At 71.1% G+C, this 55,161-nt stretch carries 53 protein-coding genes; 28 read left to right on the top strand and 25 right to left on the bottom strand.

The window, feature by feature from the left end; all coding sequences use genetic code 11:
- Positions 1-47: 47 nt before the first annotated feature.
- Positions 48-2,258: a S9 family peptidase gene (locus A2790_RS18300; protein ID WP_293394594.1), complete on the top strand. Its 2,211-nt coding sequence runs from the start codon at positions 48-50 to the stop codon at positions 2,256-2,258.
- Here the strand turns inward: A2790_RS18300 and A2790_RS18295 are convergent.
- The 3 genes from A2790_RS18295 to A2790_RS18285 form a co-directional block, all read right to left on the bottom strand.
- The gene (locus A2790_RS18295) at positions 2,245-3,168 is read right to left on the bottom strand and encodes a LysR family transcriptional regulator (protein ID WP_293394591.1); all 924 of its coding nucleotides are present in this window, start codon (positions 3,166-3,168) and stop codon (positions 2,245-2,247) included. The genes A2790_RS18300 and A2790_RS18295 overlap by 14 nt on opposite strands.
- 50 nt (positions 3,169-3,218) lie before the next feature.
- Positions 3,219-5,333 carry an ATP-binding protein gene (locus A2790_RS18290; RefSeq protein ID WP_293394588.1) on the bottom strand — a complete coding sequence of 705 codons (2,115 nt, stop codon included), beginning with the start codon at positions 5,331-5,333 and terminating at the stop codon, positions 3,219-3,221.
- Positions 5,334-5,411: 78 nt separating this feature from the next.
- Positions 5,412-6,170 carry a class I SAM-dependent methyltransferase gene (locus A2790_RS18285; RefSeq protein WP_293394585.1) on the bottom strand — a complete coding sequence of 253 codons (759 nt, stop codon included), beginning with the start codon at positions 6,168-6,170 and terminating at the stop codon, positions 5,412-5,414.
- A gap of 112 nt (positions 6,171-6,282) precedes the next feature.
- On the opposite strand from A2790_RS18285, the gene A2790_RS18280 reads away from it, so the two are divergent.
- Positions 6,283-7,095, top strand: coding sequence for a hypothetical protein (locus tag A2790_RS18280; protein ID WP_293394582.1), 813 nt, complete (start codon positions 6,283-6,285; stop codon positions 7,093-7,095).
- Positions 7,096-7,131: 36 nt separating this feature from the next.
- Here A2790_RS18280 and A2790_RS18275 read toward each other — a convergent pair whose 3' ends face one another.
- Together A2790_RS18275 and A2790_RS18270 are read right to left on the bottom strand one after the other, a co-directional pair.
- Positions 7,132-8,397, bottom strand: a complete 1,266-nt coding sequence (locus tag A2790_RS18275) for a PEPxxWA-CTERM sorting domain-containing protein (RefSeq protein WP_293394579.1) — start codon at positions 8,395-8,397, stop codon at positions 7,132-7,134.
- Positions 8,398-9,030: 633 nt separating this feature from the next.
- A complete protein-coding gene (locus A2790_RS18270; RefSeq protein WP_293394576.1) occupies positions 9,031-9,411 on the bottom strand; it encodes a glycine zipper 2TM domain-containing protein in 381 nt (126 codons plus the stop codon).
- Between the two features lie 243 nt (positions 9,412-9,654).
- Between A2790_RS18270 and A2790_RS18265 the strand changes: the two genes are divergently transcribed.
- Positions 9,655-10,869: a cation:proton antiporter gene (locus A2790_RS18265; protein WP_293394573.1), complete on the top strand. Its 1,215-nt coding sequence runs from the start codon at positions 9,655-9,657 to the stop codon at positions 10,867-10,869.
- Positions 10,870-11,004: 135 nt separating this feature from the next.
- Positions 11,005-11,325, top strand: coding sequence for a quaternary ammonium compound efflux SMR transporter SugE (sugE, locus tag A2790_RS18260; RefSeq protein ID WP_293394570.1), 321 nt, complete (start codon positions 11,005-11,007; stop codon positions 11,323-11,325).
- Between the two features lie 54 nt (positions 11,326-11,379).
- Here sugE and A2790_RS18255 read toward each other — a convergent pair whose 3' ends face one another.
- Complete coding sequence (locus A2790_RS18255; RefSeq protein WP_293394567.1) at positions 11,380-12,114, bottom strand: SDR family oxidoreductase; 735 nt, start codon at positions 12,112-12,114, stop codon at positions 11,380-11,382.
- Between the two features lie 142 nt (positions 12,115-12,256).
- Here A2790_RS18255 and A2790_RS18250 point away from each other — a divergent pair, with 142 nt between their 5' ends.
- Both A2790_RS18250 and A2790_RS18245 read left to right on the top strand, forming a co-directional pair.
- Complete coding sequence (locus A2790_RS18250) at positions 12,257-13,144, top strand: AraC family transcriptional regulator (protein ID WP_293394564.1); 888 nt, start codon at positions 12,257-12,259, stop codon at positions 13,142-13,144.
- A 448-nt stretch (positions 13,145-13,592) separates the two neighbouring features.
- Entirely contained in the window at positions 13,593-13,889 is a 297-nt protein-coding gene (locus tag A2790_RS18245) for a hypothetical protein (protein ID WP_293394561.1), read from the top strand.
- Positions 13,890-13,911: 22 nt separating this feature from the next.
- Here A2790_RS18245 and A2790_RS18240 read toward each other — a convergent pair whose 3' ends face one another.
- On the bottom strand, positions 13,912-14,442 hold the full coding sequence (locus tag A2790_RS18240; RefSeq protein WP_293394558.1) for a DUF1993 domain-containing protein: 531 nt from the start codon (positions 14,440-14,442) through the stop codon (positions 13,912-13,914).
- Between the two features lie 128 nt (positions 14,443-14,570).
- Here A2790_RS18240 and A2790_RS18235 point away from each other — a divergent pair, with 128 nt between their 5' ends.
- Genes A2790_RS18235 through A2790_RS18225 form a run of 3 tightly spaced genes read left to right on the top strand, consistent with a single transcriptional unit; the run spans position 14,571 to position 16,264 of the window.
- Positions 14,571-14,855: a hypothetical protein gene (locus A2790_RS18235; RefSeq protein WP_293394555.1), complete on the top strand. Its 285-nt coding sequence runs from the start codon at positions 14,571-14,573 to the stop codon at positions 14,853-14,855.
- 35 nt (positions 14,856-14,890) lie between these two features.
- On the top strand, positions 14,891-15,832 hold the full coding sequence (locus A2790_RS18230; protein WP_293394552.1) for a mechanosensitive ion channel family protein: 942 nt from the start codon (positions 14,891-14,893) through the stop codon (positions 15,830-15,832).
- A gap of 30 nt (positions 15,833-15,862) precedes the next feature.
- Positions 15,863-16,264, top strand: a complete 402-nt coding sequence (locus tag A2790_RS18225) for a YciI family protein (RefSeq protein WP_293394549.1) — start codon at positions 15,863-15,865, stop codon at positions 16,262-16,264.
- Here A2790_RS18225 and A2790_RS18220 read toward each other — a convergent pair.
- Positions 16,261-16,719, bottom strand: a complete 459-nt coding sequence (locus A2790_RS18220) for a MarR family transcriptional regulator (RefSeq protein ID WP_293394546.1) — start codon at positions 16,717-16,719, stop codon at positions 16,261-16,263. The two genes, A2790_RS18225 and A2790_RS18220, sit on opposite strands and share 4 nt — an antisense overlap.
- A 115-nt stretch (positions 16,720-16,834) precedes the next feature.
- Here A2790_RS18220 and A2790_RS18215 point away from each other — a divergent pair, with 115 nt between their 5' ends.
- The 5 genes from A2790_RS18215 (at position 16,835) to A2790_RS18195 (ending at position 18,698) form a co-directional block, all read left to right on the top strand.
- Positions 16,835-17,272 (top strand): organic hydroperoxide resistance protein, encoded by a 438-nt coding sequence (locus A2790_RS18215; RefSeq protein WP_293394543.1) that lies wholly within the window; start codon positions 16,835-16,837, stop codon positions 17,270-17,272.
- Between the two features lie 136 nt (positions 17,273-17,408).
- A complete protein-coding gene (locus A2790_RS18210) occupies positions 17,409-17,672 on the top strand; it encodes a DksA/TraR family C4-type zinc finger protein (protein WP_293394540.1) in 264 nt (87 codons plus the stop codon).
- Positions 17,673-17,714: 42 nt separating this feature from the next.
- Positions 17,715-17,942, top strand: coding sequence for a hypothetical protein (locus A2790_RS18205; RefSeq protein WP_293394537.1), 228 nt, complete (start codon positions 17,715-17,717; stop codon positions 17,940-17,942).
- A gap of 217 nt (positions 17,943-18,159) precedes the next feature.
- Positions 18,160-18,372: a hypothetical protein gene (locus tag A2790_RS18200; RefSeq protein WP_293394534.1), complete on the top strand. Its 213-nt coding sequence runs from the start codon at positions 18,160-18,162 to the stop codon at positions 18,370-18,372.
- Positions 18,369-18,698 carry a hypothetical protein gene (locus A2790_RS18195; RefSeq protein WP_293394531.1) on the top strand — a complete coding sequence of 110 codons (330 nt, stop codon included), beginning with the start codon at positions 18,369-18,371 and terminating at the stop codon, positions 18,696-18,698. Before A2790_RS18200 ends, A2790_RS18195 begins: the two co-directional genes overlap by 4 nt.
- A gap of 98 nt (positions 18,699-18,796) precedes the next feature.
- Here A2790_RS18195 and A2790_RS18190 read toward each other — a convergent pair whose 3' ends face one another.
- Entirely contained in the window at positions 18,797-19,201 is a 405-nt protein-coding gene (locus A2790_RS18190) for a UrcA family protein (protein ID WP_293394528.1), read from the bottom strand.
- A gap of 129 nt (positions 19,202-19,330) precedes the next feature.
- On the opposite strand from A2790_RS18190, the gene A2790_RS18185 reads away from it, so the two are divergent.
- Positions 19,331-21,415, top strand: a complete 2,085-nt coding sequence (locus tag A2790_RS18185; protein ID WP_293394525.1) for a winged helix-turn-helix domain-containing protein — start codon at positions 19,331-19,333, stop codon at positions 21,413-21,415.
- 183 nt (positions 21,416-21,598) lie between these two features.
- Here A2790_RS18185 and A2790_RS18180 read toward each other — a convergent pair whose 3' ends face one another.
- From A2790_RS18180 to A2790_RS18155, 6 genes are all read right to left on the bottom strand, one after another.
- Positions 21,599-22,504 (bottom strand): phytanoyl-CoA dioxygenase family protein, encoded by a 906-nt coding sequence (locus A2790_RS18180; protein ID WP_293394522.1) that lies wholly within the window; start codon positions 22,502-22,504, stop codon positions 21,599-21,601.
- A 225-nt stretch (positions 22,505-22,729) separates the two neighbouring features.
- A complete protein-coding gene (gene metH, locus A2790_RS18175) occupies positions 22,730-25,378 on the bottom strand; it encodes a methionine synthase (protein WP_293394519.1) in 2,649 nt (882 codons plus the stop codon).
- The gene (locus A2790_RS18170; RefSeq protein ID WP_293394516.1) at positions 25,378-25,842 is read right to left on the bottom strand and encodes a DUF6882 domain-containing protein; all 465 of its coding nucleotides are present in this window, start codon (positions 25,840-25,842) and stop codon (positions 25,378-25,380) included. Before A2790_RS18170 ends, metH begins: the two co-directional genes overlap by 1 nt.
- Positions 25,842-26,903: a homocysteine S-methyltransferase family protein gene (locus tag A2790_RS18165; protein ID WP_293394513.1), complete on the bottom strand. Its 1,062-nt coding sequence runs from the start codon at positions 26,901-26,903 to the stop codon at positions 25,842-25,844. The genes A2790_RS18170 and A2790_RS18165 overlap by 1 nt, the downstream gene beginning before the upstream one ends.
- Entirely contained in the window at positions 26,900-27,832 is a 933-nt protein-coding gene (gene metF / locus A2790_RS18160) for a methylenetetrahydrofolate reductase [NAD(P)H] (RefSeq protein WP_293394510.1), read from the bottom strand. Before metF ends, A2790_RS18165 begins: the two co-directional genes overlap by 4 nt.
- Positions 27,829-28,800 carry a metalloregulator ArsR/SmtB family transcription factor gene (locus A2790_RS18155; RefSeq protein WP_293394507.1) on the bottom strand — a complete coding sequence of 324 codons (972 nt, stop codon included), beginning with the start codon at positions 28,798-28,800 and terminating at the stop codon, positions 27,829-27,831. Before A2790_RS18155 ends, metF begins: the two co-directional genes overlap by 4 nt.
- Before the next feature lie 82 nt (positions 28,801-28,882).
- Between A2790_RS18155 and A2790_RS18150 the strand changes: the two genes are divergently transcribed.
- Positions 28,883-29,386, top strand: coding sequence for a hypothetical protein (locus A2790_RS18150; protein WP_293394504.1), 504 nt, complete (start codon positions 28,883-28,885; stop codon positions 29,384-29,386).
- Positions 29,387-29,406: 20 nt separating this feature from the next.
- Here the strand turns inward: A2790_RS18150 and ettA are convergent, their stop codons facing one another.
- On the bottom strand, positions 29,407-31,074 hold the full coding sequence (ettA, locus tag A2790_RS18145; RefSeq protein ID WP_068876436.1) for an energy-dependent translational throttle protein EttA: 1,668 nt from the start codon (positions 31,072-31,074) through the stop codon (positions 29,407-29,409).
- Positions 31,075-31,260: 186 nt separating this feature from the next.
- On the opposite strand from ettA, the gene A2790_RS18140 reads away from it, so the two are divergent.
- Positions 31,261-33,228 (top strand): PAS domain-containing sensor histidine kinase, encoded by a 1,968-nt coding sequence (locus A2790_RS18140; protein WP_293394499.1) that lies wholly within the window; start codon positions 31,261-31,263, stop codon positions 33,226-33,228.
- A gap of 160 nt (positions 33,229-33,388) precedes the next feature.
- Here A2790_RS18140 and A2790_RS18135 read toward each other — a convergent pair whose 3' ends face one another.
- Complete coding sequence (locus A2790_RS18135) at positions 33,389-33,736, bottom strand: hypothetical protein (protein WP_293394496.1); 348 nt, start codon at positions 33,734-33,736, stop codon at positions 33,389-33,391.
- 94 nt (positions 33,737-33,830) lie between these two features.
- Between A2790_RS18135 and A2790_RS18130 the strand changes: the two genes are divergently transcribed.
- Both A2790_RS18130 and A2790_RS18125 read left to right on the top strand, forming a co-directional pair.
- Entirely contained in the window at positions 33,831-34,424 is a 594-nt protein-coding gene (locus A2790_RS18130; RefSeq protein WP_293394493.1) for a TetR/AcrR family transcriptional regulator, read from the top strand.
- A gap of 83 nt (positions 34,425-34,507) precedes the next feature.
- Positions 34,508-34,690: a CsbD family protein gene (locus tag A2790_RS18125; protein WP_293394490.1), complete on the top strand. Its 183-nt coding sequence runs from the start codon at positions 34,508-34,510 to the stop codon at positions 34,688-34,690.
- Between the two features lie 105 nt (positions 34,691-34,795).
- Here A2790_RS18125 and A2790_RS18120 read toward each other — a convergent pair whose 3' ends face one another.
- On the bottom strand, positions 34,796-36,121 hold the full coding sequence (locus tag A2790_RS18120) for an MFS transporter (RefSeq protein WP_293394487.1): 1,326 nt from the start codon (positions 36,119-36,121) through the stop codon (positions 34,796-34,798).
- Between the two features lie 189 nt (positions 36,122-36,310).
- Between A2790_RS18120 and A2790_RS18115 the strand changes: the two genes are divergently transcribed.
- Complete coding sequence (locus A2790_RS18115; protein WP_293394484.1) at positions 36,311-36,865, top strand: DUF882 domain-containing protein; 555 nt, start codon at positions 36,311-36,313, stop codon at positions 36,863-36,865.
- 13 nt (positions 36,866-36,878) lie between these two features.
- Here A2790_RS18115 and A2790_RS18110 read toward each other — a convergent pair whose 3' ends face one another.
- The 5 genes from A2790_RS18110 to epmA all read right to left on the bottom strand — a co-directional run bounded on the left by A2790_RS18110 (position 36,879) and on the right by epmA (position 43,246).
- Positions 36,879-37,166 (bottom strand): hypothetical protein, encoded by a 288-nt coding sequence (locus tag A2790_RS18110; RefSeq protein ID WP_293394481.1) that lies wholly within the window; start codon positions 37,164-37,166, stop codon positions 36,879-36,881.
- An 11-nt stretch (positions 37,167-37,177) separates the two neighbouring features.
- Positions 37,178-38,680 (bottom strand): L,D-transpeptidase family protein, encoded by a 1,503-nt coding sequence (locus tag A2790_RS18105; RefSeq protein WP_293394478.1) that lies wholly within the window; start codon positions 38,678-38,680, stop codon positions 37,178-37,180.
- 151 nt (positions 38,681-38,831) lie between these two features.
- Positions 38,832-39,854: a lysine-2,3-aminomutase-like protein gene (locus A2790_RS18100; protein WP_293394475.1), complete on the bottom strand. Its 1,023-nt coding sequence runs from the start codon at positions 39,852-39,854 to the stop codon at positions 38,832-38,834.
- A gap of 62 nt (positions 39,855-39,916) precedes the next feature.
- Complete coding sequence (locus tag A2790_RS18095) at positions 39,917-42,181, bottom strand: CHASE domain-containing protein (protein ID WP_293394472.1); 2,265 nt, start codon at positions 42,179-42,181, stop codon at positions 39,917-39,919.
- A gap of 51 nt (positions 42,182-42,232) precedes the next feature.
- Positions 42,233-43,246 carry an EF-P lysine aminoacylase EpmA gene (epmA, locus tag A2790_RS18090; protein WP_293394469.1) on the bottom strand — a complete coding sequence of 338 codons (1,014 nt, stop codon included), beginning with the start codon at positions 43,244-43,246 and terminating at the stop codon, positions 42,233-42,235.
- A 114-nt stretch (positions 43,247-43,360) separates the two neighbouring features.
- Between epmA and efp the strand changes: the two genes are divergently transcribed.
- From efp to A2790_RS18070, 4 genes are all read left to right on the top strand, one after another.
- Positions 43,361-43,927 (top strand): elongation factor P, encoded by a 567-nt coding sequence (gene efp, locus A2790_RS18085; RefSeq protein ID WP_068873914.1) that lies wholly within the window; start codon positions 43,361-43,363, stop codon positions 43,925-43,927.
- An 80-nt stretch (positions 43,928-44,007) separates the two neighbouring features.
- Positions 44,008-44,775, top strand: coding sequence for a sulfite exporter TauE/SafE family protein (locus tag A2790_RS18080; protein ID WP_293394464.1), 768 nt, complete (start codon positions 44,008-44,010; stop codon positions 44,773-44,775).
- Positions 44,776-44,835: 60 nt separating this feature from the next.
- The gene (locus A2790_RS18075) at positions 44,836-48,108 is read left to right on the top strand and encodes a S41 family peptidase (RefSeq protein ID WP_293394462.1); all 3,273 of its coding nucleotides are present in this window, start codon (positions 44,836-44,838) and stop codon (positions 48,106-48,108) included.
- Positions 48,105-49,043: a hypothetical protein gene (locus A2790_RS18070; protein WP_293394459.1), complete on the top strand. Its 939-nt coding sequence runs from the start codon at positions 48,105-48,107 to the stop codon at positions 49,041-49,043. Before A2790_RS18075 ends, A2790_RS18070 begins: the two co-directional genes overlap by 4 nt.
- Before the next feature lies 1 nt (position 49,044).
- Here A2790_RS18070 and A2790_RS18065 read toward each other — a convergent pair whose 3' ends face one another.
- On the bottom strand, positions 49,045-49,851 hold the full coding sequence (locus A2790_RS18065; protein WP_293394456.1) for an FkbM family methyltransferase: 807 nt from the start codon (positions 49,849-49,851) through the stop codon (positions 49,045-49,047).
- A gap of 103 nt (positions 49,852-49,954) precedes the next feature.
- On the opposite strand from A2790_RS18065, the gene A2790_RS18060 reads away from it, so the two are divergent.
- Positions 49,955-50,800: a hypothetical protein gene (locus tag A2790_RS18060; RefSeq protein WP_293394453.1), complete on the top strand. Its 846-nt coding sequence runs from the start codon at positions 49,955-49,957 to the stop codon at positions 50,798-50,800.
- On the opposite strand, the gene A2790_RS18055 is transcribed toward A2790_RS18060, so the two are convergent.
- Complete coding sequence (locus A2790_RS18055; RefSeq protein ID WP_293394450.1) at positions 50,797-51,207, bottom strand: VOC family protein; 411 nt, start codon at positions 51,205-51,207, stop codon at positions 50,797-50,799. The two genes, A2790_RS18060 and A2790_RS18055, sit on opposite strands and share 4 nt — an antisense overlap.
- Positions 51,208-51,278: 71 nt before the next feature.
- Here A2790_RS18055 and A2790_RS18050 point away from each other — a divergent pair, with 71 nt between their 5' ends.
- The 3 genes from A2790_RS18050 (at position 51,279) to A2790_RS18040 (ending at position 55,049) form a co-directional block, all read left to right on the top strand.
- A complete protein-coding gene (locus tag A2790_RS18050; RefSeq protein ID WP_293394447.1) occupies positions 51,279-51,872 on the top strand; it encodes a TetR/AcrR family transcriptional regulator in 594 nt (197 codons plus the stop codon).
- Positions 51,873-51,928: 56 nt separating this feature from the next.
- Positions 51,929-53,521 (top strand): amidase, encoded by a 1,593-nt coding sequence (locus A2790_RS18045; RefSeq protein WP_293394445.1) that lies wholly within the window; start codon positions 51,929-51,931, stop codon positions 53,519-53,521.
- Between the two features lie 310 nt (positions 53,522-53,831).
- A complete protein-coding gene (locus A2790_RS18040; RefSeq protein WP_293394443.1) occupies positions 53,832-55,049 on the top strand; it encodes a glycosyltransferase in 1,218 nt (405 codons plus the stop codon).
- Positions 55,050-55,161: the final 112 nt, after the last annotated feature.

Here is a 55,161-nt window from a genome sequence, read left to right as displayed (position 1 = left end):
CGAAGAGCCGATTGCCAAGCCGCCTCCGACGCGGTTCAACAGCGGCCATGAAACTCGCCGTCGCCGCGCTCGCGGCCCTGCTCGCCGCCGCGCCCGCCATGGCCGAAAAGCTTCCCGCCCAACGGATCTTCGAAAGCCCCGACATCTCCGGCCCCCGCGCCAAGGGCGTGAAGCTGTCGCCGGACGGCAAGTCGGTCACCTACATCAAGACCCGCGCCGACGACCTGACGATCACCGACCTCTGGATCGCCGACGTCTCCGGCGGCGAGCCGCGCCTGCTGCTCGACGGCAAGCAACTGGCGCCGGCCGAGCGGGAGCTTTCCGAAGCCGAGAAGGCCCGGCGCGAACGGGCCGGCGTCGCCACCCGCGGGGTCGTCGACTACGACTGGGACGACCAGGGCAAGCTCATCCTCGCGCCGGTCGAGGGCGACGTCTGGGTCTATGACGTCGCGGCGAAACAGGCCCGCCAGATCACCCGCACCGCCGGCGACGAGATCGACGCCAAGATCTCGCCCAAGGGCGGCTACGTCTCCTACGTCCGCGACGACAACCTCTACGTCGTCCCGCTCGCCGGCGGGGCCGAGCGTGCACTCACCGAAGGCGGGACCGAGCTCAAGAGCTGGGGAACCGCCGAGTTCATCGCCCAGGAGGAGATGGACCGCCACACCGGCTACTGGTGGAGCCCCGACGACCGGGCCGTCGCCCTGGCCTTCGTCGACCAGACCGGCGTCGATATCGTCGAGCGCCCAGAGGTGAACGCCACCGGCGCCCGGGTCGTGCCCCAGCGCTATCCCCGCCCCGGGCGGCCGAACGCCCGCGTGGACCTCTACGTCCAGCCCCTGGACGGCGGCCCGCGGGTGAAGGTGGACCTGGGCGCCGAGGCCGACATCTATCTCGCCCGCGTCGCCTGGTCGAAGGACGGCCGGACCCTCTATGTCCAGCGCCAGGCCCGCGACCAGCGCCGTCTCGACCTGCTGGCCGTCGATCCCGCCACCGGCCGGGGCAAGGTGATCCTCACCGAAACCAGCCCGCACTGGGTCGACCTCGGGGACGACTTCAAGCCGCTGAAGGACGGGACCTTCCTCTGGTCGTCCGAGCGGTCGGGCTATCGCCACCTCTACCTCTACGCCGCGGACGGCAAGGTGATCCGCCAGGTGACCGACGGCGCCTGGCCCGTGGAGAAGATCGAGGGTCTCGACGAGGCCGCCCGCACCGTGATCTTCGCCGCGCACAAGGACCGGCCCGGCGAGCGGCGCATCTACGCGGTGTCCTACGCCAAGCCCGCCCAGCCCAAGCCGCTCACCTCGGCCGGCGGCTGGTGGACGGTCACCGTGGCGAGCAAGGGCGGCGCCTTCGCGGGGACCTACGAGGACCCCAGGACCCCGCCGCAGGCCGCCCTCTACCGCGCCGACGGGACCCGCGTGCGCTGGATCGAGGAGAACGCGCTGAAGGCCGGCCATCCGTTCTGGCCCTACGTCGATCGCCTGCGCCCGCCCGAGTTCGGGACCCTCAAGGCCGCGGACGGCAGCGACCTGTGGTGGTCCCTGCGCACCCCGCCCGGCTTCGACCCGGCGAAGAAATATCCGGTGATCGTCCAGGTCTACGGCGGCCCGTCCGGCCCGCGCGTGGCCAGCAACTGGCACACGCCCGAGGACCAGATCCTGCTCGACGCCGGCTACATCCTGTTCCGTCTCGACAACCGCGGCGTCGGCCATCGTTCGGTGGCCTTCAAGACCGCCATCGACCGGCGCATGGGCCAGCTCGAGGTCGACGACCAACTCGCCGGCGCAAAGCACCTGCAGTCCCTGCCCTATGTGGACGCGAACCGCATCGGCGTCACCGGCTGGTCCTACGGCGGCTACATGACCCTCCTGATGCTGACCGCGCCGGACAGTCCCTTCAAGGCGGGCGTCGCCGGCGCCCCGGTCACCGACTGGAAGCTCTACGACACCCACTACACTGAGCGTTTCATGGGCACGCCGGCCAACAACGCCGACGGCTATGCCAAGTCGGAAGTGGTCGGCCGGCTATCCCGCCTGAAGCCGGGCTCGCTGCTCCTGGTGCACGGCATGGCCGACGACAACGTCACCTTCGACCACTCCACCCGCGTGCTGTTCGCGCTCCAGGCCGAGGGCAAGCCGTTCGAGACCATGGTCTACCCCGGCCTGCGCCACCGCGGCGGCTGGACGCCCGCCAACCGCAGGCACCGGGCGCTGCAGACGCTCGACTTCTTCGACCGCAAGCTCAAGGGCGATTAGAGGCCAGCCTCGCCGCCCGCGCCTGGGCCTCCCGGGTGCGCGCCAGGATCCGCGGTGCGAAGTAGTCGATGAAGGCGCGCACCCGCGGCGCATCCTTCAGTTCCGGCCGGGTCAGGATCCAGGTGTAGGCCGTGCTCTGCGGCCGCGGCGGGAACACCTCGACCAGGTCCGGCTCCAGCCCCGCCATGACCGTGGGCATAGGCCCGATGCCCAGCCCCGCGCGGATCGAGGCGAAGAGATTGGTGGTGCTGCTCGACTTCAAGGCCACCGTCGCCTCCGGCGCCTGGACCAGCAGGTCGCCCAGCCCTGGGAAGGTAAAGGGGTCGCCGTCCGCGGCGATGATCGAGTGGTCTTTGAGGTCCGCCGGCGTCGTGGGCAGCCCCCGCCGCGCGGCGTAGTCGCGGCTGCAATAGAGGGTCCACTGGGTCTCCTCGATCTTGCGCGCGACGAGCGTCGAGTCGGGCAGGCTGAATGCCCCCCGGATCGCCACGTCGGCCTCGCCGGCCTCGATGTCCAGCCGCTCGTCTGTGATCACGACCTCCAGGAGCAGGTCCGGATGCAGCGCCCTGAACTCGGGCAGCATCGGCATGAAGTCCGCGTTCGCCGTCATCTCGCTCATGGTGACCCTTAGGGTCCCCGCGACGCCGCGCCGATGCACCTCCAGGGTTTGCCGCATGGCCTGGGCCGCGCGCTCCATCGTCTCCGCCTCGGCCACGAGGGCGCGTCCCACCTCGGTCAGGTCCGCTCCTGCCTGATGCCGCTCCACCAGCCGCGCGCCAAGGTCCCGCTCCAGGGCCTCCAGCCGGCGGGCCACGGTGGTCTGGTTGACCCCCAGCTCGCGGGCCGCCGCCGCGGTCGAGCCGCCGCGCGCCACCGCCAGCAGCGCCTTGACGTCATTCCAGTCGAACATGTCCCCATGTCCGCACGCCGGGGCGTGGGCCGCAAGACGCAGGGCTAGGCTTACGCCGCCGCAGAGGCGTCTTTGCGTTCTTCGGGCTGGAGCACGGCCTCGATGGCGGCGATCAGCCCGCCCAACTCGATGGGCTTGGCGACGACGCCGTCCATGCCGGCGGCCATGTAGTCCTGGACCTGGCCGGGCATCACATTGGCCGAGACCGCCAGGATGGGCGTGCGGCGCAGGCCGCGCTCGGCCTCCAGCACGCGGATCGCCCTGGCCGCGTCGACGCCGTTCATCACCGGCATCTGCACGTCCATCAGCACCACGTCGAACCGGCCCTCGGCGAGGGCGTCCACCGCCTGCCGGCCGTCCTCGGCGAAGACCAGGTCCGCGCCCAGCGGCGCCAGCATGGCCCTCAGCAGCAGCCGGTTCGTCGCATTGTCCTCGGCGGCCAGGATGCGCGACGGCGTCAGGACAGGCTCGGCCGCGGCGGTTTCGGCCGTCGGCGGCGCCGATGCGCGAAGCCATTCGAGCGGCAGGTCGAAGGTGAAGGCCGACCCGCGACCCTCCACGCTGGTCACGGCGATCTTGCCGCCCATCAGCTCCACGAACTGGCGCGAGATCGCCAGGCCCAGACCGCTGCCGCCGTAGCGGCGGGTGGCGGTGGGGTCGACCTGCGAAAACCTCTGGAACAGCCGCGCGACCAGGTCGGGCGCGATGCCCACCCCGGTGTCCGACACGGTGCAGGCCAGCCCCTCAGGCGTCCGTCGCACCCCCACCCGCACTTCGCCCGCCGCGGTGAACTTCACGGCGTTCGACACCAGGTTGGCCAGCACCTGCCGGATGCGCCCGGCATCGCCCATCCAGACGCCTTGCGCCGCGGGCTCCACCTCCACGAGGAAGCGGATCCCCTTCTGGCAGGCCAGGGCGGCAAACCCCCGCGTCGCGCCGGCCACCGTCTCGTCGAGGTCGAACGGCTTCGGGTCCAGCTCCATCCGGCCCGCCTCGATCTTGGACAGGTCCAGGATGTCGTTCAGCAGACAAAGCAGCGCCTCACCCGAGTCCCGGATCACCGCCACCTTCTCGCGGTCCGCGGGCGCCAGGTCGCTGCGGCCCAGCACCTGCGCCATGCCCAGGACGCCGTTCAGCGGCGTGCGAATCTCGTGGCTCATGTTGGCCAGGAACTGCGACTTGGCGATGTTGGCGGCCTCGGCGCGGTCCCGCGCCGCCTCCAGCTCGCGCATGGCCGCGGTCAGGTCGCGCTCGTGCGCGCCCAGCCGGCGCGCGACGCGCAGGATTTGCAGGCCCAGCGCCGCCATCACCCCGCCGACCGCCAGGAGCCCCAGCAGGACCACCGGCGCCGCCTCCTTCAGGACGCGCAGGCCCGGCCGCTTCGGCGTCCAGGAGATCCAGCCCACGGGCCGGCCGCTGGCGTCGTGCAGCGCCAGCGCCGAGCGCGGATGGCGGGGCGCCGTATCCAGCCGCGGCTCCGGAATCCGGATCTGCCGCAGCGTGGTCATGAGCGCCCGGTCCATGCGCTGCGCCGAGACCACCACGACGGCCGGCCCCGGCCAGCGCGGAATGTCCACACTCTCCGGCGTCACCGTCGAGACGGCCGTCAGATAGTGGACGCCGTCCGACACGATCATGCCAGACGCGGTTTCGGCCAGACCAGGATCGGCCGGCCTCGACGGCAGTGCGCGGGCCCCGCGATCCGCCTCCAGCGCCCGGACGCGGCGGACCAGCGGGGCGGCGTCGGCGAGGAAACGATCCTGGGACGACGGCGCAACCCGAGCATCACCGGCCCACGCGTAGAAAGGCCGCCCCAGGCCGTCGATCGCCACCGTCAGGTCGTGGCCGCGATTGCTGGCGAAGTAGCTCCCTATTTCCTCGTCGGCCCACTCGAGGTCTCCGCCAGGCCGGAAACCTTCGTAGGCCTGGTTCCAGACCGTGGCGGTCGTCACGTCGCCGACCAGAGCCCGCAGCGACCGTTCAAGCGCGCTGCCGACCCGGGCGCGGTCCTCCCGCGCCTGGAGATCGTCCAGGGCATAGGATCCGCCTGCCAGCAGCGCCGTCACGCCGATAAGCACGAGCACCACCAGCGCCGCGCCCAGCGCCATGAAGCGCCGCAGGGCGGCCTGGCCTTCCGTCAGTTCGATGATGGGTCGCGACGACATCGCTCCCCACTTGTCGCGCGCCCGCACAAGGACCGGTAAACACCGGTCGCCGAACCCCGCTGACAAACTGTCGCAGGCCTATCTCGGCTTGCGGAACTTCATCACGAACTGGTCGGTCTTGCCCCGGATCGCCGGGTCGAAAACGCTGGCCGTGTGCGGATCCGAAGGGTCCTTCAGCAGCGGGCTCTCGCTCTCCAGCTTGAAGCCGGCGGCCTCCACCTCCTGCTTGACGATGGCCGGGTCGATGCGGTGCACCTTCATCGCGGGCTCCAGGCCCGAGCCGGCTACGGCCACGTGGTCGACGATCAGATAGACCCCGCCGGGCTTCAGCGACTTGAACACCTCGGCGTTGACCTTGGAGGCCGTGTCCTTCGGGAACGGGGTCAGGTGCAGGTCGTGATAGTTCTGGACGGTCAGCACCAAGTCGACGCCGTCCGGCAGGTCCAGCGCGCCGAACGTCGAGGTCAGCGGCGTGACGTTGGCGTAGGCCCCGGCGACCTTCTTCTGGTCCTCGCCGTACTTGGCCTGGAACTGGATGAACTCGGCCGGCTGGTAGGCGATCACCTGCCCCTTCGGCCCCACCGCTGCCGACAGCAGCCGGGTGAAGTATCCGCCGCCCATCACCAGGTCGACGACCTTGTCGCCTGGCTTCACGCCAGCATAGGCCAGGAGCTCGCCCGGCTTGCGCGCCGCATCCCGCGCCACCTCGTCCGCCGGCCGCGACGTGTCCGCCATCGCCGCGACGATATGGGCCGGCGTCGCCGCTTGGGCAGCCGCGGCCGCGGGGCCCGCCAGCGCCAGGGCCGCCGCGGCGGCCATCATCCACATCCGCGCCATCGCGCGTCTCCTCCATTGTTGTGGGCCGAACCTAGCACCCGCGACAGCCGCGCCTCTAGCGGGTTGCGGGGAACGGCCGTATCCTTGCGATGCGTGTCAGACAGGAGCCGTCGTGATCAGAGCGATCATCGGGGGCGCAGTCGCGGCTGCGCTTCTTTCCGGGCCAGCCTTGGCCGCCCCAGCCCGTACGTCCGCCGCCAACCCGGCCCTGGCCTGGGTGGTCAGCCCCACGGACGCCGGCTGCCGCGTCGAGCTGGAGCTCACGGGCCGGTCCGGGGCGATCACGCCCGTCAGCCTGACCTCCGACGGACAGTTGATTAGCCTGCGGTTCTTCAAGGACGACCTGCCCGCGCGCGCCTTCCTGCCGATCCGCGTCGACAAGGCGCGGTTCTCCAACCTGATGCTGCGCGGCGACGGCGGCGCAGGGGAACTGGTGCTGTCCGAAGAGACCGAGGCGGCCATGCGCCGGGGCGGGACCCTGGGCGTGGCCTGGCTCTCGGCCGAGCCGCTCACCGCCTCCCTGGCGGGGTCCGAACAGGGCCTGGCGGACCTGAAGGTCTGCGGCGCCCAGACCGCCTCGCGTCATCGCGAGCGCCTCGCCGCCGAACAGGCCGCCCGCGACCGGGCCGAGGCCGAGGCGCGGGCCCGGGCGCTGAACGAGGCCCAGCTCGCCGCGGTCCAGGCCCAGACGGCCGCCGCCGAGGCCCAGCGCCGGCAGGTCGAGGAAGTCGCCGAGCGGCAGCGCCGCGTCGAGGCCGCCGCACAGGAACGCGCCTACGCCGAAGCCCGCCAGCGGGCCTATGAGGAAGAGCGCCGCCGCGCCTATGCCCCGCCCTATGCCGAGGCGGACGAGGAGGAGGATCCGCGTTGGGCCCCGCCGCGCCGGCCCGTGTGGCCGCCGCCGCGCTACTACAATCCCTACTGAGGCAGGACGGCCCAGCTTACGCCGGGCCGGTCCAGGCTAGCCGACCGTCGCGGCGATCCGCCGACGGCGGACCACGTAGCCGATCGCCCCGAAGCCCAGGATCATCATCGCCCAAGTGGCCGGCTCCGGGATCGGCGCCGTCGGCCGCGTCTCGTCGATCGGCGGCTCGAGCGGCGGGTTGCGCGGATCCTCGCCGCCCGGAGGCACGAGCAGGTTCGGAGACCCAGGCCCCGTCCCGGGCGTACCACCCGGCTCGGTCGGCAGGGTCGGCCCGCCGGTCGGCGGGCTGGGCGGGTTGAACGGCCCCGTGGGGTCGCCACCGCCCGGAAGTGTCGGATCCGTCGGCGCGGTCGGGTCGACCGGGTCGGTGGGGTCCGTGGGCTCGGTCGGATCGGTCGGATCGGTCGGCTGACCGCCACCGCCACCGCCGCCACCACCGCCACCACCGCCGCCAAGACCGCCGCCGCCGGAGAAGCCGCCGCCGCCGAAGTCGTTGGGAACGCCGCCTTCCGGCGGGGGATCGAGGAAGGTCAGGCCGCCGTCGCCGGGATTGCCGCCGCCGGGAACGTCGCCGCCGGGGGCGCCCGTGTCGCCGCCGCTGCCGCCACCGGCGCCATCGCCGCCGCCCTGACCGTCGGGCCCCTGCCCGCCCGTCTGGCCGCCGCCCGAGCCCGAGCCCGAACCGCCGGCTCCGGAGCCGCCGGCGCCGCCGTCAGCCCCGCCGCGAGCGCCGGGATCGCCGGCCTGGCCCGCGCCGCCCGGCTGGGTGGAGCCCTCCTGGCCCCCCGCCTCGCCGCCGCCGCGGAACAGGTTCAGCCGCCCGGCGTCCAGCACGCCCACGCCTTCCATGAAGGTCGGGGCGGCGATCGCGGTGGCCGCGAACATCATGAAGACCACGCCGCCGTGCTTGCTGACCTTGCGATGCCACGGGGCGTCGGCCGCCACCGGCGCGCGCGCCGCCGGATGCCAGGGCGCCAGGGCGCAGATCTCGCCGTCCGGACCCATGACCCGGCCGGGCCACATCCAGCTCCACAGCCAGCTCGCCTTCCAGAAGCGCTTGAAGCCGCGGTCGAACTGGCTCGGCCAAGCCCAGCCGAACAGCAGGGCCATCAGCCCGCGGCCCGCGCGGCCGGTGTTCTCGTCGTGCAGGGCGGAGGGCCACATCCAGCCCAGCAGGCCGGCCAGCCACGCCGCGCCCCGGCCCTCGTCGTCCTGACGGGGTTCGGGCCAGATCCAGGCCAGCAGGGCCGACTTGAGGCTGCGGGCGTGGGGGCGCCGGGTGTCGATCGCGTTCACGGTCATGAGCGCAGAGCCTCGCCGGCGTCGCCGTCGGTCACGCTGATCGTCTGGAAACTCACGTGCAGGTCCACTCTATGCCAATGAGGCTGGCACGATCCCCCCCGGGTGTGACCGCCTATGGCAGAGGTGCCGCAATTTCGCCGCGGAGTCGTTAAGGACGTTGGCATCGCGACGCTTTGCCTCGCCCCGCCCTGCCCAAAATGAGCCATGAAATCAGGAGCTGCGCCGGCGGCGCCGCATCTCATTCCGCCCGAGAATCCGTGCCAGCTCGCCGGCATTGGACCTGCTCCCACTCTGCCGCGCGGGGGATCGCGGCAAGACTTCCAAGCTCCACCGTGCGCTGTCGGGGGGACGCGCGGCAATGGAACACAATTGGCAGGGGAAATTCGCTCTGAGAGGGAATGCCCCGACGCAAGCCACTCGCAGCAAGATACGGGCCAAGCTCGGCCATGGATGCACGGCCGGCAAAATCGTGTCCGCCCTCCTGCAGCGGACGCCTCTGACGGAGAGCGCGCCCGTCGCAGGCGCCCCAGGCCGGGACCTCCGCGGGGACGGCCTTCCCGAAATGGGCCACCGCCCATGACAAGAGGGGCGCCGGTCGCCCGGCGCCCCTCTCCTCAGGTTCGGCAGTCCGCCTTAGTAGCCGCGGTAGCCGTAGCCATTGTCATAGCGATAGCCGTACCGATCGCTGCTGCGGCGGTAGTCGCCGCGGTCGTAGGTCCGGTAACGCGTGTCGCGGTAGTAGGGCCGCGTGTCGCGATAGGCATAGCCGCTGCGATAGCGCCTGCGGTCGTTGCTCTTGTCGGCCGCCACGCCCAGGGCCGCGCCGGCCACCGCGCCGATGGCCACCGCCTCGGTCTTGCCGTTGCCGACCGCCGCGCCGGCGACACCGCCCAGCAGGGCGCCCAGCAGCGCGCTTTCGGTCTTCGACGTACCTGCCGCGGCCTGGCTGGCCGGCAGGGCCACGGCGCCGGCGACGGTCAGGGCCATCGCAGCCTTCATCATCTTGTTGGTCATGGCTCAACTCCTTTGCCTTGCGCCGGGCCCCGGAAGGGACACCGTTGCGATCTTGAGCCTCAACCTAGACCCCGCCGCCTGAACCCATTCAGAGGCGCCCGTTCATTCTCGCGACAGGTTCGGGCCGTGGAACGAAGGGCGCGCAAAGGCCCTCTTGCAGGGCGGTCGGCAAAGCGGCGCCTTATCCGCGGAAACCCCTGAACCCGGAGGCCGGCCCTGTTTGAGTTCTCCAGCTATCACGTGATGCTGGTCGGCTTCGGCGTCGCCATCGTCCTGGCCTACTGGCTCCCCCGTTTCGTCTCCGGGCGCGAGCCCGCCGCCTCGGCCCTGCTCATCGTCCTGGGCTGGGCGCTGTTCGGATGGATGCCCGGCCTCTCCGAGACGATCAGCCCCTTGGGCGCCCCCAAGGCCTGGGAGACGACCAGCGAGCTCTGTCTGATCATGGGCCTCTTCGGCGTCGGCCTGCGGATCGACAGCCTCACCGGCAAGGGACGCTGGGCGCCGACGGTCCGGCTGCTGGCCATCGCCATGCCGCTGACCATCCTTGGCGTGGCGCTCCTGGGCTGGCAGGCCGGCGGCATGACGCTGGTGGGCGCTCTGCTGCTGGGCGCCGTGCTCGCGCCCACCGACCCGGTGCTCGCCGGCGACGTCCAGGTGGGCCGGCCCACCGAGGGGGGCGAGCACCCCGTGCGCTACACGCTCACCACCGAGGCGGGGCTGAACGACGGCCTGGCCTTTCCCTTCGTCCACCTGGCGCTGGCCATCGCCGGCGCCGGCGCCCTCACCCTGGGCCTCGCGGGCGAGTGGCTATGGCGGGACGTCCTGTACCGCATCATCGTCGGCGCTCTCGGGGGCCTCGTGGTCGGCTGGCTGCTGGGCAAGGTGCTGTTCGAGTATCCCCGGAAAAACGCCCTGGCCGAGACCGAGGCCGGCGTCTTTGCGCTAGCCGGTGTCTTCGTCGCCTACGGCGCGACCGAGCTCCTCGAGGGCTACGGCTTCATCGCCGCCTTTGTCGCCGGCCTTCGCCTGCGCCGCAGCGAGTCCGGTCACGCCTTTCACGTCAGGCTCCACGACTTCTCCGAGTCCGTGGAGCACGCCCTCACCTCGATCCTGCTAATCGGCTTCGGCGCGGCCATGCCGGCTCTGCTGGCGGCCCTGGATCTGCAGGGGGCGCTGATCGGCCTGGCGCTGATCTTCGTCCTGCGGCCGCTCGCCGGCTGGGTGTCATTGCACGGGACGGCCCTGCGCGGGCGCGAGCGGTTCGTGGTCGCGGCCTACGGCGTGCGCGGCGTCGGCTCGATCTACTACCTGGCCTATGCGGGCAGCCACTTGGAGCTGACCAACGAGGCTCAGCTCTGGGCCATCATCGCCTTCACCATCCTCGCCTCGACGATGATCCACGGCTTCACCGCCGCCTTCGCCGTCGAGCGCGCCACGGGCGAGAAACAGAGCGACTAGGGCTCCGTCCCGGCGTGCGGCGGTCCGGCTTGACCTGGCCCATCGGCGCCCTAAATCGACAGCGCGAGGCCACGTCCTCCCCCTCTCCGCAGGGCCGAAGTCCGGGACGGCCCGGCGGCAGCACGGAGTCGCGACTTGGCCTGGATATTCCTTCTCATCGCCGGTCTGCTCGAGGTGGTCTGGGCCTATGCCATGAAGCTGTCGGAGGGCTTCACGCGCCCGATCCCCAGCGTGATCACCATCGCGACCATGATCGCGAGCTTCGCGCTCCTGTCCCTGGCGATGCGCGCCCTGCCGCTCGGTACGTCCTACACGATCTGGACCGGGATCGGGGCCGTGGGAGCCTTTCTGGTGGGCGTCGTGGTGCTGGGCGAGCCTATGACGCTCATGCGGGTCGGCGCCGCCGCACTCATCATCGCTGGCCTCGTGCTGATGAAGCTGTCGAGCCCCGGCTGACGGTTCCCGCCGAGGGCAGCGGCCGCGGCGCCCGCCGCGGCCGCCCCCGGAGCCTCAGACCGTCGTCGCGGTGGGACGAACGATGATCTCGTTCACGTCCACGCCGGCCGGCTGCTCGATGGCGAAGCGGACGGCGCGCGCGATGGCTTCGGCCGGGATCGCCTTCTTGCGGTACTCGTCGATGAAGGCGGCGGTCTCCGGGTGGGTGATCGTCTCCGCCAGCTCCGAGGTGGTGACGCCGGGCGAGACCACGGTCACGCGCACCTTGTCGGTCTCCTGGCGCAGGGCTTCCGAGATCACCCGCACCGAGAACTTGGTCGCGCAGTAGACGGCCGCGGTCGGCAGGATCTGGTGCCCGGCGGTCGAGGCGATGTTGATGATCTGCCCCTCGCCCTGCGCCTCCATGATCGGCAGGGCCGCGGCGATCCCGTGCAGCACGCCGCGGATATTGACGTCGATCATCTGGTCCCACTCGTCCACCTTCAGGGCGGCGAGGGGCGAGAGCGGCATCACGCCCGCGTTGTTCACGATCACGTCGACCCGGCCATAGGCGTCCCGCGCCGCCTCGACGAAGGCCTTCACGTCCTCCCGCGAGGTCACGTCCAGGGCCCGGGCCATCGCCCTGCCGCCGGCCGCCTCGATCTCGCGCTTCAGGCCTTCCAGACGCTCCACCCGCCGGGCGCCGATCACCACCACCGCCCCGGCCGCCGCCAGTTCGCGGGCCGTCGCCTCGCCGATGCCGCTGCTCGCGCCGGTCACCAGCACCACCTTGTTCGTCATGTCCGCCATGTCGGCCTCCGTTGTTTGATGACCCAACAGATGCCCTGGCCGGAGGATCGTGCGTTAGAATGGTCCTCCGCGATCCTTGCCCGATCCTCCAGGACAGGCGGCGACGCTTGCGGAGTATCGGGCGGCGTGAGACCACGGCGGCATGGACGATCTCGCTTCATTGGTGATGCGACACATCCCGCAGGACGGCATGTACGACATGCCTGTTCCGGGCCTGGCGCTCATCCGCTACGGCGCACCGACGGACCGCGTGCCCGTGCTCCACCAGCCGGCGCTCTGCATTATCGCACAAGGCGCCAAGGTGGTGACCCTGGCCGAGGAGTCCTATCGCTACGACCCCGCGAGCCACCTGGTGGTGTCCGTCGAACTGCCCCTGACGGGCCAGGTGGTCGAGGCTTCGCCCGAGCGGCCCTACGTCTGCATCCGCATCGACCTCGAGCCGGCCCTCCTGAGCGAGCTGATGCTGGAGCGGCCCTCGCCACCGAAGGGCGAGAGCTTCCGCGGCCTGCACCTCAGCCGCAGCACGCCGGAGCTGCTGGACGCGGCCACCCGGCTCGTCCGCCTGCTGGACCGGCCGCAGGACGCCGCCGCCCTGGCGCCCCTGGTGCGGCGCGAGATCCACTATTGGCTGTTGACGGGCGACCAAGCCGGGATCGTCCGCCAGATCGGCGCCGCCGACAGCCGCCTGGCCCAGGTGAACCGGGCGATAGCCTGGATCCGCGCGAACTTCGACCGGCCGTTCAGCATCGAGGCCCTGGCGCGCGCCGCCGGCATGAGCGCCTCGTCCCTGCACCACCACTTCAAGACCGTCACGGCCATGAGCCCGCTCCAGTACCAGAAGCAGATCCGCCTGCAGGAGGCTCGCCGCCTGATGCTCAGCGAGGCGCGCGACGCCCAGGCCGCGGGGTTCGAGGTGGGCTACGAAAGCCCCTCCCAATTCTCGCGCGAGTACGCCCGCCTGTTTGGCGCCCCGCCCGCCCGGGACGCCGCCCGCCTGCGCGCAAGCGGGCCCTTGCCAGTGGCGGTCTGAGCCGCCACGCCGACGCCCACGAAAAAGGGCCCCGCGAGGGACCCTTCAGACGTCGCGATCTTGCAAGGACGCCGGGCCGCTCAGGCGCCGACGCCCACCACGCCCACGGCCGCGAAGGCGACCACCAGGCTGAACATCGCCGTCGTCAGGACGGCGGGGGCCGCTCTCTGCACGAGGCGCTGGAGGATCGGGAAGGTCATGACACACACACCTTGAGTTCTGGGGGACCCCGTGGGGAGCGGGGCGTCCGTCTGGACAACCTCTTGATAGCAGAGGCGCCCACCCGGACCGATCGGCGAGTTCGCGGAGTCGCTATGCGTTTTTGGTGCAGGCGGGATGGCGTTGAGGGGGCGCGGCACGTCACCCCTTCCGAAATGCGGCCGCGCCGCGCATGATGGGCCCTGGTCCGGCCCGCGCCGGGCGCGTCGCTGCCCGTGGGGGTCCGTCCATGCTGTCCGTCGTCCTGGCCACCGCCATGCTGCACGCCGGCGCCGTGCGGGAGACGACGTCGCCCAAGGGCGTCATGGCCCCGGTGACCAGCATCCCGGGCGAGCCGCCCTACGGCATCGTCGAAGGCCGGTACGTGATCAAGGGCGACCTCGTCTGCTTCCGCGATCCCATCGTCGGCTCCAAGATCCCCACGCGCCGCTGCATGAGCCGCGAGACTTTCGCCCAGCGGCGGCAGGACTCCAAGGATCACCTCGACGCCGTCCAGCGCGACTCCCGGCTCCAGACCGGCTACTGAGCCGACCTGGACCCGCAGGGCGTCAGGCCGCCTGCAGCCGCTGTCCGCCGCCCGTCAGGAAATCCAGCTTGCCCAGCGGCACGCCTTGCTGGCGCAGGAGGGCGTAGGCCATCACCACGTGGAAGTGGAAGTTCGGCAGCGAGAACTGCAGCACGAAGTCCCGCGCCGTGAAGGTGAAGGTCTGGTTCGGGGTCTTCAGCTCGATGATGCGGTTCTCGTCGCCGCCGTCGATCGCCGCCCGGTCCACCGACTGCACGAAGGCAAGGGTCCTGGCCACGCGGTCCTTGACCTCGGCCCAGGTGGTCTCGGTGTCGGGCATGCTGGGCGGGGCGATCCCGGCCAGCCGCGCCGCGCCGCCCTTCGCCGCATCGCTCGCCAGCTGGATCTGGTTGGTGAGGGGATGCATGTCCGGCGCGATCCGGGCCGCGAGGTAGGTCTGCGGGTCGACGCCGCTCGCCTTCGCGTGCGCCTCGGCCTTCTCGAGCAGGGCGGTGAGCGTCTTCAGCATGTTCACATAGCCGGGGATCGAGACGTCGTAGAGCGACAGGGCCATCAGGGACTCCAAAGCGAAGGTTGAAGGCGCTCAGATGGGCGCGCCCCGGCGCCCGGGTAACCCGGCGGCCGGATCGATTTTTTCTAACGCCGGCGCATCGCACGGCCGCGCTGCGTGTTCATGCTCCCATGACCTATGCGAACGCGCTGTTCCGCCTGAACCTGTCGATGATGCAGCTCGGGGCCGAGGCCGCGACCGTGATGACCCTGCGCACCCTGAAGCTGGCCGCCGGCGGCGCCGCCGCCACGGCCGAGGCCGAGCGGATGGTGGCCGAGAAGATGCTCGTCGCCGCCGAGGCCCAGGGCAAGGCCTGGATCGACGTCATGACCGGCGCCTCGCACCTGACGCCCCGCCGCACGGTCGCCCTCTACCGCCGCAAGGTGCGCGCCAACCGCCGCCGCCTGTCGGCCTGATCCCGCCCGACCCGTCCACGACTCCGCGAGGCCGCTTGGCGCCCAAGACCGAAGACCCCGTCGCCCCCTTCTTCGACACGCTCGGCATGGCGCTGTCGGGCGATCCGGTGATGCTGCGCAGCCTGGCGGCGACGCTGGGCGCCTTCTCCATGCGCCTTATCGTGGCCCTGCTGATCCTGGCGGTGACCCTGTGGCTGGCCAAGCGCCTGGGCCGGGTGGCCGAGCGGGCCCTGACCCGCCTGCCGCACCATCACCAGCCCGCCGACGGCACGCTGGCGACCTTCGTCTCCACCCTGGTGAAGTACGTGGTGGTGGCCATCGGCCTTGTGGCCGTGCTGCAGCAGCTGGGCGTCCAGGCCACCTCCGTGCTGGCGGTGCTGGGCGCGGCGTCCCTCGCCATCGGCCTTGCCCTCCAGGGCACGCTGGGCAATGTCGCCGCCGGGGTGATGATCCTCCTCCTGCGCCCCTACCGCGCCGGCGATCGGGTCGAGCTCAACGGCCGCCAGGGCCGGGTCTCGGGGATGGACCTCTTCAACACCAAGATCGTCGACTACGACGGCCTCACCCTCTACATGCCCAACGGCAAGGTGTTCGGCGACATGATCGTCAACATCAGCCAGGCCGGCCGCCGCCGCATCGAGCTCACCTTCGGCGTCGACTACGAGGACGACCTGGACCTGGCGCTCGACACCATGCTGGAGGTCGCCCGCGCCGAGCCGCGGGTGATGAAGACGCCCGAACCCTGGGCCAAGGTCACCGCCTCGGCCGACAGCGCCATGAACGTCACCCTCCGCTGCTGGGCCACCCCGGACGACTGGATGGACACCCGCTTCGACCTCCTGAAGGCGATCAAGGAGGCCTTCGACCGCGTGGGCATCATGATCCCCTACCCGCACCAGGTGGAGCTGTGCCGAGACGACGTGCGCCCGAAGAAACCGCCCGCGCAGCCCCTCGAATCCGACGCCGCTTCCGCCTAGGCTCGCGCCGCCGCTGAAGGAGGTCCGCCCATGCTCTACGCCATCCTGGCCTATCACGAGGAGGGCGTGATCCAGGCCCTGACCGAGGCGGAGGACAACGCCCTGATGGCCGACCTTGGCCAGGTCCGGGACCGCCTCACCGCCGAAGGCCGCCTGGGCCCCTCCGCCCGCCTGGGCGCGACGGAGCTCGCGGCCACCGTCAAGGGGACCGGCCGGGGCTTCGTCACCGATGGCCCGTTCGCCGAGACCAAGGAGCACCTGCTGGGCTTCTACGTGATCCAGGCCGACACCCGTGAGGCGGCCATCGAGGCGGCCCGCGACCTCAAGGCCGCCAACCCCAGCGCCAGCTACGAGATCCGCCCGATCGTGCTCTACCAGCCGAACCTTCCGCTGGCCGCCGCCGACGCGGGCCTGTCCTTGGTCCGGCCCTAGGACCCCGCCTCAGCCCGGGACAGCGCCGCGTTCAGCGCCGCCAGCTCGCCACGGATCCGCTTCACCGCCGAAAGGTCCAGGCCCGAGGCCGCCAGCAGCTCCGCCGGCACGGCGCAGGCCGGCCCCTCGAGCGCCCGGCCCTTGTCGGTCAGCCGCAGCCGCACGACCCGTTCGTCCCGCCCGTCCCGCACCCGGTCGACCAGCCCCATGGCCTGCAGCCGCTTCAGCAGCGGGGTCAGGGTGTTGGATTCCAGCCCCAGCCGCTCGCCCAGCTCGCCCACCGTGCGGTCGTCCGCCTCCCACAGCGCCACCATCGCCAGGTACTGCGGATAGGTCAGGCCCAGCCGGTCCAGCAGCGGCCGGTACAGCCGGTTGAAGGCGTGCCCAGCCGAATAGACGGCGAAGCACAGGAAGTCGTCCAGCTTCAGCGGTGGGTCGGGGGGCGTACGGTCCATGCCCGTCAATATAAATCGCGCACGATCTTATCGCAATGGATTGACAGCCGTCGCCTCTCGCCCATTTATATCGCCCACGATCTAATCGTTCACGCAATCAGCAAGGAGCTCACCGATGTCCACCCCCAGCCCCGTCCAGGTCCTCTACCGCACCGCCGCCCGCGCCACCGGCGGCCGCGACGGCCAGGCCGCCACCCTCGACGGCAGCCTCTCGGTCGCCCTGGCCACCCCGAAGGAGCTCGGCGGCGGCGGCGGTGCGGGGAACAATCCGGAACAGCTCTTCGCGGCCGGCTACGCGGCCTGCTTCATCGGCGCCATGAAGTTCGTGGCGAGCCAAGGCGGCCCCAAGGTCCCGGCCGACGCCACGGTCACCGCCCACGTGGGCATCGGCCCGCGCGCCGCCGGCGGCTTCGGCCTCGACATCGCCCTGGAGGTCGCCCTGCCCGGCCTCGACCGCGCCGCGGCCGAGGACCTGGTCGCCAAGGCCCACCAGGTCTGCCCCTACTCCAACGCCACCCGCGGCAACGTCGACGTGAAGCTCACCGTCGCCTGAGCCGCCCCAGCCCTCCCTTTCGTTCCAGGACGGAAGGGAGGGCCCCGGCCACGCCCCCGGCCGCAGCCGCCCCTTGGAAACCCGCCCGCCGGCCCCCATCTAAGCCTCTGACATTCCACAGCAACCAGGACCGTCCATGGCCACCGGCTGGGCCCACGAGGGCGCCGTTCTCGACCAGATCGAAGACACCATCACCGACGCCGTCAAAGGCGCCCGCGCCCGCCTCCCCACGGGCGAGGGCTCGGACCACTGCGTCCAGTGCGGCGAAGAGATCCCTCCGGCCCGCCGCCAGGCGCTGCCCGGCGTCCACACCTGCATCGACTGCCAGTCTGACCGCGACCGCCGCGTGGTCCACGCCACGATCAACCGCCGCGGCAGCAAGGACAGCCAGCTCCGTTAGGGCGCCCCGGAACCTCCGCCCGGCCCGAGGGTTCGCCCCTCCATGACCCGCGCCCCCGCCCCTAAAGCCCCCATCGCCGCCGCCCTCGCAGGCCTTGCCCTTACCGCCTGCGCCGCCACGCCCTCCGAGAACAAGGACGTCGTCGCCGTCGTCCAGGACGAGCAGAGCCGCCAAGCCGCCGGCGACGAAGCCCAGGCGGGCAAGCCCGCCGACGCCGCCCTCTCCGAAGCCTCCGAAGCCCGCACCCCCGCCACCGATCCCCCGCACTGAGGCGCCGCCCAGCGCACCGCAGTTCCTCCCCCCCTCTGGGGGAGGGGGACCACGAAGTGGTGGAGGTGGCTTCCGCCCCGCCCCGCCCCCAGCCGGAACGAACCCGCGCGCCGCCCTCTGCCCGCGCCCCTGCGGCTACGCGCCCCCCGCGCTCCGCAATCCAACCCCACCCCAGGTTGCTTGATTCCCGCGCTGATGTTCGCGTTATGTTCTCACCATGCCCGAACGCCGCACCGTCAAGCTCGAACGCCTCCGCATCGACGGCCCCGGCCGCGACCGCTGGTTCCTCCGCCCGGGCAGCCGCCGGGGCAAATGGCTCTGGTTCGACCCCCACCAGGTGCCCTTCGCCGACGCTGACGCGGCCTGGTTCGAGGTCGAGCGCGTCCCCGGCGGCTGGCGCGTCCTGCGGCGGGTGGAGGACCGGCCGTGAGCCGCACCCCCGTCCCTGGCCAGCTCCGCCCCATCCCCGCCGACGGCGCCACGTCCATCGGCGACTTCGCCCGCTATCCCGGCTGCCGCCTGCTGCTGGCCTGCGCCGCCTGCGCCTGGTCGCGCACCTACGATCCTGAGCGGGTCCTGCGCCGCCTGCACGAGCTGAAGTCCGGCGGCCACGCCACCCGCCTCGCCGACGTCGCCCGCCGCGTCCAGTGGAACTGCCCGGCGTGCAGCCGCATGCGCTGGCGCATGCAGTTCGCCTGGCCGCCCACCCTCACCGAGGCCGAAGCCCGCCGCCTCGCCGCCCGCTACCGCAACTGACCCTGGCCCCAGCCCCGCTGGCCGGCCGGGAATCTGGGATGCCCGGAAGACGCGTGAGTGCGTCAGTCGCCCGACCGGCGAAGGGGATCCGCAAGCGGTCACGGACTGCCCTGGAACGACTTGGCTTGCCGGACGCCATCCCGGCCCGCCCCGACCATGCCGGCCGCGTGGAGCTGCGCGAGCTGCGGCGAACCCACCTCGGCGACTGCGCGGGCTACGGCGTCGTTCTGGCATTTGCGGAACACCGCCTTCACCAGGTCTGGCGTGGACCGGTAGAAGGAGTGTTGGCGCGGATCGCCGCCGCAGGCCTTGAACGCAGCGTCGTTAAGGCGGGCCAGCAGGTCGTGGGCGGCGGCCGCGCCGGTTAGCGCGCTGCGCTCATAGCTGACTGCGACCGAGCGGATCCTTTGGCCGGCAACCTTCACCTCTTCGGCCGCGGCAGACGCCGCGAAGCCAGAGGTCGAAACCAGCGCCAGGCAGGCGATCGTGCAAGGGACCATCATGTTACCTCCGAAGCTGTCGGCCCCGAAGACCACGCTCAGGGTTCGCGTTTGTCGGGGCCTGGGTTTTGTCGGAGACTTGGGCATGGGCCCGCGCGGGGCCGGAGTTGATGGTTTTCCGAGGATTTTCCGATGAACGAGCATGCGGCCGTCCGTCCGCCCGCCGAGATCGTCCTCGCCTTCGAGCCTCCATTCCGCGTCTCCGCCACCGAGGTGCGGCCGCCCGACCTGGAGATCGAAGGACCCGACGGCGTACGCACGCTGGAGCCGCGCGTGATGAAGGTGCTGGTCGCCCTGCATCGGGGACTGGGCGCGGCTGTCAGCCGCGAGACGCTCGGCCTCCATTGTTGGGGTGGGCGGATCGTCTCGGAAGACGCGCTGACCCGCTGCATCATGCAGTTGCGCAAGGCGTTGGCCTCCGACCCCGGCGTGGCGCTCGAGACCATCCCCACGGTCGGTTATCGGCTACAGGTCAACGCCGCGCCTTCCGCCGCTGTCGGGTCGCCTGAAGCGGCGTCGAAGCCTCGCCGGGTTTCGTGGATCGCCGCGGCCACGGCTGTCACCGTCGTCACCCTGGGCGCCGCCGCGTGGCTCTGGAGTCAGCGGCCGGCCGGCTGGACGGTGGTAGATTTCCGGCCGCTGACGTCCGAGCGCAGTTTCAAGACCTTCCCGGCGCTGTCGCCGGACGGGCGGCAGGTCGCCTATGCCTTCAGCGAGAGCCCAGCCGGCGAGCGGGATATCCATCTGCGCGCCGTCGCCGGCGGCGAGCCGGCGCCTGTCACCTCTGGTCCGGCGGACGATTTCGCGCCGGCGTGGTCGGCCGATGGGGCTCGGATCGCCTTCCTCCGCTGGACCGCTGATGGAACCTGCACGGTGATGATCGCCGTCGTTCCGCGGGGCGGCGAGCGGCGATTGGCCGACTGCCGCACCAGCCAGTCGCATCCAACCTGGCTCGACGACCGCACGGTGGTGATCGCCGACACGTCGCCCGGCCGCGACCAGGCGCGGCTCTACGCTGTCGACGTGGAGACCGGCGCCGCCCGGGCCCTCACCACGCCGCCCCCGAACGCGCTGGGCGACGCCGAGCCGCAGGTCTCGCCCGACCGGCGTCGCCTGGCGTTCCGGCGAAGCCTTCTGATCGGGGCCGACGAAATCGTCGTCCTCGACCTGCGGTCTGGGCGCGAGCGCTCGATGACCTCCGACGGCTGGAAAGCGGCCGGCTTTGTCTGGGCCGCCGACAGCCGCCAACTGTTCTACGCCTCCAACCGGGGCGGCGCTTTCGGCCTGTGGCGCGTCGACGTCCGCAAGCCCGGGGAGTCGCACCGCGTAAGCCTGGGTCTTGGAGTCACGAGCTTCATGCGCATGTCCGCGGACCCGACCGGCGGCATCGTCGTGGAGCTGTCGCGCCCGCGCAGCGGTCTCGTCGGCCTAAGCCCTTCGGGCGAGGTCCGCTCGCGAGTGGTGACGGAGTCGGCCGACTGGGACACCGTCGAGGGCCCAGACGGCTCCCTGGCGCACGTCTCCGACCGCGGCGGCACAGCCGACATCTGGGTCACCGATCCTCAGGGTCGCGCGACCCGGGTCACCACACGGATCGGCAGCTACACGTTCAACCCGAGCTGGTCTCCTGACGGACAGCGGGTGGTCTTCGTGGCGGTGCAGGGCCGGCGGGCCGACATCTTCTCCGCGCGCCGCGACGGTTCGCAGCTGCAGCAGCTTACCAACGACGGCCACGACAAACGCATGCCGGCGTTCGACGCGTCCGGCGAGCGGGTGCTCTACGTCGAGCGCAGGGGGGAAGATTTCCGACTGATGGCGGTCTCGCCGCAGGGAGCGGCACACCCTGTGCCAGGCGGCGCGGGATGGCGCACGTTGCAGCGGAGCGGCGCGGGCGTCCTCTACGGCCAGCGCCGGGGCGACGACATGGTGGGCGCTCTGGTCGACGGCGCCTGGCGGCCGTTGGGGCCGGTTCGGCCGTCCGAATCCTGGGCGCCCGCGAACGATGGGATCTACATCCTTGACCCGGCCGCGCGCCCGTCGCCGATGCTCTGGTTCCAGCCCTGGGGCGGCCCGCGGAAGCGCCTGCGCGATCCAGGGCCCCTGGCGTACCGTCTGCAAGCCGCGGCTCGGCCGGGCGTGATCCTCAACGAATACCTGACCGACTCCATCGATCTGGGCCATATCCGCCTCGGCCCAGCGCGGGACCAGGGATCCTGAGGTCGTTGCCTCCCCCGCAAGCCTCCGACCGTGCGCGGACCAAGCAGCCCGCGTTACCCTCCAATGCGCCTCTCTCCGGAGCCAGCCGAACCTCCGCTGGCGATGGATCCGGCCACAGCGGTCGGTCCACCGGGGTTCGAAGCGGACCTCCTCAACCTCGCCTCGGAGTCAGAGCGAGCCCCCCTAAACCCCCTCCGTCTTCCGCGCCCTGGCCACCACCTCCGCCAGCAGCTCCGCCCCGCCCAGGCTCCCGGCCGCCGCCGCATCGCCGCCCAGGGCGTACTCCGGCGGCACGGTTTCGGGGCCTTCGCCGGGCGGCAGGGGCGGGGTGTAGTAGCCGAGGGCGTAGTTGCTCATGGCGTAGCCCACCAGGGCGGCGAGCTCGGGCGCCAGGGTCCGCGCTGCGTCCGGCGGGCAGGAGAGGTACATGTTCTCCTCCTGCCGCAGCCACCCCAGCGAATAGGTGATGTTGAGGCCCCAGCGGTCCTCGGCGCTGTCGTTCGCCCCGCCGCCGTGGAAGACGGTGCCCGTATAGACCAGCACCGAGCCCTTCCCCATCTCGGCCCGGGCGATCTCGCCGGGCTCGGCCTTGCGGTCGTCGTCCCAGGCTTGCGAGCCCGGGATCACCTGGGTCGCGCCGTTGGCGGCGGTGAAGTCGGTGAGCGCCCAGATGGTGTTCACCTGCGGCTCGATGCCCGGCATCTGCCGGCCCCAGGCCCAGCGGTCCCGGTGGATCGCCTGGGCGACCTCGCCCGGCATGATCCGGATGAGCTGGGCCAGGTGCAGCTGATACCGGTGGCAGTTGGGCGTCAGCACGGCGTCGCACAGGGCCAGGATGCGCGGGTCCGTCACCAGCGGCCGCGTGCGCGGCGAGCGGGCCACGAGGGCCCCGGTGCGGGTGGTCCGGGCGCCGGTGAAGCTGTCCCGCCCCGGGGCGGTGGCCTCCACCCAGGGCCGCAGTTCGGCGACCAGGGCGTCGATCTCGTCCGCCGGCAGGGCGTCGTCCAGGAGCAGGGCGCCGTCGCGGTCCAGCACGGCCAGGATCTCGGCGGCCGGGGCGTCGGCGGGCAGGTGGGCGAGCGCAGGCATGGGCGGCTCCCTTCAGGCAGCCCCACCCTGCCAGCCTTCCCCGCACGGAAGTCACGCGCCCGAACTTTCGGGTGGAAGATCACCGCCAAGAGCGCCCCGCGCCCCAGCGCCGAACAGGCAAACCGCAGAAAACGCAGACGACGCAGAAAGCCTCGGCTGCCCCTGCTCTTCTGCGCCTTCTGCGTCTTCTGCGGTTCCAACTACAGCGCCTGCGGCGCGCGAGGCCTACGCGTCGTAGTTCAGGATCGGCGCCAGCCACCGTTCGGCCTCGCCCACGCTCCACCCCTTGCGGCGGGCATAGTCCTCGACCTGGTCCTTCTCGATCCGGCCGACGCCGAAGTAGTGGCTTTCGGGGTGGGCGAAATAGAGGCCTGAGACCGCCGCCGGCGGGGTCATGGCGTAGCTCTCGGTCAGCTCCATGCCGGTGGCGGCGGTCGCGTCCAGCAGGCGGAACAGGGTGGCCTTCTCGGTGTGGTCGGGCTGGGCCGGATAGCCGGGCGCCGGGCGGATGCCGCGGTACTGCTCGCCGATCAGGTGGTCGAGGTCGAACGGCTCTTCCGGGGCGTAAGCCCAGAGCTCGGTGCGCACGCGCCGGTGCAGGGCCTCGGCGAAGGCCTCCGCCAGCCGGTCGGCCAGGGCCGTGGCCAGGATCGCCGAATAGTCGTCGCCGGCGTCCTTGAAGCGCCTGGCCAGCTCCAGCTCGCCGTGGCCGGCGGTGACCGCGAAGCCGCCGATGTAGTCGGGCCGCGTCCCCACCGGCGCCACGAAGTCGGCCAGGGCGACGTTGGCCTGGCCTTCGCCGGTCTTCAGCATCTGCTGGCGCAGGGTGTGCAGGCGGGCGAGCTCGGTCGTGCGGGTCTCGTCGGCATAGACCACGATGTCGTCGCCGTCGGAATTGGCGGGCCAGAAGCCGACCACCCCGCGGGCCTCGAGCAGCCCCTCCTGGAGGATGCGGTCCAGCATCGCCTGCGCATCTTTGAACAGGTCGGTGGCGGCCTTGCCGACCACGTCGTCCTCCAGGATCGCCGGATAGCGGCCGATCAGCTCCCAGCTGGCGAAGAACGGCGTCCAGTCGATGTGGCGGCGCAGCTCCGGCAGGTCGTAGGGGGCGAAGGCGCGGGTCCCCAGGAAGGTCGGCTTCGGCGGGTCATAGGCCGTCCAGTCGGGGGTGAAGGCGTTGTCGCGCGCCTCCCCGATCGTGGCGCGGGCCCGGGTCCCCTGGCCGCGGGCGAACTGCTCGCGCACCTTCTGGTAGTCGGCCGCGGTGGCGGCCAGGAACTTGGGCTTCTCGGTGGCCGAGAGCAGGTTCGAGACCACGCCCACGGCGCGGCTGGCGTCCAGCACATAGGTGGTCGAGCCGGCGGGGTACTTGGGCGAGATCTTCACCGCCGTGTGGGTCTTCGACGTGGTGGCGCCGCCGATCAGCAGGGGCATGGTCATGCCGCGCCGCTCCATCTCGGAGGCCACATAGACCATCTCGTCCAGGCTGGGGGTGATCAGGCCGGAGAGGCCGACGATGTCGACCTTATGCTTCTGCGCCTCGTCCAGGATGCGGTCGGCCGGGACCATGACGCCCAGGTCGATGACCTCGTAGTTGTTGCACTGCAGGACGACGCCGACGATGTTCTTGCCGATGTCGTGGACGTCGCCCTTGACGGTGGCCATCAGGATGCGGCCGGCCTGCTCGCGCGGCTTGCCGGCCTTCTCGGCCTCCATGAACGGCATCAGCCAGGCCACGGCCTGCTTCATCACCCGGGCCGACTTGACCACCTGGGGCAGGAACATCTTGCCCGCGCCGAACAGGTCGCCGACCACGTTCATCCCGTCCATCAGCGGGCCTTCGATGACGTGCAGCGGGCGCTCGGCGGCCAGCCGCGCCTCCTCGGTGTCGGCCTCGATGTACTCGGTGATGCCGTGGACCAGGGCGTGGGCCAGGCGGCCGGCCACCGGCTGGTCGCGCCAGGCCAGGTCGGGGCCCTTGGCCTGCGACTTGCCGCCCTTGTACTTGGGGGCCAGCTCGACCAGGCGCTCGGTGTTGGAGATGTTGGTGCGCTGGGGCCGGTTGAGGATCACGTCCTCCACCGCCTCGCGCAGCTCCTCGGGGATGTCGTCGTAGACGGGCAGGTCCCCGGCGTTGACGATGCCCATGTCCATGCCCGCGGCGATGGCGTGGTACAGGAACACCGAGTGGATCGCCCGCCGCACCGGCTCGTTGCCGCGGAAGCTGAAGCTGACGTTGGAGACCCCGCCGGAGATGCGGGCGTAGGGGCAGAGGGCCTTTATCCGCCGGGTCGCCTCGATGAAATCAACGGCATAGTTGTCATGCTCCTCGATCCCCGTGGCGACCGCGAAGATATTGGGATCGAAGATGATGTCCTCGGGCGGGAAACCCACCTTCTCTACCAGCAGGTCGTAGGCCCGCTTGCAGATCTCGACCTTCCGGTCCGCCGTGTCGGCCTGCCCCACCTCGTCGAAGGCCATGACCACGACGGCGGCGCCATAGCGCAGGCACGCCCGGGCCTGCTCCAGGAACTTGGCCTCGCCTTCCTTCATCGAGATCGAATTGACGATCGCCTTGCCCTGGACGCACTTCAGCCCGGCCTCGATCACCTCCCACTTGGAGGAATCGATCATCACCGGCACCCGCGCGATGTCCGGCTCGGCCGCGATCAGATTCAGGAACGTTTTCATGGCGTTCACGGAATCGAGCAGGCCTTCGTCCATATTGACGTCGATGACCTGGGCCCCGGCCTCGACCTGCTGGCGCGCGACCGACAGGGCTTCGGGATAGTTCCCCTCGGCCACCAGCTTCCGGAATTTGGCCGAGCCGGTGACGTTGGTCCGCTCGCCGACATTGATGAAGGTGGGGCGCATCAGCTCACAGACTTGAGGGATCGGATCAGCAGGTAGACCGCGCCGGCGCCGGACGGCGCGCGATAGGCGCCCTCGGCCTCGAGGACGCGGGCCGAGATGGCGGCCAGCATCCAGCCCAGGCCCGGCAGGTCGTCGCTCGTGAGCACGTCCGTCGCCAGCTCCTCGATGCCGTTGTCGAGGCCGAACTGGCGGACCTGGCGCATGGCTTCGGTGCTCTGGGCCGGCCAGTTGCCGTTGGCCCAGCCCCACATCCAGTCCTGGCCGCCGATCGTGCCGACGACCTGGATGTCGGCCACGACCCGGGGGCCGGCCTCGTCCGAGAACGTCAGGGTGCAGGCGGCGGCGTCGTAATCATAGCGGGCCCACGCGGCGAGACGGTGCGTCTCGTCCATGCGCTTCTGCTTGGCGGTGAAGGTCGCGAACGCTTCCTCGCACCACGCGTCGTACCAGTCGGGGGCTTTCATCAGGCGATCTCGAAGGGTTCCAGGCCCGCCAGGCGCATGGCCTTCGGGCGTTCGGGGACCTGCCGCGGCTTCAGCCCCCGCACCGCATCGGCCACGTGGCGGATGTGGTCCGGCGTGGTGCCGCAGCAGCCGCCCAGGATGTTGACCAGGCCATGCTCGGCCCACTCGTGCAGCTCATGGCTGGTCTGGTGCGGCTGCTCGTCGTACTCGCCCATGGCGTTGGGCAGGCCCGCGTTGGGATAGGCCGAGACCAGGGTGTCGGCCACCCGCGCCAGGTCGGCGATGTGCGGCCGCATCAGGTCGGCGCCCAGAGCGCAGTTCAGGCCCACGGCGAACGGCTTGGCGTGGCGCACCGAATTCCAGAACGCCTCCACGGTCTGGCCCGACAGCGTGCGGCCCGACCGGTCGGTGATCGTGCCCGAGATCCAGATCGGCAGTTCCTCGTAGCCCTCGTCCGCCAGGTCCAGGATCGCCTTGATCGCGGCCTTGCAGTTCAGGGTGTCGGTGATGGTCTCCACCAGGAACAGGTCGACCCCGCCCTCGTGCAGCGCCCGCACCTGCTCCACGTAGGCCTCGTAGACCTGGTCGAAGGTCACCTTGCGCGCGCCGGGATCGTTCACGTCCGAGCTCATGGACAGCATCACCGGCAGCGGGCCGATGGAGCCGGCGACAAAGCGCGGCTTGTCCGGCTCCCGGGCGGTCCAGCGGTCGGCGACCTCGCGGGCGATCCGCGCGCCCTCAAGGTTGATGTCGCGCACGGCCGCTTCCATGCCGTACTCCGCCTGGCCGATGGTCGTGGCCGAGAAGGTGTTCGTCTCGGAGATATCGGCGCCGGCGGCGAAATACTGGTCGTGCAGGTCGGAGATGATGTCCGGCCGGGTGATGCAGAGCAGGTCGTTGTTGCCCTTCAGCTGGCCGGGCGCGTCCTTGAACCGGTCGCCGCGGTAGTCCGCTTCGGCCAGTCCGCGCTTCTGGATCATCACCCCCCACGAGCCGTCGAGGATCAGCACCCGTTCCTTGGCCGCGGCCTTGAGCGCCGCGATGCGTTCCTGGCGAGTCATGCCGCAGCTTCCTTCGGTTCGGGTGGGGTCTCGCGCACGCCCAGGATCCGGCAGATGGCGTAGGTCAGGTCCGCGCGGTTGAGCGTGTAGAAATGGAAGTCGCCGAAGCCTTCCTCGGCCAGCCGGGCGCACATCTCGGAGGCCACCGAGGCGGCGATCAGCCGGCGCGTCTCCGGGTCCTTGTCCAGCCCCTCGAACAGGTTGCCGAGCCAGCCAGGCAATTCGATGCCGATCGGGCCCGACATCTTCTTCAGCCCGGCATAGTTGGTCACCGGCATGATGCCCGGCGAGATCGGGATGGCCACGCCCGCCTTCCGCACCCGGTCCATGAACCGCAGGAAGCCGTCCACGTCGAAGAAGAACTGGGTGATCGCCCGCGTGGCGCCCGCGTCGATCTTGGCCTTCAGCACGTCGATGTCGTGGTCGATCCCGCTGCTCTCGGGATGCACGTGCGGATAGAGGCCGACGCTGACCTCGAAGTCGCCGATCGCCTTGATGCCGGCGGTCAGTTCGGTGGCGTTGCGATAGCCGTCGGCCCGCGGCGTATAGACCCCGCCGATCTGGCCGGGCGGGTCGCCGCGCAGGGCCACGATGTGGCGGATGCCCGAGGCCCAGTAGTCCCGGATCACCTCGTCGACCTCGCCGCGGGTCGCCTCCACGCAGGTCAGGTGCGCGGCCGGCTTCAGCGTGGTCTCCTTCAGCATCCGCAGCACCGTCCGGTGCGTCCGGTCCCGGGTGGAGCCGCCGGCGCCGTAGGTCACCGAGACGAAGGTCGGCGCCAGGGGCTCGAGCCTGCGGATGGCCGCCCACAGGTTCTCCTCGGCCTCGGCCGTCTTAGGGGGCGAGAACTCGAACGATACGCCGGGACGCGGCTGGCCGCCCACGCCGGCGCGGGCCACGGGCCCCAAGGCAGTCTGGGCGGGGCTCATGCGGCGCTCCTCAAGACGGTGGGCGCGCGCTGCGCAGCCCAGATCTTCACGGTCAGCCCGTCGGCTCGGGTCGGCGGCAGGGCCCGCAGCCCCACCTGGGGCAGCTCCGCCTCGGCCAGCCAGCGGGCCATCTCGTCATCCGAGAATCCCAGGCGGCGATGCTGGTGCTGCTCGCGCAGGAACTCGTGCTTGTGCGGCGCGAAGTCGACGATGATCAGCCGCCCGTCGGGGGCGACGATGCGCGCCGCTTCCTTCACCGCCGCCGCCGGGTCGCCCAGGTAGTGCAGCACCTGGTGGACGACCACCAGGTCGGCGCTGGCGTCGGGCAGGCGGGTGTCGAAGATGTCCCCGTGGCGCAGCTCCACGTGGGTGAGGCCAGCCTCCGTCACGTTGCGCCGGGCGATGTTCAGCATCTGCTGGGAGAGATCGAGGCCCAGGGCGTGGTCCGCCTGGCCGGCCAGCAGGGTCAGCATCCGGCCGGTGCCGGCGCCCAGGTCGACCATGCGCCGGAAACGCCCCGACCCCGCCGCCCGCAGGATCTCGGCCTCCACGTCCGCATCGGAGACGTACAGCGACCGGATCCGGTCCCAATGGACGGCGTTCTCGGCGAAATAGGCCTGGGCCGCGTCGGCGCGTTCGGCCTGCACGTCGTCCAGCTTGCGCCGGTCGCGGGCCAGCCCCGGGTCGTCGGGATTGATCCGCGCGAGCACCTCGGCGACCACCTCGCACTGCCGGCCCGCGCCGGTCAGGCGGTAGAAGACCCAGGCGCCATCGGGAAACCGCTCCACCAGCCCCGCCTCGGCCAGCAGCTTCAGATGTCTTGAAACGCGCGGCTGACTCTGGTCCAGAACGCGGCACAGCTCGAGCACCGCGAGTTCCTCGCGCTGCAGGAGCGCTAGGATGCGCAGCCGCGTCGGCTCGCCCGCCGCGCGCAGCACATCCACCGCCTGTTTCGCCGAAAGCGTCATTGCACATAAAGATATCTTTATACGTGCTAACGTCAAGTGAATGGCGGCAAGCTTCGTCCGCCACGGGGACCGGGGAGAGCCCATGCGCCGCGTGCTGATCATCGGAAACTCGGGCGCCGGCAAGTCCACCCTGGCGCGGCGGCTGGGCGAGAGGCTCAGCTTGCCGGTGATCCACCTCGACGTCCTGTTCTGGAAGCCTGGCTGGGTCGAGAGCGACGACGATGAGTTCCGAGGCCGCGTGGCCGCCGCCCTGGCGGCGCCCGCCTGGGTCTGCGACGGCAATTTCGGCGGCTCCTGGGATCTGCGGATGCCGCTCGCCGACACCATCGTCTGGGTCGACCAGCCCCGATGGCTATGCCTGTTCCGGGCGATCCGGCGCGTCTTTCAGTACCGGGAGGGCGAACGGCCCGACATGGCCGCCGGCTGCCGCGAGACCATCGATCTCAAGTTCTATCACTTCATCTGGACCTACGACCGACAGGTGCGGCCGAAGCTCGAAGCCGCCCTCGCCCAGCACGGCGGCCACGCCCGCATCGCCCGCCTGCGCAGCGACCGCGAGATCGAGGCCTTCCTCGCGGAGGCTTGATCGCGGGCGGGAGGCTCGCCCTACCGCGTGAACTTGTGGAACTTGATCCGGTGGGGGATCAGGCTGTCGGCGCCCAGGCGGCGCTTTTTGTCCTCTTCGTAGGCTTCGAAGTTCCCCTCGAACCACTCGACGTGGCTGTCGCCTTCGAAGGCGAGGATGTGGGTGGCCAGGCGGTCCAGGAACCAGCGGTCGTGGCTGATGACCACGGCGCAGCCGGCGAATTCCTCCAGCGCCTCTTCCAGGTTCTGCAGCGTCTCGATGTCCAGGTCGTTGGTCGGTTCGTCGAGCAGGATGACGTTGCCGCCCTCGGTCAGCGTCTTGGCCAGGTGGACCCGGTTGCGCTCACCGCCCGAGAGCTGGCCGACCTTCTTCTGCTGGTCGCCGCCGCGGAAGTTGAACGAGCCGACATAGCTGCGGGTGTTGATCTCGCGCTTGCCCACGGCCAGCACGTCCAGGCCCTGGCTGATCTCCTGCCAGACGGTCTTGTTGGGATCCAGCGCGTCGCGGCTCTGGTCCACGTACGACAGCTTCACCGTCTCGCCGACGCGGAAGGTGCCGCCGTCGGGCTGTTCCTGGCCGGTGATGATCTTGAACAGCGTCGACTTGCCGGCGCCGTTCGGGCCGATGACGCCCACGATGCCGTTCGGCGGCAGCTTGAAGGTCAGGTCTTCGAACAGGACCTTGTCGCCATAGGCCTTGGAGAGGCCGTTGGCCTCCAGCACCACATTGCCTAGGCGCGGGCCCGGCGGGATCTGGATGGCGGCGGTGGTCTGGGCCTGGCGGGCGTTCTCCTGCTCGCGGACCATCTCGTCGTAGCGCGCCAGACGCGCCTTCGACTTGGCCTGACGGGCCTTGGCGCCCGACCGCACCCATTCCAGCTCGCGGGTCATGGCGCGCTGGCGGGCCTCGCTCTCGGACTGCTCCTGGACGATGCGCTTGGTCTTCTGCTCCAGCCAGCCGGAGTAGTTGCCCTCGTAGGGGATGCCCTTGCCGCGATCGAGTTCCAGGGTCCACTTGGTCACCTGGTCCAGGAAGTAGCGGTCGTGGGTGACCAGGATCACGCAGCCCGGGAAGGCTTCCAGGTGGTGCTGCAGCCAGGCCACGCTCTCGGCGTCCAGGTGGTTGGTCGGCTCGTCCAGCAGCAGCATGTCGGGCTTGCTGAGCAGCAGGCGGGCGAGCGCGATCCGGCGCTTCTCACCGCCCGAGAGCTTGTCCACCGGCCAGTCGTTGGGCGGGCAGCGCAGGGCGTCCATGGCCATCTCGATCTTGGAATCGATGTCCCAAAGGTCGCCCGCGTCGATCTTCTCCTGGAGGGCGGTCATCTCCTCCATCAGCTCGTCGGTATAGTTCTCGCCCAGCTCGGCCGCGATCTGGTTGTAGCGGTCGAAGATCTTCTTCTCTTCGCACCAGGAGATCACGTTGCCCCAGACGTTGAGCTGCTCGTCGAGCTGGGGCTCCTGCTCCAGGTAGCCCATCTTCACGCCGTCGGCGGCCTTGGCTTCGCCCGAGAATTCCTTGTCGATCCCGGCCATGATCTTCAGCAGGGTCGACTTGCCCGAGCCGTTGACCCCGACCACACCGATCTTGGCGTCGGAGTAGAACGACAGCCAGATGTTCTCGAACACCTTCTTGCCGCCGGGATAGGCCTTGGTCAGGCCCTGCATCTGGAAGATATACTGCTGCGCCATGGGGCGTCCGCACTCGCTCGTTCGAGGTATGGGGAATTCGGGCGAGCAGATAGCGGTGCGGGCGGCCCGGCGCAACGCCGGAACCTCCGGCGGGTTTGCGCGTTCGCCATGCTCGGGGACGGGGAAAGGTGACGGGTGTGCGTCGATGGGGGCGATGAACCGCCTGGCGATCCGCTGGGACGCCTTATGAGCGGACCAATCCAGACGGAACCTGCGCTCCACTACCTCGTGGACGCCGTGTCCGATTATGCCATCTACATGCTGGACCCCGAAGGCTGCGTCGCCAGCTGGAACACCGGCGCGCGGCGGCTGAAGGGCTATGACGCCGCCGAGATCCGCGGACGCTCGTTCTCCGAGTTCTTCACCCCCGAGGACCGCGCCGCCGGCGTGCCGCAAGACATCCTGCAGCGCGCCGCCCGCGACGGGCGGGTCGAGGTGGAGGGGTGGCGCCTGCGCAAGGACGGCAGCCGCTTCTGGGCCCTGGGCACGCTCCACGCGATCCGCGACCCGGACGGAACGCTGGTCGGCTATGCCAAGGTCACCCGCGACATGACCGAGCGGAAGGCGGCGCAGGAGGCCCTGGCGGCCAGCGAGCGCCAGTTCCGCCTGCTGGTGTCCGGGGTGGTCGACTACGCGATCTTCATGCTGGATCCGCACGGCGTCGTGACCAACTGGAACACCGGCGCCCAGAACATCAAGGGCTACGCGGTCGATGAGATCGTCGGACGGCATTTCAGCGTCTTCTATACCGATGAGGAGCGCGCGGCCGGCGCGCCGGACCGGGCGCTGGCCACGGCCGCCGCGCAGGGCCGCTACGAGGCCGAGGGCTGGCGCGTGCGCAAGGACGGCAGCCCCTTCTGGGCCCTGGTGATCATCGACGCGATCAAGGACGAGACCGGCGCCCTCGTCGGGTTCGCCAAGATCACCCGCGACATCACCGAAAAGCGGCAGGCCGAGCTGGAGCTGCAGCGCGCCCACGAGCAGTTGGCCCAGGCCCAGAAGCTTGAGGCGCTGGGCAAGCTGACCGGCGGGGTGGCCCACGACTTCAACAACCTGCTGATGGTGGTCAGCGGCCAGGCCCAGCTGCTGCGGCGCAAGGTCGGCGACGACGCCCGCGCGCTGCGGGCGCTGGACGCCATCGAAACCTCCGCCCGGCGCGGCGAGGACCTGACCCGGGCCCTGTTGTCGTTCTCGCGCCGCCAGCGGCTGGTGCTGTCGCCCACCGCCCTGCCCGAGCGCGCCGACGGCCTGCGCGAGCTCCTGTCCACCAGCCTGCCGCCCGCCGTCCGGCTCGACCTGGACCTGCCCGAGGGCCTCTGGCCGGTGACGGTGGACATCGGCGAGCTCGAGCTGGCGTTGCTGAACCTCGCCGTCAACGCGCGGGACGCCATGCCGGGCGGCGGATCGCTGTCGATCGAAGCCGAGAACGTGACGCTGGACGGCTCCGGCCCCGGCGACCTGACCGGCGACTTCGTGGCGGTCACGCTGCAGGACAGCGGAACGGGGATCGCCCCCGACATCCTTCCCCGCATCTTCGACCCGTTCTTCACGACCAAGGACGTGGACAAGGGCACGGGCCTCGGCCTGTCCCAGGTGTTCGGCTTCGCCCAGCAGTCGGGGGGCCATGTGACGGTCGACAGCGAGCTGGGCCAGGGGACCCGCTTTACCCTCTACCTGCCCCGCGCCGACCGGGCGCCGCGGCCGCTGGCGGACGATGCGCCCCTTCCGCCGGCCTCCAGCGCGCGGATCCTGCTCGTGGAGGACAACCCCGACGTGGCCGACGTGGCGGCGCGGATGCTGGAAGAGCTGGGGCACGAGGTGCGCACCGTCTCCAGCGGCGCGGCGGCGCTCGGCGCGCTGGCCACCGGCGAGACGCCGGACCTGATCTTCAGCGATATCGTGATGGCCGGCGATCCCGACGGCCTGGGGATGGCGCGGCGGGTGCGGGAGGCCTTCCCCCACGTGCCGATCCTGCTGGCGACGGGCTACAGCGAGGCGGCGGCCCGGATCGGCGACGAGTTCCCGATCCTGCGCAAGCCCTACAAGCTGGCCGAGCTGAGCCGGGCCCTGTCCGAGCGGCTGGCGGTGCGCGAGGCGAGCAAGCTCGTGAACCTGGAGGCGGAGCGCCGCGCGCGCGGCGGGGCGGGTGTCTGAGGAAAATGCCGCGGGAAGGGCGCCGATCCGCCTCCGGCTGGGATGACCGGGCCTTGCAGCCCGGCGCCGGACGATGAGCCGCCGTCCCCTCCCGCGAGTTGATCCCTTGGCCGGCCGAACGAACCCAGTGGCCTGCCGAGGGGAGGAGTCGAGGCGGGCTCTAGTTGCGGGCGGCCTGGAGCCGGATCGCCGCCTTGTTGCACGCGCGGATCTGGCCGTCGGACAGTTCGCGGCCGCCGGACTTGTAGCTGGCCACCGGCCCAACTACGGCGACCACCTTCTTGCACTCGCGCACCAGGCCATCGAGGTTGCCCTTGCGCGCGGCGACGCCCTCGCACTGGTCGCCATCGCAGCGCCAGGCGACGCCGGCGATGACCTCTTCCCGGGGGGCGGCCGCGGCCGAGGCGAGGCGCGCCTCGCCGCGATAACCGACGGTCTGGGCGAACGCCGCCCCCGACGCGAACACCGCCACCGCGGCGATCGCGCTCACACACCTGAAGTTTTGCATCTTCGTGTTCCTTTGGGTAGAAAAGAGCACGACCGGTCGCTACAATCTAGAAAGAGCACGATCGGTCACTTTGTCAAGCAGGGAGGCTTGGCTTTTGCGCAAGGGTGAAGCAACGCGTGCCCGCATCGTGGCGGAGGCGGCGCGTCAGGCGGCGTTGCGGGGCCTGACGGGCGTGAGCCTGTCCGACGTGGCCGACGCGGTGGGCATCTCCAAGAGCGGGCTCTTCAAGCATTTCGAGTCCAAGGACGACATGCACCTGGCCGTCGTGGAGTCGGTGATGGAGCGGTTCTCCGACGTGATCTGGAAGCCCGCCGAGGGCCTGCCGCCCGGCCGGGCGCGCCTCGAAGTGGTCTTCGAACGCTGGCTGCACTGGTGCGAGGAGGAGTGGCCGGATAGCGGCTGCCCGGTGACCGCCCTCAGCGTGGAGCTGGACGACCAGCCCGGCCCCTTGCGGGACCTCCTGCACAAGCGCCTGCAGGGCTGGCGCAAGACCATGCTGCGCGAGTTCCGCGCCCTGCGCGAGCCGCCGCTCAGCGAGGCCGAGGCCCAGGCCGCCTATTTCCAGATGAAGAGCTTCATCCTGGGTCACTCGGACTCGCGCCGGATGATGGGCGACGCCGACGCGCATCGCTCGGCGACCGCGGCCTTCGAGGCCCTGCTGGACCGCACCTGCCGCATCGCCGCCTGAGTCCGCGCCGGAACGATAACCGGGCTGCTGCGTAGTCACTGCGACCGGTGAACCTCACCCGTGACACGCGAAGGATGACAGCCATGCACAAGGACGAAGCCAAGGGCGCCGCCAAGGATATCTCGGGCTCGATCAAGGAAGGCGTGGGCAAGGCGACGGGCGATGACCGTCTGGCCGCCGAAGGCGCCGGCGAGCGCATCGAAGGCAAGGTGCAGAAGGGCGTGGGCGCCCTCAAGGACGCCGCCCGCGACGCGCTGAAGAACTAGGCGCAGCCGAGCCACGTTTCGAGGGGCCGCGACGGGAAACCGCCGCGGCCCTCGTCATGTCTGCGCCAGCCTCGCCGCTCTCCTCACCCGTCGGGAGGATGGGGGTCAGGCCTCTGCGTCGATCTCGGCGAAGGTCTTGCCGCGGGTCTCGCGGGCGGCCAGGGCCGCGACGCCGGTGACGAAGGCCGCCGCCGCCACATAGATCGCGATGGGCGTTCCCGATCCCGTCGCCTGCAGCAGGGCCGCGGCGATCAGCGGCGCGAGGGACCCGGCGAAGATCGAGGTCACCTGATAGGCCAGCGAGACTCCGGAGTAGCGCATCCGGGTCGGGAACATCTCCGCCAGGAAGGCGGCCTGGGGTCCGTACATCGCCCCGTGGCACACCAGCGCGCCGACGCAGGCCAGGATGATCAGCTCGGGCCGGCCCGTGTCGAGCAGGGCGAAGAAGGCAAAGGCCCAGGCGACCATTGCGAACGCCCCGGCCGCATAGACCGGCCGCCGGCCGATCCGGTCGGACAGCGCGCCGAACATCGGGATCAGGAACACGTGGCAGGCCGAGGCGATCAGGATCGCCTCCAGCGCCACCTGGCGCGACAGCCCCACCTTCTGGGTCACGTAGGTGATCGAGAAGACGGTGATCACGTAGTAGCTGATGTTCTCGGCGAACTTCAGGCCGGCGCCGATCACCAGCTCCCGCGGCCGGCGGCGGATCGCCTCCAGGGTCGGGGCCTTCTCGATGGCGGCGGCCTCCTTGGCCACCTCGCGGAAGGCGGGGCTCTCCTCCACCGTGTTGCGGATCCACCAGCCGACGCCGATCAGCACGGCCGACAGCAGGAACGGCACGCGCCAGCCCCACGCCAGGAAGTCGGCCTCGCTCTGGAACGCCGCCATGGCCGCCAGCATGCCCGACGCCAGCAGGCTGCCGGCCGCCACCCCGGCCTGCGGGAAGCTGGCCCAGAGGCCCCGGCGGGCGGCGTCGCCGTGCTCGGCCACGATCAGGACCGCCCCGCCCCACTCCCCGCCCACGGCGAAGCCCTGGATCAGGCGCAGCGCGATCAGCATCACCGGCGCCCAGACGCCCACCTGGTCGTGCGTCGGCAGGCAGCCGATCAGGACCGTCGCCGCGCCCATCATCACCAGGCTCAGCATCAGCAGGCGCTTGCGACCGATCCGGTCGCCGAAGTGGCCGAAGACGATGCCGCCCAGCGGCCGCGCGACGAACCCCAGCGCATAGGTGCCGAAGGCCAGCATGGTGCCGACCAGCGGCTCGGAGGCCGGGAAGAACAGCCGGTTGAACACCAGCGCCGCGGCCGTCCCGTAGAGGAAGAAATCGTACCACTCGATGGTGGTGCCGATCATGCTGGCGGCCACCACCTTGCGCAGCGTGGCCGGCGAGGAGACGGCCCCGTCCGGACTGGAGGTCGAACTCATGGACGCTTCCCCTGGGCGGCGCTCTGACGGCGCCTGTTCGGAGGAACCTGCGGGGGGTTCGGCGTCAGCGCAAGGGGCTGCCCAGGGCCTGGGCGTTCGGCGGCGTCTGGTCGCACCGGCGCATCGGTAGTCTTGACGTTAAGGATTGGCCGGCCATGTTGCACGCTTTCCGACGGCCCCGGAGGCTAGATGCCGAACCTCGACCGCCGCAGAGCGCTGCTTACGTTTGGGGCCGCTGCCGGCCTCGCCGCGATCGGAGCCCCCGCCTGGGCGCGGAACCTCGATGTCTGGGAGCCGCGGCGCGCGATCCTCGACAACCTGCATACGGGCGAGAAGTTCAACGAGGTCTATTTCGCCAACGGCAGCTACCTGCCCGACGCCCTGGCCGAGGCCACCCGCGTGATGCGCGACTGGCGGACGGGCGAGACGCGTTTCATCGACCCCGGCCTCTTCGACGCCCTGCACGCCATCGGCGGCAAGCTCGAGACGCGGGCCCCCTTCCAGATCATCTCCGGCTACCGCTCCCCGCGCACCAACGCCATGCTGCATGGCCGGTCCAAGGGCGTGGCCACGAACAGCCAGCACACCGTCGGCAAGGCCATCGACGTGCGGGTGCCGGGCGTGGACCTGCGCAACCTGCGCAACGCCGCCCTCGCGGTCGGCGCCGGCGGGGTCGGCTTCTACCCGACCTCGAACTTCGTCCACGTGGACACGGGCCGCGTCCGCCAGTGGCAGGGCAGCTGAGCCTCCGCGCCTTCTAGGTCGGCGGCGCCTCGGCCGGCGGGTCCGGCTCGATCGTAGTCATGCCGGTGGCGGCCGCATCGTCCTCGATCTGCTGCTCCTCCGGCGTGACCTGGACCGGCGCCGGGGGCGGCGGCGGCGCGACTTCGACCTTCGGCTCGGGCGCCGGCGGCGGAGCTTCCACGGCGGGCGCGGGCTCCTGCGCCGGTTCGACGGGCTTGTCGAAATCCAGGCTCCGGCTCACGGCCAGCGCCACCAGGACCGCCGCGCACGCGGCCGCGATCCACAGAACCTTCTTCAGCATTCAAGGCCCCCTCAGACCTTCGTACCCGAGGCCAGCACGCCCACGCGCTGCAGCAACTCGCGGTCCCAGTTATACGGGTCCGACCGGAAGTGCATCTGCCCGTCCGCGCCGCCGAAAGCCGTCCAGTAAAGGATATAGACCGAGACCTGGGTCGACAGCCGGGCGCGGACCGTCTTGTCCCCCTCCAGCTGCTTGTCGATCGCTTCGGTGGTCCAGGTCGTATCGCCGTTCAGCAGCGCCTCGGCCAGGGCGCGCGGCTTCTCGACCCGCACGCACCCGTGGCTGGCCTGGCGCGCATAGAGGTCGAAGCCGCCCTTGGACGGGGTGTCGTGCAGATAGACCGCGAACGGGTTGTCGAAGTCGAACTTGAACCGGCCCAGGGCGCTCTGGTCCCCCGACGCCTGCTGCAGCCGCGGCTGGCCGCCCTCCACCGGGATGATCCGATAGCCGTTGCGGGCCAGGTAGCCGGGGTTCGCCCGCTCCTTCGGCCACAGCTCGCGCTGGGCGATGCCGGACGGCACGTTCCAAGGCGGGTTGATCACCACGCTGTGGATCGAGGAGACCAGCATCGGGGTCTCGTCGCCCGGCTTGCCCGAGACGGCCTTCATCGACAGCACTGGCTTTTCGTCCCGGAACAGGGTGACGATGGCCGCCCCGGCGTTCACCTGCACCCGCGTGGCCGGCATGGTCGCCGGCATCCAGCGCCACCGCTCCATGTTGGCGATGATCTGCAGGATGCGCTGGCCCACCGGCTGGTTGAGGTAGGCCAGGGTGTTGTTGCCGACGACGCCGTCGGGCTTCAGGCCATAGCGCCGCTGCGCGCGGATCACCGCCTCCTGCAGCGGCTTGTCGAACACCGCGCCGCCCGTGGCCGCCACCTGGGGATCCTCGACCGCCAGCCGCGCGCGCAGGGCCGCGACCCGCGGGTCGCTGGCGCCGAGCTCCATCTTCGGCCCCTCGGCGATGGTGTTCCAGCCTCCCTCGGCCGCGATCTCGCGATAGCGGACCAGGCCGCGCTTCAGCGCCGCATAGCCGGAGTAGCGGGGCGGCAGGCTGTCCAGCCAGGCCTGCAGCCGCCCTTCGGCCAGCGCCTTCGCCAGCTCGGGCCGGGGATCGTAGGCGGCCGGGCGCACCTGCCACAGCGACGGGAACTTGTCCGGCTCCATCCGCCCCACGCGCACGTCGTGGGCATAGCGGATGAGGCCTTCCGTCAGCGCCGCCTGCTGGGCGGTGGTGAGGGCGGCGGCCTCCGCAAGTCCCTCCGGCGCATAGGCCTTCGGTTGCAGGCCATGCAGGTCCGCGTCCCGCAGGGCCTTCAGGGCGACCTGCGCCTGCTCGGGCGTCAGCGCCGGGATCTCGACCGGCGCTGGCGCCGGCGCCGCGGCGGGGGGAATCGCCAGGACCGGCGGCGACTGGGGCTGGGCGAGCGCGAACTCTCCCAAGGCCAGGGGCGCCAGAGAGGCCAAGGCCAGGCAGCGCCCGATGCGTCCGCCCCGCAAGCCATACGCGCCCATGATATCTATCCGGTCCTCTGGTTGTGACGGGGATAGCTACGGCCCCCGTTCGATCTTGGATGAACGCATATCTGGGCCGACCGGTCCCATGTGTCGATGGGGCCACACACTGTGGCCGCGACACTGTCACCGGTGCGCAACAGCCCGCGCGTCAGGCGGGCGGATAGGCGTGGGCCACGCCCTGCGGATCTAGGACAGCTTCGCCCTTCACGTAGCAGGGTCCGACCGGCGCCTTGCCGTGGCCGCCGGGGATGTCCAGCACATAGGTCGGCTGGCACAGGCCCGACACCCGGCCCCGCAGCTCGCGCATCAGCGCCTGGCCTTCGGCGAGGGTCGTGCGGAAATGGCCGGTGCCCGGCGCCAGGTCGGCATGGTGCAGGTAGTACGGCTTGATCCGCAGCTCCACGAACCGCCGCAGCAACCGCTCCAGCGTGGCCGCATCGTCGTTGACGCCCTTCAGCAGCACGGTCTGGCTGACCATGGGAATCCCCGCGTCGAGGATGCGCGCGCAGGCCGCCTCCGCCGCCGGCGTCAGCTCGTCGGGGTGGTTGGCGTGCAGGCCCACCCAGGTGGTCTTGCCCGGCGCCTTCAGCGCGGCGACCAGCTCCGGGGTGATCCGCTCGGGATCCACCGCCGGCACGCGGGTGTGGAAGCGCACGACCTTCACGTGCGGGATCCGGCCCAGGCGCGCCATCAGGTCGGCCAAGCGCCGCGGCGACAGGATCAGCGGGTCGCCCCCGGTAACGATCACCTCCCAGATGGCCGGATCGCCGGCGATGTAGGCCATCGCTGCGTCGAGCTGCGCGGGCGACAGCGGCCGCACGCCCTCGGGGCCCACCATCTCGCGCCGGAAGCAGAAGCGGCAATACACCGCGCAGGCGTGATTGGCCTTGAGCAGCACCCGGTCGCGATACCGGTGGACCACGCCCTCGACCGGGCTGTGGGCGCCATCCCCGATGGGGTCGGCGAGCTCCTCCGGCCGCTGGTCCAGTTCGGCCGGCGTGGGCACGAACTGGCGCGCCAGGGGCGCGTTGTCCGGGATCAGCTCCGCCACGGCCGGCGTGATGGCCACCGCATAGCGCGACGCCACGCCTTCCAGCTCGGCCAGCCGGTGCGGCTCGACCAGGCCGGCGTCGGCGAGGTCGCGGGGCGTGCGGAGCGTGCGGGCGGTCATGGCGGGGCGCATATGGCCCATGCGAGGCCCCGCGGCAAATGCGGCCCGGCGTCCACCCGGCCTCAGGCCGCGCGGCCCTCGTCCAGCGCCTGGCGGACACGATGGGCCAGCTGCGCGATCGTGAACGGCTTGGGCAGCAGCGCCGTCTGCACCGCGTCCGCGCCGCTGACGTCCCGGGCGTAGCCGGTCGTGTAGAGCACCTTCAGCGCCGGCTTGGCGGCACGGGCCCGCTCGGCGAGCTGCACCCCGTTCATCCCCGGCATGACGATGTCGGTGAACAGCAGGTCCGCGGCCGGCGCCTCGGCCAGCCGCTGCAGCGCCTGGTCGGCGTCCGACGCCTCGGTCACGTCATAGCCCAGGTCGCGGAGGCTCTCGACCGACAGCCGTCGGACCTCGGGCTCGTCCTCCACCACCAACACCGCCTCGCCCCGGCGCGCCCGCGGCAGCGGACTGTCGGCCGGCGCGGCGGCCTTCGGCGCCAGCTCGCCGGCCCAGCGGGGCAGGTAGATCGTGACGGTCGCCCCGGCCCCCTCCGCCGAGTGGATGGTGACCGCGCCGCCCGACTGGTTCACGAAGCCGTAGACCTGGCTCAGCCCGAGGCCGCTCCCCTTGCCGACCTCCTTCGTCGTGAAGAAGGGCTCGAAGGCGCGCTCGATCACCTCCGGCGCCATGCCCGCGCCGGTGTCGGCGATCCGAATGGCCACGAACTCGCCGGGCAGCGGCGCCGCGGGGTCGTCGGCGACGGGGTCGTGGACGTTCGCGGTGGAGACCGTCAGGCGTCCGCCGTCCGGCATCGCGTCGCGCGCGTTGACGGCCAGGTTCAAGAGCGCGTTCTCCAGCTCGGCGGCGTCGGCGCGCACCGGCCACAGGTCGTCCGACAGGGTGGTCTCGATCTCCACGCGCTCGCCCAGCGACCGCCGCAGCAGCTCGGTCATGCCGCCGACCAGGTCGTTCACGTCCAGCGGCTCGGGGTTCAGCCGCTGCCGGCGCGCGAAGGCCAGCAGGCGGCCGGTGAGCGTCGCCGCGCGGCTCGCCCCCTCGGCGGCATTGTCCAGATAGCGCGCCACCCGAGGATCTTCCGAACCCGTCAGCCGGCGACGCGCCATGTCCAGGCTGCCGATGACGATGGCCAGCATGTTGTTGAAGTCGTGCGCGATGCCGCCGGTGAGCTGGCCGATGGCCTCCATCTTCTGCATCTGCCGCACCTGGCCCTCGGCGGCCTCGCGCCGGGCCATCTCGTCGCGCAGTTCGGCGACGGCGTTGGCCAGTTCCCCCGTGCGGCGTGCGACGCGGTCCTCGAGGCCGGCGTTCACCTCGCGCAGCTCGACCCGCGCCCGCTCCGCCAGCAGCGCCGCGCGCGCCTGCATCAGCACCGCGAAGGTCAGCGCCAGGGTGATCGCCGCGCCCAGCCCCGCCGTCCAGTAGACCAGCGAGCCGTTGCTGCCGGCGTCGAAGGCGGGCCGGGTCCGGATCGCCAGGGTCCAGGTGCGGCCCGCCACCGGCACCGCCCGCAGGACCTGCGGCCGCGCCGCAGGTTCGGCCGTCTCGAACAGCAGGTTCTCGGGCCGCGCCGGGCCGTCGTAGACCGCCACGTCCACCAGCCGGTCCGGGCGCACCGGGAAGACGGTCCGCAGCAGGTCGCCGCTGCGCAGGGGGCTGTAGACGAAGCCCCGGAGCCGCGGCCCCCGCGCATCGCTCCGCGTGACCGGCAGGAACATCAGCACCCCCGGCTGGCGGTTGCGCCCCGGCTCCTGGACCAGGGTCACCGGCCCCGACATGGCGAGGTCCCCAGTGGCGGCGGCGCGCTGCATCGCCTCGCGCCGGGTCGGCTCGCTGTACATGTCGTACCCGATGGCCGGCGCGTTCCGGGGTTCGGGCGTGAGGTAGAGGATGCTGGTGTAGGCCGCCCGGTCCCCGGCCGGCCAGACCCGGAAGTCCGGCCGCCCGGCTCGGCGCATATCGGCCACCAGCGCGTCCCGCGCGGCGGCGTCGGGCAGCCACGCCGAATAGCCGATGCCCAACACCCCCGGATACCGGGTGTCGAGGCCCAGCCGCTCCACATAGGCCGAGAATTCGGTGGCGGTGACGTCGTCGCTGGCGGCGAACAGGCCGGCCGCGCCGCGCAGCAGGGCGGTGTGCCCGCCCAGCCGCTCCTCCAAGGCCGCAACGGCCTGGTTGGCTTCCAGCCGCAGCCGCGAGGCGTCGCGCGCATGGTTGGCGTCCCGCAGCTGAATCGCGGTCAGCAGCGTGGCGACCGCGCCGACCAGCAGGACCAGGGCGGGGACGATCAGGTGGGGTAACCAGCGATAAAAGCTTAGCTTTGCCACCCCTCCAGGGGTCGGCGCCAGTTCTGCGGTGTCAAGGTTAAAGCCGACACTTCAGGCGACCGGCGTCCACAGCACCTGCTCAATTCGGGTAGCGCCGGTCGCCAGAATGACCAGACGGTCGAAGCCCAGCGCGCCGCCGCTGGCCGGCGGCATCAGCGCCAGGGCGTCCAGGAAGTCATCGTCGATCGGATAGGTCTCGCCGTAGAGGCGCTGCTTCTCCGCCATCTCGATCTCGAAGCGGCGGCGCTGCTCGGCCACGTCGGTCAGCTCGCCGAAACAGTTGGCCAGCTCCACCCCGCACGCATAGAGCTCGAACCGCTCGGCCACCCGAGGGTCCGACGGCTTGGGCCGCGCCAGCGCCGCCTCGGACACCGGATATTCGCACAGGATCGTGGGCCGCCCGTGGCCCAGGTTGGGCTCCACTTTCTCCACGATGACCCGGCTGAAGACGTCGGCCCAGCTGTCGTCCTCGGCCAGCCGGATCCCGCGCGCCCGCGCCTGGGCCGGCAGGTCCCCGAACAGGTCGATCCCGGCGTGGCGCTCGAACGCCTCCGCCACCGTCAGCCGCTCCGGCTCCGCGAAGGGGTTAGCCACGCTGCCCCGCCAGTTGAACGTCGTCGTCCCCGCCGCCTCCGCCGCCCGCCGCATCAGGGCGGCGCAGTCGTCCATCAGCACCTCGTAGGCGGCGCCCGTCCGGTACCACTCCAGCATTGTGAACTCGGGGTGGTGCAGCGGCCCCCGCTCGCGGTTCCGCCACACCTTGCCCAGGGTGAAGATCGCCGGCTCGCCCGAGGCCAGCAGCTTCTTGCACGCAAACTCCGGCGAGGTGTGCAGGTACATGGGCCGCGCCTGGCCGTCCGTCGTGAGCGCCTGAGTGGCGAAGGCGTGCAGGTGCGCCTCGTTGCCGGGCGAGACCTGCAGCCCGGCGGTCTCCACCTCGACCAGCCCCTCGGCCTCCAGCCAGGCGCGGACGGCGCGGGTGATCCGGCCCCGCGCGGCGAGGAACGGCTGGCGGTCCCGGCGCTTGCGCGGGTCCCACCACGGGCTTTCGGAAGATGCGCTCAAGGCCTGCGACCACGCGGGGGGCTGGAGATTTCGGCGCACATCGCTATAGGGGCCACACAAGAATTTCATCAGCGGAATCGCATCAGCGCCTCCGCCGCATCACCGAGGTTTCCCGTGAAAGTCTCCGCCAGCTCGCTGCGCAAGGGCGCCGTCGTCGATCTCGAGGGCAAGCTCTACGTCGTGCTCAGCGCCGAAAACATCCATCCCGGCAAGGGCACGCCGGTGACCCAGCTGAACATGCGCCGCATCTCGGACGGGGTGAAGATCTCGGAGCGCTACCGCACCACCGAGACGGTCGAGCGGGCCATCGTCGATGACCGCGACTACACCTTCCTCTACCAGGACGGCGAAGGCTTCCACTTCATGAACCCCGAGAACTACGACCAGGTCGTGGCCTCGGAGGACATCATCGGCGACGCCGCCCCCTACCTGACCGATGGCTGCACCGTGAAGCTCTCGACCCACGACGGCGTGCCGATCGCCATCGAACTGCCGCGCCTGGCGACCTTCGAGGTCGTCGAGACCGAGCCGTCGGTGAAGGGCCAGACCGCGTCGTCGTCCTACAAGCCGGCGATCCTGTCGAACGGCCTGCGCACCATGATCCCGCCCTACATCGGCCCCGGCACCAAGATCGTCGTGCTGACGGAAGACGGCTCGTACCAGGAACGCGCGAAGGACTGAGATCCCGCACGCCTTCTGGGGTAGGCTTTAGAGGTTCTGGGCTGGCCGCGAGGCCGGCTTGGCCCTAACAGCGCCGCTGGATGGATCCTGATTTCTGGCTCTTCGCCGCCGTCGGCTTCGCGGCGCAACTGGTCGACGGCGCCCTGGGCATGGCCTACGGCGTCATCTCGACCACCGTGCTGCTGAGCTTCGGCGTCAGCCCGGCCAACGCTTCGGCCAGCGTCCACGCGGCCAAGGTGTTCACCGGCGCGGCCTCCGGCGCCTCCCACATCGTCTATCGCAACGTGGACTGGAAGCTGCTCGGGCTGCTGGCGGGCGGCGGCGTGCTGGGCGGCGTCTTCGGCGCCTATGTGCTGACCTCGGTGCCGGGCGAGGCGGTGAAGCCCTACGTGGTCGGCTGGCTCTTCCTGATGGGCCTGGTGATCCTCTACCGCGCCTGGCGCCAGGCGCGGCCCAAGGTGTTCTCCTGGCGATCCCCCTTCCCGCTCGGGCTGGTCGGCGGCTTCTTCGACGCCATCGGCGGCGGCGGCTGGGGGCCGGTGGTGACCAGCTCGCTGATGGGCGCCGGCGCCGATCCGCGCAAGGCCATCGGCACCACCAACACCGCCGAGGTGTTCGTCGCCGCCGCCACCTCCGCCGCCTTCCTGGGCAGCCTCCTCAGCGGCCACTGGGAAACCGAGGGCCTGCGCGACCTGCTGTGGTCCCTGGCCGGCCTGATCGCCGGCGGCGTGGTCGCCGCGCCGGTCGCGGGCTGGATGACCAAGGTCCTGCCCCTGCGCCTGCTCACCTGGATCGTCGGCTTCGTGGTGACAGCCCTGGCCGTCTGGCAGGGGGCGGGGCTGCTGTAGCGCTGACGTCCCGGCGAATTGCGATACACAAGGGAACGCTGAAGCTTCGCGAGTGCGACCATGATCTTCCCTCGCGGCCTGGGCCGCCTGCTGTTCGGCACAGCCGCCGCAGTCGCCCTCGCCGCCCAGGCCCACGGCGCCCCCAGACCCACCCTCGCCGAGCCCTCGCTGTCGCCGGACGGCGCCGAGATCGCCTTCGTCTCGGGCGGCGACATCTGGACCGTCCCGGCCTCCGGTGGCGCGGCGAGCCTCCTGGTCACCGATGCGGCCACCGAGGGGCGGCCGCTCTTCTCGCCCGACGGTCGCGAGCTGGCCTTCACCTCGACCCGGGCCGGGGCCGCCAACGTCTATGTGCTGACCCTGGCCACGGGGAAGGTGCGCCGGCTTACCTTCTCCGACTCGGGCGAGCAGCTCGACGGCTGGTCGCGCGACGGCCGCTGGATCTACCTCTCCGGGGCGGCGAACGACGTCGCGCGGCAGAACGACGTCTATCGGGTCGCGGCGGCCGGGGGCACGCCGCTGGAGGTCAGCCGCGAGCGCTACCTCAACGAATTCAACGCCGCGCCCTCCCCGGATGGGCAGTCCATCGCCCTGATGGCCAAGGGCATCTCGTCCGCCCAGTGGTGGCGCAACGGTCACAGCCACATCGACGAGGCCGAGCTCTGGCTGAAGCCGGTGGCGGCGAACGCCCCCTACCGCCGGCTGCTGGGCGCCACCTCCAAGCGCCTCTGGCCCATGTGGGCCGCCGACGGCCGCAGCCTCTGGTTCATGAGCGACGAGGGCGGGACCGAGAACCTCTGGCGCCTGCCTCTGGATGGCGGCGCCCCCACTCAGGTCACCCGCTTCACCGACGGCCGCGTGCTGTTCCCCACGATCGGCCATGACGGCCGCAGCATCGTCTTCGAGCGCGAGTTCGAGATCTGGCGGCTCGATACGGCCACCGGCGTGGCGGCCAGGGTCCCCATCGCGTTGCGCGGCGCGCCCGCCGCGGCGGGGGAGCGGCGGCTGGTGGAGAGCAGCTTCCGCAACCTCGTGCTCTCGCCGGACGGCAAGAAGCTGGCGGTCATCGCCCACGGAGAGGTCTTCGCCGCCCCCGCCAAGGACGGCGGCCAGGCCCAGCGGATCACCGAGACTTCCGCCGCCGAAAGCGACCTGGCCTGGTCGCCCGACAGCCGGCGCCTCGCCTTTGTGGCCGAGCGCGGCCGCACCAGCCAGGTAATGGAATACGACTTCGCGACCCAGAAGGCGCGCGCCCTCACGGCCCCCAGCGACTTCGACGCGGCCCCGGCCTATTCGCCCGACGGCAAGATGCTGGCCTATGTCCACGGCACGCGGCAGCTGCGGGTGATCTCGCTCGCCGCCGGGGGCCGCGACGCGGTGCTGTTCGAAGGGGCCCTCGACCGAAACGAAGGCTCGAAGATCGCCTGGTCGCCGGACTCCAAGTGGCTGGCCTTCGGGGTCACCGACCGCAAGTCGTTCCGCAACGTCTGGGTCGTCCCGGCCGCCGGCGGCCAGGCCCGCCCGGTCAGCTTCCTGGCCAACGGGAACGCGGCCGACCAGATCGCCTGGTCGCCGGACGGCAAGTACATCGTCTTCGACAGCGGCCAGCGCAGCGAGCCGGCCAGGATGGTCCGCGTGGACCTACTGCCCAACACGCCCAAGTACCGCGAGGACGCCTTCCGCGACCTCTTCAAGGCCACGCCGCCCGGCGTCCCGGCGCCCAAGTCCGACCCCAAGGACAAGACCTCGTCCGCCAAGCCGGCCGCCTCCGAAGGCGAGGCCGAGGCGGAAGGCGACATCCAGGGCGAGGCTCCGTCGCCGAAGGGCAAGGCGCCGGTCGTCCGGATCGTCTTCGAGGGCATCCGCGAGCGGGCGACCTTCATTCCCCTGGCCGGCTCGGCCGAGGAGCCGGTGATCAGCCCCGACGGCAAGACCCTGGTCTACCGCGGCCGGCAGGGGGACCAGCAGAACCTGTTCAGCTACAGCCTCGACGAACTGGCCAAGGAGCCGCCGGCCTCGCAGCAGCTCACCGGCGGCCGGCGCCTCAAGCGCGACTACGCCTTCAGCCCGGATTCGAAGGAGCTCTACTATCTCGACGGGGGCCGGGTCAGCGCGACGCCGGTCGCCAGCCCCAAGCCGCGGTTCGTCGACGTCACCGCCGAACTGGTCGTGCGCTTCGAGGCCGAACGGCAGGTGGTGTTCGACCAGGCCTGGTCCACCCTGAACCGCGCCTTCTACGACGAGAACTACCACGGCAAGGACTGGGTGGCGCTGCGCGCGCGGTTCGAGCCGTTCGCCCAGGGCGCCCAGACCCCCGACGAGCTGCGCCGGGCGATCAACCTGATGATCGGAGAGCTCAACGCCTCGCACTCGGGGATCAACCGCCCGTCGGAGGGCTTCGGCTCGCAGCCCGCCTCGCGGGTCGGCGACCTCGGCCTGCGCTTCGACCGCGAGGCCTACGAGGCCGGTCGCGGCCTCGTCGTGCGCGAGGTGGTCGCCCTGGGGCCCGCCGACATCGAAGGCTCGATCAGGCCGGGGGACGTCCTCATCGCCGTCGAGGGCAAGCCCGCCGGCCAAGGCGCCAACCTGGACAGCCTGCTGCTGGACCGGGCGGGCAAGCGCACCGTGCTGACCGTCTCCACCGGCGGGACGGCGCGCCAGGCGGTGGTGCGGCCCGTGGCGCCGGCCGTCGCGTCGGGCCTTCTCTACCGCCAGTGGGTGAACGACCGCCGCGCCTATGTGGAGAAGGCCAGCGGCGGGCGGTTGGGCTACGTCCACATCCTGGACATGAGCTCGGCGAGCCTGGACCAGCTCCACATCGATCTCGACGCCCAGAACCAGGGCAAGGAGGGCGTCGTCATCGACGTGCGCAACAACAACGGCGGCTTCATCAACGGTTACGTCCTGGACGTCTTCAGCCGCCGCAACTTCCTCACCATGACCCCGCGCGGCCTGTTCGGCGTGCCCCGCCGGCAGAACCTGGGCCAGCGCGCCCTCGGCCTTCCGACGATCCTGGTCACCAACGAGAGCTCGCTCAGCGACGCCGAGGACTTCACCGAGGGCTACCGCTACCTCGGCCTCGGCAAGGTGGTGGGCGTGCCGACGGCGGGCTGGATCATCTATACCGGCGCCCAGGGCCTGATCGACGGCTCGTCCGTCCGCGTCCCCTTCATCCGCATCCAGGGCGCCGACGGAAAGGACATGGAGCTCAATCCCCGCCCGGTGGACATCCATGTCGAGCGGCCGCTGGGCGAGACCCTCGCGGGCCGGGACAGCCAGCTCGACGCCGCCGTGGCCGAGCTGCTCAAGGGCCTCGGACCCGTCCGCCCATGACGATCGCCGACGAGCGGCTCGACCTCGCCTGGCGCGTCGCGCCGGCCACCATCGCCTTCATCCTGCGGCTCGAGGCGGCCAGCCGGAACACCCGGGACATCGTCGACGGCCTGATGTTCGCCGCGATTCAGGCGTCGAACGTGTCGGGCATCAACGCCGACCCCGAGCTCCAGGTCGCCTATGCCACCCTGATGGACGCGCCGCCCGACGAGCTGCGCCGGCCGGTCAGCGTCAGCGCCATCGCCCATTCCCTCCGGATGCCCTTCGAGACGGCCCGCCGGCGGGTCCAGGCGCTGGTCCGGATCGGCGCCCTGACCGTCACGCCCAAGGGCGTCCTGGTCTCGCAGCAGGCGCTAGGCTCGCACCTGTTCCTCGCCAATGTCTTCCTCCGGCACGAGGTGCTCCGCGACTTCTATTTCGAGATGAAGCGCCTGGGCGCGGCGCCGCACGGCGCGCCGGGCGCCGGCCTCGCCTCGCCGGCGCCGCCCGTCCGGCTCACCAATCGGCTGATCTGGGAATACATGCTGCGCGTCGCCGACGCCCTGGGCGTGGCCGTGGGCGACGCCACCAACGGGGTCATCCTCCTGGCGATGATCCACCGGAACACCGAGGGCTTCGGCCCCGCCGAGTTCGCCGCCTGGGCGCAGGATCCGGTCGGACGGGGCCAGCCGGTGCGCAACGGGCCGCTGGCGGCCGCGCTCAACTTCTCCACCGAGACCCTGCGGCGCCACGTCATCGCCCTGGAGGCGAAAGGCTATTGCGTGCGCGGGCCGCGAGGCCTGCTGGCTATCGAGCCGCCCGCCGCCCGGCCCGGCCTCGACCGGATGGTCCTGGACAACCTCGCCAACCTCCAGCGCCTTTTCGCCCGCCTCAACCAGTTCGGCGTCTGCGCCGCCTGGGAGCGGGACGCCACGCCGGCCTCCGCCACCGCCTGACCTATCGGCGACGGGAGAAGGGGGCCGTCCAGTTGTCCGGGTCGATGAAGCGCGAGCCGGCGACGCGCTGTTTCCGCTCCCTCGGGATGCAGAGCATGTTCACGGAGGCCACGCCGCCGAAGATGTCCTCTTGGGCGCCGCGGAAGTTGTCGGCGCTGAACAGGCCCGGCACGTCCCAGTAGGCGTCGTAGTCCATCTCCGACAGCAGGGAGATGACCTCCGCCTGCTGGGCCTCGCGGTCGTTCTCGACGTAGATGACCGGGCGGCAGCGCGCGATGGTCTGCCGGCCCCCGCGCAGAACCTGCGGCTCGAAGCCCTCCACATCGATCTTCAGGAGCCCACAGGTCTCCAGGGCCAGGCTGTCCAGCGTCCGGATGCGGACCTTCACGCCGGGCTGTCCGGGACCCTGGAGCGCGATGCCCCCGAAGTTGCGGGATGCTGCGTAGTCCAGGGCGGGGACCACCGCCTCCCCCTCCGCCTCGCCCAGCGCTTCGGGATAGGCCAGGGCGTTGTCGACGCCGTTCAACGCCAGGTTGGCGCAGAGGATCTGGAAGATGCGGGGCTGCGGCTCGAACGCGTAGAACCGCCCGGGGGCGCAGGCGCGGGCCATGTCCACGCTGTGCGGTCCGATGTTCGACCCCACCTCCACCACGGTCATGCCGGGGCGGATGAGCTGTTTCAGCAGCTTCCACTCGCCGGGACAGTACTCGCCGTACGCCTCCAGCGAACGGGTGATGTAGGTATCGCCCCTCAGCGCCAGCATCTTGCCGGAACGCGTCTCGTAGACCTGGACCGCGGAGTCGCTCATCGGCGGCGTCTTACCAGCGCCCGCCCGAACGTGTCAGCCGCCGCAGCGGCGTCCCCTTTCGATCCGCCTTCCCCATCCGCGGGCCAGTCGGTACACCAGCCGCATGTCGGACCCGGTCCTCAACGAGCTCATACGAATCCGGGCGCAGAGCCAGCGGGCGAACGGTTACCAGGCGCGGCAGGAGATCGAGCGGATCGTCGCCCCGTTGCGCGGCGACCCGCGGCGGCTCGAACCCCACGGCTTCAAGGTTTACAGCCAGAACGACGAGGACGGGATCATCGAGGAGATCTTTCGCCGCCTCGGCGTGAGCCTCGGGACCTTCGTGGAGATCGGCGTCGAGTCCGGCCTCGAATGCAACAGCCTCTACCTGCTGCACCGGGGCTGGCGCGGAACCTGGATCGAGGGGGACCTCGGCCGGCGAACCGCCATCGAGGACAAGTTCGCCCCGATCCTCGGCCGCCGCCTGCAGGTCGGCTTCACCTGGATCACCGCCGAGACGGTCAACAACTGCTTCAAGGGCCTCCGCGTCCCGGACGAGCTGGACTTCCTCTCGATCGATATCGACGGCAACGACATCTACGTGATCGAGGCGCTCGAACTCCGGCCCAAGGTCATCTGCGTCGAATACAACGCGAAGTTCCCGCCCCATCTCTCCAAGCGGCCGGTCTACGATCCGGCGAGAACCTGGTCCGGCGGCGACTATATGGGCTCCAGCCTGCGGGCCCTGGCCGAGGCGGCCGAGGCCAAGGGCTACCAGCTCGTCGCCACGAACATTACCGGGGCCAACGCCTTCTTCGTCCGCCGCGACCTCGCCGGCGACCTCTTCCCGGCCGATCCCTCGCCCGCGAACCTCTACAACCCGCCGCGCTACTGGCTGTGGTCGGACCACTTCCTGCACGTCGGCCATCGGGCCGACTTCGGGCCCTACGTCGACATGCTGGCCGACTAGGCCGCCATGTAGGGGTCCCAGAACCCTTCCGCCGGCTCCACCTGCTCGACCACGTCCACCCACAGGCCCGAGGGGTCGTGGAAGCCGAAGCGGAGCTGGCCGAAGGGCTCGCGCGTCAGCGGATAGGTCACCGGCAGGCCCGCGGCCAGGGCCTCGTCGCAGGCCGCGGCGGCGTCCTCCACCTGCAGCTCCAGGCACATGCCCTTGCCCGAAAACGTCTCGGGCCCCGGGGGCGCCGACGGGTGGTCGGGGTGCATGAAGGCCAGGGTGGCGCTCTCGCCCTCCGCCTGCAGCAGGACGAACCAGCTGGCCTCGAAGACCACCTCGAACTTCAGGCCCAGCCAGAAGTCCCGGCATTCGCCCAGCCGGGGCGTGACGATGATGGGATAGCGGTCCACGAAGCGCATGGCGGGCCTCCTTGTCCTCGATGCCGACGCATAATAATATACAAACTGTCTGTATGTAAACGGATCAGCCGATGCCCAGGACGCGGGGTTCCCACGCCGAGCGCAGCCAGCGCAGCCGCGAGGCGCTCCTCGCCGCCGCCGGGCGGCTCTTCGCCGAGCAGGGCTATGCCGAGACCAGCACCGAGGCGGTGCTGGCGGCGGCCGGGCTCACGCGCGGCGCGCTCTACCACCACTTCCGGGACAAGCGGGACCTGTTCGAGGCGGTCTGCCGCGCCCTGCACGAGGAGGGCGCCGCGGCGATCCGGACGGCGGCCGACGCGACCGCCGATCCGGTGGACGGCCTGATCGCCGGCTGCCTGGCCTTCATCGACCATGTGATCGACCCCCGGGCGCGGCGCATCCTCCTCGTCGAGGCGCCGTCGGTCCTCGGCTGGGAGCGCTGGAACGACCTGGACCGCGCCCACGGCTTCGGGCTCCTCCTGGAAGGCGTCCGCGAGGCGGTGGCCGCCGGCGCCCTGGACGGCGACGCCGAGGTCCTGGCCCTGATGCTGAACGGCGGGCTGAACCAGGCCGTCGTCTGGGCCGGCCAGTCCGGCGATCCCGCGGCCACCGCCCGCGTCAAGGCGCAGACCGCCGCCCTGCTGCAGACCCTGCGCCGAGGCTAGGCTGGCGCAGGTCGGCCATGCCGCTACAACGGGGCGTCGACGTGGGGGAACGCAGCATGATCCGGTCCGCAGCCCTTGGCCTTGCCCTGACCCTGGCCACAGCCGGCGGCGCGGCGGCGCAGCTCAGCCCCTATGCCTCCGCCGGGGAGCAGCAGGCGGCGCTCACCGACGGCCGCGTCACCTCCGAACAGCTGGTCCGGGGCTACCTCGAGCGCATCGAGCGGATCGACAGGGCGGGCCCCAAGCTGAACGCCGTGCTGGCGCTCAACCCCAAGGCCCTGGACGAGGCGCGCCGGCTCGACGCCGAGCGCCGGGCGGGCAAAGTGCGCGGGCCCCTTCACGGCCTGCCGATCCTGCTGAAGGACAACATCGAGACCGCCGACGGCACGCCGACCACCGCCGGCTCCCTGGCCCTCGCCGCCAACGCTGCCGGCCGCGACGCCCCGCTCGTGACCCGCCTGACCGACGCCGGCGCCATCGTGCTCGGCAAGACCAACCTGTCGGAATGGGCCAACTTCCGCGGCAATCGCTCGATCAGCGGCTGGAGCGCCGTGGGCGGACTGGTGCGCAACCCCTATTCCCTCGACCGCACGGCCTGCGGCTCGTCCTCCGGGTCAGGGGCGGCAGTGGCGGCGGGCCTGGCCGCCTTCGCCGTCGGCACCGAGACCGACGGCTCGATCACCTGCCCCGCCGCCATGACCGGCGTCGTGGGCCTGAAGCCGACCGTGGGCCTGGTCTCCCGCACCCACATCGTGCCGATCTCGCCCGAGCAGGACACCGCCGGCCCCATGACCCGCACCGTGGCCGACGCGGCGGCGATGCTGAACGTGATCGCCGGGACCGACCCCACCGACCCGGCCACCCGCGAGGCCGACGCGCGGAAGTCCAACTACCTGGCCGGCCTGAAGCGCGACGCCCTGAAGGGCGCCCGGATCGGCGTCTGGTTCCCCTGGAAGGGCCGCTCGTCCCAGACCGACGCGGTGTTCGAAACCGCGCTGCAGGCCCTGCGCGACCAGGGCGCGGTGCTGGTGGACGTCAAGGCCCCTGACGAGGCGACCCTCGCCCGCATCGGCGAGCTGGAGGGCGACCTGCTGCGCTGGGAGTTCAAGGCCGCGCTGGACGCCTACCTCGCCACGACCCCCGCCGCCGTGAAGAGCCGCACCCTCGCCGACCTGATCGCCTTCAACAGGGCCGAGCCGCGCGAGCTGGCCCTGTTCGGCCAGGAGATCTTCGAGGCCGCCCAGGCCAAGCCCCCGATCACCGACCCCGCCTATCGCGAGAAGCGCACGGTGGCGCGGAAGCTGGCCCGCGACAGCCTCGACAGGATGCTGTCCGAACAGACGCTGGACGCCATCGTCTCGCCCAGCGGCGGCCCGCCCTCGATCGTCGATCCAGTCAACGGCGGCCCCTTCTTCGGCTCCCCGTCGCGACTGCCGGCGGTCTCGGGCTATCCGCACCTGACGGTCCCTGCGGGCTACGCCACAGGGCTGCCAGTCGGGCTGTCATTCCTCGGCCCGGAGTGGTCGGAGGCCCGCCTGCTGGCCCTGGGCTACGCCTTCGAGCAGGCCACGCGCGCCCGGCGCGAGCCGGAGTTCCTGCCGGAGGTCGCCGCACGCCCCGACATCGCCCGCGCCTACGACCCACGATAGACCCTGCAACCTCGGCCCTCCCTGAGGGTTATGCGGCCTGCCAGAGGTGAGGGATCCCACGCCATGATTGCGCGCGCTGCATGCAACGGCCTTGAAAGCGCCGCCGTAATCCATGACATCCCGGTGCAAGCCGCTACTGTGGCGCGGCTTCGCAACCGGAAGGGATTGTCCTCTGGCTCCGCTCAGGAAGAGACGACCGGTCCGCCGCGCGACCCTTAAGGCCCTCAAGGCCAAGGTCGTCCGGCCGGAGTCCTCGGCCGATCTGTTCAACGCTGCCGCGAGCAGCATCATCGCTCGGAGATCGGGCCGCGTGTTCGACGCCACCGCCCCCAGATATGCGAACCTGATCCGGCTAGAACCCGAGGTCGCCGCGTCCTTGCCCGAACCGGCGGGCGCGCCGGCCGGCTTCCACCTGATCGACACCACCATGATGTACGCGCCGAAGTCCGGCGGGGTGAAGCGCTACCTCAACGCCAAGCGGGCCTGGCTGTCCCGGCGGCGGCCCGACGTGCGCCACACCCTGGTGGTGCCGGGCGCGCGCACCCGCGCGGAGGGCGATGGCCTGGTGACCGTCTCCGCCACCCGCCTGCCCTTCGGCAACGGCTACCGGATGCCGGCCAGCCTGACCAAGTGGGAGACCGTCCTGCGCCTCCTGGAGCCGGACGTCATCGAGGCCGGCGACGTCTTCGTACCGGGCCATGCGGCGCTCTACGCGGGCGACGCCCTCGGCGTGCCCGTGGTCGGGTTCTGCCACACCGACGCCGCCGCCCTGGCCGCCCTGCACTTCGGCGAGTGGGCGGAGGCGCCCACCTTCAACTTCTGGGCCCAGGCCTACCAGCGGTTCGACCACGTGGTGGCCCCCAGCCGGCACATGGCCGCGCGCCTGGCTGACGCCGGCGTCCACCGCATGTCGATCCAGCAGCTCGGCGTCGACACCGACCTCTTCAATCCCGCCCGCGGCGACCGCGCGCGGCTCTTCCGCAGGCTGGGCCTGCCGCCCGAGACACGCCTGCTGGTCTTCGCCGGCCGCCCGGCGCGGGAGAAGAACATCGAGTCCATGGTGGCCGCGGTGGAGCGGCTGGGCGCCCCCTACCGCCTGCTTCTGGTCGGCGCGGGCAAGGACGTCACCTGGTCGCCCAGCGTGATCAGCCTGGACTTCGAGCGCGACCCCGTGCGCCTCGCGGGCCTGCTCGCCTCATGCGACGCCGCCCTCCACGCCAACGAGAACGAGATCTTCGGCCTCTTCGTGCTGGAGGCCATGGCCGCCGGCCTTCCCGTCGTCGGCTCGCGCCAGGGCGGCGTGGGCGAGCTGATCGACGCCAGCGTCGGCCAGCCGGCCGAGAACGTGGAGCCCTCGGGCCTGGCCGAAGCCATCGAGGCCCTGTTCGCCCGCGACGTGGCCGCCCTGTCGCTGGCCGCCCGCCGCCGCGCCGAGACCCGCCACGGCTGGGACGCCACCTTCGAGGCCCTGACCCGCCTCTACGCCGGCCTCATCGCCCGCCGCGAACCCCTGGCGCTGACGGCCTAGAGGCTGTCAGGAATTTGGGGGCGGCCTCCTGGCTGCTTTCTCCTCACCCATAGGGGGAGGGGGACCATGCGCAGCATGGTGGAGGGGGCTCCGCCACGAGCGCGGCGGATGG

This window comes from Phenylobacterium sp. RIFCSPHIGHO2_01_FULL_69_31 (assembly GCF_001824475.1).
In the GTDB taxonomy this organism is placed as follows: domain Bacteria; phylum Pseudomonadota; class Alphaproteobacteria; order Caulobacterales; family Caulobacteraceae; genus Phenylobacterium.
This window is presented reverse-complemented; position numbering and strand designations above follow the sequence as displayed.

Excerpts from the sequence above, each read along its gene's own strand:
- A2790_RS18250 (WP_293394564.1), top strand. The coding sequence starts at position 12,257 with ATGGACGATCTCGCTTCATTGGTGATGCGACACATCCCGCAGGACGGC.
- metH (WP_293394519.1), bottom strand. The coding sequence starts at position 25,378 with ATGCGCCCCACCTTCATCAATGTCGGCGAGCGGACCAACGTCACCGGC.
- A2790_RS18205 (WP_293394537.1), top strand. The coding sequence starts at position 17,715 with ATGACCCGCGCCCCCGCCCCTAAAGCCCCCATCGCCGCCGCCCTCGCA.
- A2790_RS18070 (WP_293394459.1), top strand. The coding sequence starts at position 48,105 with ATGACGATCGCCGACGAGCGGCTCGACCTCGCCTGGCGCGTCGCGCCG.
- A2790_RS18185 (WP_293394525.1), top strand. The coding sequence starts at position 19,331 with ATGAACGAGCATGCGGCCGTCCGTCCGCCCGCCGAGATCGTCCTCGCC.
- A2790_RS18285 (WP_293394585.1), bottom strand. The coding sequence starts at position 6,170 with ATGGCGCGGATGTGGATGATGGCCGCCGCGGCGGCCCTGGCGCTGGCG.
- A2790_RS18300 (WP_293394594.1), top strand. The coding sequence starts at position 48 with ATGAAACTCGCCGTCGCCGCGCTCGCGGCCCTGCTCGCCGCCGCGCCC.
- A2790_RS18295 (WP_293394591.1), bottom strand. The coding sequence starts at position 3,168 with ATGTTCGACTGGAATGACGTCAAGGCGCTGCTGGCGGTGGCGCGCGGC.
- A2790_RS18115 (WP_293394484.1), top strand. The coding sequence starts at position 36,311 with ATGCCGAACCTCGACCGCCGCAGAGCGCTGCTTACGTTTGGGGCCGCT.
- A2790_RS18105 (WP_293394478.1), bottom strand. The coding sequence starts at position 38,680 with ATGGGCGCGTATGGCTTGCGGGGCGGACGCATCGGGCGCTGCCTGGCC.
- A2790_RS18060 (WP_293394453.1), top strand. The coding sequence starts at position 49,955 with ATGTCGGACCCGGTCCTCAACGAGCTCATACGAATCCGGGCGCAGAGC.
- A2790_RS18255 (WP_293394567.1), bottom strand. The coding sequence starts at position 12,114 with ATGGCGGACATGACGAACAAGGTGGTGCTGGTGACCGGCGCGAGCAGC.
- metF (WP_293394510.1), bottom strand. The coding sequence starts at position 27,832 with ATGAGCCCCGCCCAGACTGCCTTGGGGCCCGTGGCCCGCGCCGGCGTG.
- A2790_RS18055 (WP_293394450.1), bottom strand. The coding sequence starts at position 51,207 with ATGCGCTTCGTGGACCGCTATCCCATCATCGTCACGCCCCGGCTGGGC.
- A2790_RS18170 (WP_293394516.1), bottom strand. The coding sequence starts at position 25,842 with ATGAAAGCCCCCGACTGGTACGACGCGTGGTGCGAGGAAGCGTTCGCG.
- A2790_RS18080 (WP_293394464.1), top strand. The coding sequence starts at position 44,008 with ATGGATCCTGATTTCTGGCTCTTCGCCGCCGTCGGCTTCGCGGCGCAA.
- A2790_RS18270 (WP_293394576.1), bottom strand. The coding sequence starts at position 9,411 with ATGACCAACAAGATGATGAAGGCTGCGATGGCCCTGACCGTCGCCGGC.
- ettA (WP_068876436.1), bottom strand. The coding sequence starts at position 31,074 with ATGGCGCAGCAGTATATCTTCCAGATGCAGGGCCTGACCAAGGCCTAT.
- A2790_RS18045 (WP_293394445.1), top strand. The coding sequence starts at position 51,929 with ATGATCCGGTCCGCAGCCCTTGGCCTTGCCCTGACCCTGGCCACAGCC.
- A2790_RS18140 (WP_293394499.1), top strand. The coding sequence starts at position 31,261 with ATGAGCGGACCAATCCAGACGGAACCTGCGCTCCACTACCTCGTGGAC.
- A2790_RS18155 (WP_293394507.1), bottom strand. The coding sequence starts at position 28,800 with ATGACGCTTTCGGCGAAACAGGCGGTGGATGTGCTGCGCGCGGCGGGC.
- A2790_RS18225 (WP_293394549.1), top strand. The coding sequence starts at position 15,863 with ATGCTCTACGCCATCCTGGCCTATCACGAGGAGGGCGTGATCCAGGCC.
- A2790_RS18110 (WP_293394481.1), bottom strand. The coding sequence starts at position 37,166 with ATGCTGAAGAAGGTTCTGTGGATCGCGGCCGCGTGCGCGGCGGTCCTG.
- A2790_RS18210 (WP_293394540.1), top strand. The coding sequence starts at position 17,409 with ATGGCCACCGGCTGGGCCCACGAGGGCGCCGTTCTCGACCAGATCGAA.
- A2790_RS18075 (WP_293394462.1), top strand. The coding sequence starts at position 44,836 with ATGATCTTCCCTCGCGGCCTGGGCCGCCTGCTGTTCGGCACAGCCGCC.
- A2790_RS18065 (WP_293394456.1), bottom strand. The coding sequence starts at position 49,851 with ATGAGCGACTCCGCGGTCCAGGTCTACGAGACGCGTTCCGGCAAGATG.
- A2790_RS18120 (WP_293394487.1), bottom strand. The coding sequence starts at position 36,121 with ATGAGTTCGACCTCCAGTCCGGACGGGGCCGTCTCCTCGCCGGCCACG.
- A2790_RS18190 (WP_293394528.1), bottom strand. The coding sequence starts at position 19,201 with ATGATGGTCCCTTGCACGATCGCCTGCCTGGCGCTGGTTTCGACCTCT.
- A2790_RS18125 (WP_293394490.1), top strand. The coding sequence starts at position 34,508 with ATGCACAAGGACGAAGCCAAGGGCGCCGCCAAGGATATCTCGGGCTCG.
- A2790_RS18135 (WP_293394496.1), bottom strand. The coding sequence starts at position 33,736 with ATGCAAAACTTCAGGTGTGTGAGCGCGATCGCCGCGGTGGCGGTGTTC.
- A2790_RS18240 (WP_293394558.1), bottom strand. The coding sequence starts at position 14,442 with ATGGCCCTGTCGCTCTACGACGTCTCGATCCCCGGCTATGTGAACATG.
- A2790_RS18220 (WP_293394546.1), bottom strand. The coding sequence starts at position 16,719 with ATGGACCGTACGCCCCCCGACCCACCGCTGAAGCTGGACGACTTCCTG.
- A2790_RS18235 (WP_293394555.1), top strand. The coding sequence starts at position 14,571 with ATGACCTATGCGAACGCGCTGTTCCGCCTGAACCTGTCGATGATGCAG.
- A2790_RS18100 (WP_293394475.1), bottom strand. The coding sequence starts at position 39,854 with ATGACCGCCCGCACGCTCCGCACGCCCCGCGACCTCGCCGACGCCGGC.
- A2790_RS18050 (WP_293394447.1), top strand. The coding sequence starts at position 51,279 with ATGCCCAGGACGCGGGGTTCCCACGCCGAGCGCAGCCAGCGCAGCCGC.
- A2790_RS18265 (WP_293394573.1), top strand. The coding sequence starts at position 9,655 with ATGCTGGTCGGCTTCGGCGTCGCCATCGTCCTGGCCTACTGGCTCCCC.
- A2790_RS18275 (WP_293394579.1), bottom strand. The coding sequence starts at position 8,397 with ATGACCGTGAACGCGATCGACACCCGGCGCCCCCACGCCCGCAGCCTC.
- A2790_RS18165 (WP_293394513.1), bottom strand. The coding sequence starts at position 26,903 with ATGACTCGCCAGGAACGCATCGCGGCGCTCAAGGCCGCGGCCAAGGAA.
- A2790_RS18150 (WP_293394504.1), top strand. The coding sequence starts at position 28,883 with ATGCGCCGCGTGCTGATCATCGGAAACTCGGGCGCCGGCAAGTCCACC.
- A2790_RS18245 (WP_293394561.1), top strand. The coding sequence starts at position 13,593 with ATGCTGTCCGTCGTCCTGGCCACCGCCATGCTGCACGCCGGCGCCGTG.
- A2790_RS18200 (WP_293394534.1), top strand. The coding sequence starts at position 18,160 with ATGCCCGAACGCCGCACCGTCAAGCTCGAACGCCTCCGCATCGACGGC.
- A2790_RS18215 (WP_293394543.1), top strand. The coding sequence starts at position 16,835 with ATGTCCACCCCCAGCCCCGTCCAGGTCCTCTACCGCACCGCCGCCCGC.
- A2790_RS18290 (WP_293394588.1), bottom strand. The coding sequence starts at position 5,333 with ATGTCGTCGCGACCCATCATCGAACTGACGGAAGGCCAGGCCGCCCTG.
- A2790_RS18180 (WP_293394522.1), bottom strand. The coding sequence starts at position 22,504 with ATGCCTGCGCTCGCCCACCTGCCCGCCGACGCCCCGGCCGCCGAGATC.